The sequence below is a fragment of the Neobacillus sp. 114 genome (assembly GCF_030127045.1).
Classification (GTDB): Bacteria; Bacillota; Bacilli; order Bacillales; family Cytobacillaceae; genus Neobacillus; species Neobacillus rhizophilus.
On the sequence record NZ_CP126144.1, the window covers coordinates 6,329,256 to 6,386,926 of the forward strand.

Annotated in this window: 49 protein-coding genes, 4 tRNA genes and 3 riboswitches (2 of these 56 cut by a window edge); of the genes, 10 read left to right on the forward strand and 43 right to left on the reverse strand. The window is 41.1% G+C overall.

From position 1 onward, the window contains the following. The 3 genes from gdhA to QNN06_RS30890 form a co-directional block, all read left to right on the forward strand. Window positions 1–809, forward strand: the 3' portion of a protein-coding gene (gene gdhA / locus QNN06_RS30880) for an NADP-specific glutamate dehydrogenase (protein ID WP_284036717.1). It extends 574 nt beyond the left edge of the window; 809 of the gene's 1,383 nt are visible here — the last part of the coding sequence; its start codon lies beyond the left edge, outside the window; the stop codon is at window positions 807–809. A 109-nt stretch (window positions 810–918) separates the two neighbouring features. Next, window positions 919–1,053, forward strand: coding sequence for a DUF4023 domain-containing protein (locus tag QNN06_RS30885; protein WP_213117031.1), 135 nt, complete (start codon window positions 919–921; stop codon window positions 1,051–1,053). A gap of 373 nt (window positions 1,054–1,426) precedes the next feature. Beyond that, complete coding sequence (locus QNN06_RS30890) at window positions 1,427–1,735, forward strand: hypothetical protein (protein ID WP_217032427.1); 309 nt, start codon at window positions 1,427–1,429, stop codon at window positions 1,733–1,735. A gap of 75 nt (window positions 1,736–1,810) precedes the next feature. On the opposite strand, the gene QNN06_RS30895 is transcribed toward QNN06_RS30890, so the two are convergent. The 5 genes from QNN06_RS30895 to queF all read right to left on the reverse strand — a co-directional run bounded on the left by QNN06_RS30895 (window position 1,811) and on the right by queF (window position 8,194). Next, window positions 1,811–2,404 carry a hypothetical protein gene (locus tag QNN06_RS30895; protein ID WP_217032425.1) on the reverse strand — a complete coding sequence of 198 codons (594 nt, stop codon included), beginning with the start codon at window positions 2,402–2,404 and terminating at the stop codon, window positions 1,811–1,813. A gap of 15 nt (window positions 2,405–2,419) precedes the next feature. Continuing rightward, entirely contained in the window at window positions 2,420–3,586 is a 1,167-nt protein-coding gene (locus QNN06_RS30900) for a ParM/StbA family protein (RefSeq protein ID WP_213117028.1), read from the reverse strand. Window positions 3,587–5,499: 1,913 nt separating this feature from the next. Beyond that, window positions 5,500–5,946, reverse strand: a complete 447-nt coding sequence (locus QNN06_RS30905) for a DUF3052 domain-containing protein (protein WP_213117027.1) — start codon at window positions 5,944–5,946, stop codon at window positions 5,500–5,502. A 114-nt stretch (window positions 5,947–6,060) separates the two neighbouring features. Continuing rightward, window positions 6,061–7,488, reverse strand: coding sequence for a L,D-transpeptidase family protein (locus QNN06_RS30910; RefSeq protein ID WP_284036718.1), 1,428 nt, complete (start codon window positions 7,486–7,488; stop codon window positions 6,061–6,063). 205 nt (window positions 7,489–7,693) lie between these two features. Further along, window positions 7,694–8,194 (reverse strand): preQ(1) synthase, encoded by a 501-nt coding sequence (gene queF / locus QNN06_RS30915; RefSeq protein WP_213117025.1) that lies wholly within the window; start codon window positions 8,192–8,194, stop codon window positions 7,694–7,696. A 122-nt stretch (window positions 8,195–8,316) separates the two neighbouring features. Further along, a riboswitch (PreQ1 riboswitch) is annotated at window positions 8,317–8,363 on the reverse strand. Between the two features lie 219 nt (window positions 8,364–8,582). Here queF and QNN06_RS30920 point away from each other — a divergent pair. Then, window positions 8,583–10,046: a S8 family serine peptidase gene (locus QNN06_RS30920; RefSeq protein WP_284036719.1), complete on the forward strand. Its 1,464-nt coding sequence runs from the start codon at window positions 8,583–8,585 to the stop codon at window positions 10,044–10,046. A gap of 84 nt (window positions 10,047–10,130) precedes the next feature. On the opposite strand, the gene QNN06_RS30925 is transcribed toward QNN06_RS30920, so the two are convergent. Together QNN06_RS30925 and QNN06_RS30930 are read right to left on the reverse strand one after the other, a co-directional pair. Continuing rightward, entirely contained in the window at window positions 10,131–11,690 is a 1,560-nt protein-coding gene (locus tag QNN06_RS30925) for a flavin monoamine oxidase family protein (protein ID WP_284036720.1), read from the reverse strand. Window positions 11,691–11,986: 296 nt separating this feature from the next. Beyond that, window positions 11,987–13,078: an LLM class flavin-dependent oxidoreductase gene (locus QNN06_RS30930; protein ID WP_284036721.1), complete on the reverse strand. Its 1,092-nt coding sequence runs from the start codon at window positions 13,076–13,078 to the stop codon at window positions 11,987–11,989. Window positions 13,079–13,324: 246 nt separating this feature from the next. Here QNN06_RS30930 and QNN06_RS30935 point away from each other — a divergent pair, with 246 nt between their 5' ends. Next, window positions 13,325–13,924, forward strand: coding sequence for an NADPH-dependent FMN reductase (locus QNN06_RS30935; RefSeq protein WP_213117021.1), 600 nt, complete (start codon window positions 13,325–13,327; stop codon window positions 13,922–13,924). A 50-nt stretch (window positions 13,925–13,974) separates the two neighbouring features. Here the strand turns inward: QNN06_RS30935 and QNN06_RS30940 are convergent, their stop codons facing one another. From QNN06_RS30940 to QNN06_RS30960, 5 genes are all read right to left on the reverse strand, one after another. Beyond that, entirely contained in the window at window positions 13,975–14,688 is a 714-nt protein-coding gene (locus tag QNN06_RS30940) for an ABC transporter ATP-binding protein (protein ID WP_213117020.1), read from the reverse strand. Beyond that, a complete protein-coding gene (locus QNN06_RS30945; protein WP_213117019.1) occupies window positions 14,681–15,454 on the reverse strand; it encodes an ABC transporter ATP-binding protein in 774 nt (257 codons plus the stop codon). Before QNN06_RS30945 ends, QNN06_RS30940 begins: the two co-directional genes overlap by 8 nt. Continuing rightward, entirely contained in the window at window positions 15,438–16,397 is a 960-nt protein-coding gene (locus tag QNN06_RS30950) for a branched-chain amino acid ABC transporter permease (RefSeq protein ID WP_213117018.1), read from the reverse strand. Before QNN06_RS30950 ends, QNN06_RS30945 begins: the two co-directional genes overlap by 17 nt. 4 nt (window positions 16,398–16,401) lie before the next feature. Further along, a complete protein-coding gene (locus QNN06_RS30955) occupies window positions 16,402–17,286 on the reverse strand; it encodes a branched-chain amino acid ABC transporter permease (protein WP_213117017.1) in 885 nt (294 codons plus the stop codon). A 155-nt stretch (window positions 17,287–17,441) separates the two neighbouring features. After that, complete coding sequence (locus QNN06_RS30960; RefSeq protein WP_213117016.1) at window positions 17,442–18,602, reverse strand: ABC transporter substrate-binding protein; 1,161 nt, start codon at window positions 18,600–18,602, stop codon at window positions 17,442–17,444. 298 nt (window positions 18,603–18,900) lie between these two features. Then, window positions 18,901–18,979, forward strand: a riboswitch (ZMP/ZTP riboswitch). A gap of 49 nt (window positions 18,980–19,028) precedes the next feature. Here QNN06_RS30960 and QNN06_RS30965 point away from each other — a divergent pair. Then, window positions 19,029–20,228, forward strand: a complete 1,200-nt coding sequence (locus tag QNN06_RS30965; protein WP_213117015.1) for a phosphoglycerate dehydrogenase — start codon at window positions 19,029–19,031, stop codon at window positions 20,226–20,228. Window positions 20,229–20,302: 74 nt separating this feature from the next. On the opposite strand, the gene QNN06_RS30970 is transcribed toward QNN06_RS30965, so the two are convergent. Then, window positions 20,303–21,667, reverse strand: coding sequence for an amino acid permease (locus QNN06_RS30970; protein ID WP_213117013.1), 1,365 nt, complete (start codon window positions 21,665–21,667; stop codon window positions 20,303–20,305). Window positions 21,668–21,796: 129 nt separating this feature from the next. After that, window positions 21,797–21,875, reverse strand: a riboswitch (glycine riboswitch). 298 nt (window positions 21,876–22,173) lie between these two features. Here QNN06_RS30970 and pruA point away from each other — a divergent pair. After that, the gene (gene pruA / locus QNN06_RS30975) at window positions 22,174–23,805 is read left to right on the forward strand and encodes an L-glutamate gamma-semialdehyde dehydrogenase (protein ID WP_213117012.1); all 1,632 of its coding nucleotides are present in this window, start codon (window positions 22,174–22,176) and stop codon (window positions 23,803–23,805) included. A gap of 307 nt (window positions 23,806–24,112) precedes the next feature. Here the strand turns inward: pruA and uidA are convergent, their stop codons facing one another. Beyond that, complete coding sequence (uidA, locus tag QNN06_RS30980; protein WP_217032410.1) at window positions 24,113–25,924, reverse strand: beta-glucuronidase; 1,812 nt, start codon at window positions 25,922–25,924, stop codon at window positions 24,113–24,115. Between the two features lie 229 nt (window positions 25,925–26,153). Between uidA and QNN06_RS30985 the strand changes: the two genes are divergently transcribed. Together QNN06_RS30985 and QNN06_RS30990 are read left to right on the forward strand one after the other, a co-directional pair. After that, window positions 26,154–27,371, forward strand: coding sequence for a helix-turn-helix transcriptional regulator (locus QNN06_RS30985; protein ID WP_213117950.1), 1,218 nt, complete (start codon window positions 26,154–26,156; stop codon window positions 27,369–27,371). Window positions 27,372–27,633: 262 nt separating this feature from the next. After that, window positions 27,634–27,930 carry a DUF378 domain-containing protein gene (locus QNN06_RS30990; RefSeq protein ID WP_217032408.1) on the forward strand — a complete coding sequence of 99 codons (297 nt, stop codon included), beginning with the start codon at window positions 27,634–27,636 and terminating at the stop codon, window positions 27,928–27,930. Window positions 27,931–28,532: 602 nt separating this feature from the next. On the opposite strand, the gene QNN06_RS30995 is transcribed toward QNN06_RS30990, so the two are convergent. The 26 genes from QNN06_RS30995 to ychF form a co-directional block, all read right to left on the reverse strand. Then, window positions 28,533–29,504, reverse strand: a complete 972-nt coding sequence (locus QNN06_RS30995; protein ID WP_213117009.1) for an SPFH domain-containing protein — start codon at window positions 29,502–29,504, stop codon at window positions 28,533–28,535. A 20-nt stretch (window positions 29,505–29,524) separates the two neighbouring features. Further along, on the reverse strand, window positions 29,525–30,391 hold the full coding sequence (locus tag QNN06_RS31000) for a TPM domain-containing protein (RefSeq protein WP_307852023.1): 867 nt from the start codon (window positions 30,389–30,391) through the stop codon (window positions 29,525–29,527). Then, window positions 30,388–31,416 (reverse strand): TFIIB-type zinc ribbon-containing protein, encoded by a 1,029-nt coding sequence (locus QNN06_RS31005; RefSeq protein ID WP_213117008.1) that lies wholly within the window; start codon window positions 31,414–31,416, stop codon window positions 30,388–30,390. The genes QNN06_RS31000 and QNN06_RS31005 overlap by 4 nt, the downstream gene beginning before the upstream one ends. Before the next feature lie 44 nt (window positions 31,417–31,460). Continuing rightward, on the reverse strand, window positions 31,461–31,883 hold the full coding sequence (locus tag QNN06_RS31010; RefSeq protein ID WP_213117007.1) for a PspA/IM30 family protein: 423 nt from the start codon (window positions 31,881–31,883) through the stop codon (window positions 31,461–31,463). Window positions 31,884–32,056: 173 nt separating this feature from the next. Continuing rightward, window positions 32,057–32,536, reverse strand: coding sequence for a 23S rRNA (pseudouridine(1915)-N(3))-methyltransferase RlmH (gene rlmH, locus QNN06_RS31015; protein WP_213116983.1), 480 nt, complete (start codon window positions 32,534–32,536; stop codon window positions 32,057–32,059). A 101-nt stretch (window positions 32,537–32,637) separates the two neighbouring features. Next, window positions 32,638–32,829: a CxxH/CxxC protein gene (locus tag QNN06_RS31020; RefSeq protein WP_349654926.1), complete on the reverse strand. Its 192-nt coding sequence runs from the start codon at window positions 32,827–32,829 to the stop codon at window positions 32,638–32,640. A 106-nt stretch (window positions 32,830–32,935) separates the two neighbouring features. Continuing rightward, the gene (locus QNN06_RS31025; protein WP_217032402.1) at window positions 32,936–34,171 is read right to left on the reverse strand and encodes a S1C family serine protease; all 1,236 of its coding nucleotides are present in this window, start codon (window positions 34,169–34,171) and stop codon (window positions 32,936–32,938) included. Between the two features lie 180 nt (window positions 34,172–34,351). Further along, window positions 34,352–35,149, reverse strand: coding sequence for an MBL fold metallo-hydrolase (locus QNN06_RS31030; protein ID WP_213116980.1), 798 nt, complete (start codon window positions 35,147–35,149; stop codon window positions 34,352–34,354). A 5-nt stretch (window positions 35,150–35,154) separates the two neighbouring features. Continuing rightward, on the reverse strand, window positions 35,155–35,952 hold the full coding sequence (locus QNN06_RS31035; RefSeq protein ID WP_213116979.1) for a two-component system regulatory protein YycI: 798 nt from the start codon (window positions 35,950–35,952) through the stop codon (window positions 35,155–35,157). After that, a complete protein-coding gene (locus tag QNN06_RS31040) occupies window positions 35,939–37,261 on the reverse strand; it encodes a YycH family regulatory protein (protein ID WP_213116978.1) in 1,323 nt (440 codons plus the stop codon). The genes QNN06_RS31035 and QNN06_RS31040 overlap by 14 nt, the downstream gene beginning before the upstream one ends. Further along, window positions 37,258–39,087 carry a cell wall metabolism sensor histidine kinase WalK gene (gene walK / locus QNN06_RS31045; RefSeq protein WP_284036722.1) on the reverse strand — a complete coding sequence of 610 codons (1,830 nt, stop codon included), beginning with the start codon at window positions 39,085–39,087 and terminating at the stop codon, window positions 37,258–37,260. The genes QNN06_RS31040 and walK overlap by 4 nt, the downstream gene beginning before the upstream one ends. A gap of 6 nt (window positions 39,088–39,093) precedes the next feature. Beyond that, window positions 39,094–39,804 (reverse strand): response regulator YycF, encoded by a 711-nt coding sequence (yycF, locus tag QNN06_RS31050; protein ID WP_213116976.1) that lies wholly within the window; start codon window positions 39,802–39,804, stop codon window positions 39,094–39,096. Window positions 39,805–39,981: 177 nt separating this feature from the next. Further along, the gene (locus QNN06_RS31055; protein WP_284036723.1) at window positions 39,982–41,436 is read right to left on the reverse strand and encodes a peptidoglycan DD-metalloendopeptidase family protein; all 1,455 of its coding nucleotides are present in this window, start codon (window positions 41,434–41,436) and stop codon (window positions 39,982–39,984) included. 357 nt (window positions 41,437–41,793) lie between these two features. Further along, window positions 41,794–41,866 (reverse strand) — tRNA-Phe (locus tag QNN06_RS31060). Between the two features lie 282 nt (window positions 41,867–42,148). After that, window positions 42,149–42,225, reverse strand: a tRNA-Asp gene (locus tag QNN06_RS31065). Window positions 42,226–42,293: 68 nt separating this feature from the next. Continuing rightward, a tRNA-Glu gene (locus QNN06_RS31070) sits at window positions 42,294–42,365 on the reverse strand. 12 nt (window positions 42,366–42,377) lie between these two features. Beyond that, window positions 42,378–42,453, reverse strand: a tRNA-Lys gene (locus QNN06_RS31075). 134 nt (window positions 42,454–42,587) lie between these two features. Continuing rightward, window positions 42,588–43,880, reverse strand: coding sequence for an adenylosuccinate synthase (locus QNN06_RS31080; protein ID WP_213116975.1), 1,293 nt, complete (start codon window positions 43,878–43,880; stop codon window positions 42,588–42,590). A 199-nt stretch (window positions 43,881–44,079) separates the two neighbouring features. Beyond that, a complete protein-coding gene (gene dnaB, locus QNN06_RS31085; RefSeq protein ID WP_213116974.1) occupies window positions 44,080–45,432 on the reverse strand; it encodes a replicative DNA helicase in 1,353 nt (450 codons plus the stop codon). A gap of 173 nt (window positions 45,433–45,605) precedes the next feature. Continuing rightward, the gene (gene rplI / locus QNN06_RS31090; RefSeq protein ID WP_213116973.1) at window positions 45,606–46,055 is read right to left on the reverse strand and encodes a 50S ribosomal protein L9; all 450 of its coding nucleotides are present in this window, start codon (window positions 46,053–46,055) and stop codon (window positions 45,606–45,608) included. After that, the gene (locus QNN06_RS31095) at window positions 46,052–48,025 is read right to left on the reverse strand and encodes a DHH family phosphoesterase (protein ID WP_217032398.1); all 1,974 of its coding nucleotides are present in this window, start codon (window positions 48,023–48,025) and stop codon (window positions 46,052–46,054) included. The genes rplI and QNN06_RS31095 overlap by 4 nt, the downstream gene beginning before the upstream one ends. A 25-nt stretch (window positions 48,026–48,050) precedes the next feature. Then, window positions 48,051–48,995, reverse strand: coding sequence for a YybS family protein (locus QNN06_RS31100; protein ID WP_217032396.1), 945 nt, complete (start codon window positions 48,993–48,995; stop codon window positions 48,051–48,053). A 200-nt stretch (window positions 48,996–49,195) separates the two neighbouring features. Beyond that, on the reverse strand, window positions 49,196–49,435 hold the full coding sequence (gene rpsR, locus QNN06_RS31105; protein WP_173062335.1) for a 30S ribosomal protein S18: 240 nt from the start codon (window positions 49,433–49,435) through the stop codon (window positions 49,196–49,198). Between the two features lie 52 nt (window positions 49,436–49,487). After that, on the reverse strand, window positions 49,488–50,000 hold the full coding sequence (ssb, locus tag QNN06_RS31110; RefSeq protein ID WP_213116970.1) for a single-stranded DNA-binding protein: 513 nt from the start codon (window positions 49,998–50,000) through the stop codon (window positions 49,488–49,490). 69 nt (window positions 50,001–50,069) lie between these two features. Continuing rightward, a complete protein-coding gene (gene rpsF / locus QNN06_RS31115; protein ID WP_213116969.1) occupies window positions 50,070–50,357 on the reverse strand; it encodes a 30S ribosomal protein S6 in 288 nt (95 codons plus the stop codon). Between the two features lie 171 nt (window positions 50,358–50,528). Then, a complete protein-coding gene (ychF, locus tag QNN06_RS31120) occupies window positions 50,529–51,629 on the reverse strand; it encodes a redox-regulated ATPase YchF (RefSeq protein ID WP_213116968.1) in 1,101 nt (366 codons plus the stop codon). Between the two features lie 299 nt (window positions 51,630–51,928). Here ychF and QNN06_RS31125 point away from each other — a divergent pair, with 299 nt between their 5' ends. Continuing rightward, window positions 51,929–54,685, forward strand: a complete 2,757-nt coding sequence (locus QNN06_RS31125) for an SH3 domain-containing protein (RefSeq protein ID WP_284036724.1) — start codon at window positions 51,929–51,931, stop codon at window positions 54,683–54,685. A 133-nt stretch (window positions 54,686–54,818) separates the two neighbouring features. On the opposite strand, the gene QNN06_RS31130 is transcribed toward QNN06_RS31125, so the two are convergent. From QNN06_RS31130 to QNN06_RS31140, 3 genes are all read right to left on the reverse strand, one after another. After that, window positions 54,819–56,825 (reverse strand): molybdopterin-dependent oxidoreductase, encoded by a 2,007-nt coding sequence (locus tag QNN06_RS31130; protein WP_284036725.1) that lies wholly within the window; start codon window positions 56,823–56,825, stop codon window positions 54,819–54,821. 86 nt (window positions 56,826–56,911) lie between these two features. Then, the gene (locus tag QNN06_RS31135) at window positions 56,912–57,109 is read right to left on the reverse strand and encodes a DUF951 domain-containing protein (protein WP_213116965.1); all 198 of its coding nucleotides are present in this window, start codon (window positions 57,107–57,109) and stop codon (window positions 56,912–56,914) included. A 15-nt stretch (window positions 57,110–57,124) separates the two neighbouring features. After that, window positions 57,125–57,671, reverse strand: the 3' portion of a protein-coding gene (locus QNN06_RS31140; protein ID WP_213116964.1) for a mechanosensitive ion channel family protein. The gene runs 326 nt beyond the window's last position; only the last 547 of its 873 coding nucleotides appear in the window; its start codon lies beyond the right edge, outside the window; the stop codon is at window positions 57,125–57,127.

A 57,671-nucleotide genomic window follows, 5' to 3' on the forward strand; every position in this document is an offset into this window, starting at 1 on the left:
TCGGTTATTATAAAAAAATCCGCGGCGGCAATGAGGCTGGCGTTTTAACCGGAAAAGGCATCGGCTACGGCGGAAGCTTAACAAGAACAGAAGCGACCGGCTATGGCACCGTTTATTTCGTACAGGAAATGCTGAAAGATCAAGGCCTAAGCATCGCTGGCAGCACCGTCGTTGTCTCCGGCTCCGGTAATGTTTCCATCTATGCGATTGAAAAAGCTGCCCAGCTTGGCGCAAAGGTTGTGGCCTGTAGCGATTCATGCGGCTATATCTATGATGAAAACGGCATTAATGTCGAGACTGTGAAACAAATTAAGGAAGTAGACCGCAAGCGCATCAGCGAGTATGTAAAGTACCATCCGGAAGCACAGTATTATGAAGGCTGCTCCGGCATCTGGTCAATTCCATGCGATATCGCTCTTCCTTGTGCAACACAAAATGAAATCAATGAAGCGTCTGCAAGAATGCTGGTGGCAAACGGAGTGAAAGCAGTTGCCGAGGGAGCTAACATGCCATCCACCCTTGAAGCAGTCGATGTATTTTTAAACAACGATGTTCTGTTTGGCCCTGGTAAAGCGGCTAATGCCGGGGGTGTAGCAGTTTCCGCTCTTGAAATGGCACAAAACAGCCAGCGCTTATCTTGGACGTTTGAAGAAGTCGATGCAAAACTGCATCAAATCATGATTAACATTTACCAAAACGCTGTGAAGGCATCCGAAGAGTACGGTTTCCCTGGCAACCTAGTAGTTGGCGCCAATATTGCCGGATTCACTAAAGTCGCTGACGCGATGATTCTGCAGGGTGTTATTTAAGGTTTTGGTTAAGATCCCCTCCTTGTGAGGGGATCTTTTTGTGCCTGCATGTTTTTGGGTGTGGTTGGTTACATTAACCATTGTTCAGTTTAATTAGGAGGTTCGAGTAATGGATAAAAACATTGAAGGCAGCACCCATGAATTTGTCGAAAAGCTTCATGAAAGACAGGCTAAGGATTTAAAAAACAGACAGAATCAGGGCAGCGATACGCCTAGTAAGAAATTGCCGAATAAGACGCATTGAGGTTAATAGTGGAGAACAGGGAGGCACATTACAAGTGTCTCCCTTTTTTAATTATTGTTCACTATATTGATCACGATTAATTGAAATCAATTTGAATTTTGGCTTTACAAACTAGGAAGACAGCTATTTAATTGTCACTTTTCAGTCATTTTTGTTCCAAATAGCAAAAAAATAGTTCTATATATTGTTGGTTATTGTTGAATATAGGACTATAATCATACTCAACGTTGTTCTATATTAGGAATAGATGATTCAACAAAAAGTTAATTAATACATGCAATGGGGGTGCCTATCAAAGCAAAAACAGGTTTCAAAAAAAGGGAAAATCATCAATTAAGCTACTAATCTAGTAACCTATAAGGGGGAAAAATTTATGAAATTCAAATCAGCTTTAGCTTTAACTGTATTAGCTGGGGGAGTAGAAAACGTCAGAAACAGCGGTTTATCAACCAGTATTACAACTACAAAATCAGTACCAAACGGAAACGCTATAACTGTCTATGATAACGGGGTGTTTCCAGGGGACCACCCATTATGGGGCAACCAAGGTAATCCCGGCCCAATACCTGCGGCTGAAACATGGTATTACACTATTACATTTACTAATAATAGTGGCAACAATGGTAAAATGACTGCCAATTTTAAAGTCCAAGTTAGAGGAGACCAAGTGCCAGTACCATAAAAAAACAGCCCCGTTGGAGAATTAAGGGCTGTTTTTCTATGTTTATTATTCGAGTCTTCTTAATTGAAACTGTTCTTATTTATTCATACTCGCCAAAAACCCGCCCAGCAGGTCATCGGCATCAAGATCCTTCTCGCCGTCTTCCTCCTCAATAGGGGACATCACTCGGTCGATGGTCTCGAAAGCAAACTCGTCCAAATCGTCATCCGACAAGTCGGTTCCTGCAGCTATTTCTTTTTCAAATGGCCTCTCCAATAAAGAATGTGGCTCAGGGGCAGGGAAGGCCATATTCTCCTGCAGGTACAACGCCTCATCAATATCCACAGCCTTGCTGTTCAACGAGGCCAGCAGTGCAGTCGACCTTACCGGGTCGGAAATCAACTGATAAAGAATGCTTCCTAGCAGTGCTTCGGAATGCTCGTGCTTCAGCCAATCACGCTGTGCTTTCGTCAGTCCCTTCGGAAGGGGGATGGTGACCGTTTCCTTTTCCCGGGAAAAGGATTGGCTGACACCCTCCATGACAAATGAAGCAATCTTGCTGGAAAAATTCCGGCGTTCTGTTTCCTTAATTTTTTGAAGCTGTTTTAATATGTGATCCGGAGTATCAGAAGGGATGCGGAAGGATATGGCCTGGCCCCTCTTGATTTCGTTTTCGGATGCCTTTTTCATGGAATCACCCTAAAATTAACTTTTTACTGGTGCTTTATCTTGGGCAGCCCTCTGCTTCTCAGTTTTACGAACAAAATCCGTAATTAACTTATAATAAGCATTCGACATCATCCAAATGCTTTCCTTCTCGTCCTCAAAGAAATCAATGTTAAAACCATCTAAACCGTTATTCAATGCTTTTAAGTATTCCTTTAAAATGATGGACCCGCCGCCGACAAAGTAGCAGATTTCCGTTTGCGAGTTCTTAGACCATACATTACGCAGCAAGCGGTATTGTTTTTTCGCAAGGTCCAGCAGGATGCGGTCGGTGATGTCATGAACACTTGTCCGGCTTCCTTTCACCATGATGTGGTTGCGGTCGTTTTTCTTCGTAATAATTTCTACGACATCGCGGCGGCTGTCGAGCTCCACACCGTGTTTTTTGCGAATTTCCTCACGAATCATTTCTAGCGATTCGGACACCCCAAGATTAAACCCTTGTGCCTTGTCATCGTCGACATTGCGATTTTTAATGACGGCGATGTCAGTAGAGAGGCCGCCGATGTCTTGAATTAATATGCGTTTATCGATCAAGTCCTTATTAATAACTTTTAAATTATTATCCATGACAAGGTTGATGTAGGCCGCAAAGCCTTCAGGGTAAACCTTTACCTCATTGAACTTAATATTAACTTTGATGCCTTGGTATTTTGGGGTCACAAGAAATTCAACCTGATGGACATTTCCAAGCAGTCTTGAACGGTAGCCGGCATCCTTGCCTTCCTTCACTTCACGAAGCGGCAAGCCAGTTCCTAATGTGTAATTGGCATCAATAATGTTTTTCGTGCGTGGGAATTCGGCTTTTACGGCATCCATTGCCAATGACGCAAATAGCATAATTAATGTTTGGTCTTCCTCAGACTTGCTGCTGCCAGGGTCCAGCTCGGTGGTGTTATTGCTCTTTGTCGCCAAATTACCGACACGGTAGATAATATTATTTTCCTTTAGGGCAGGGGAGTGCACTTTAATATGTATCCCATCCAATGGGTCTTTGCTGTCCAGTTCTTCAATGCCGATGACAGGGCGGTCCTCGGTATCTCTAGCGATTATGTTAGGAATATTTAATTCATACTCTAATTCACCAAAAATAGCCTTGATGGAGTCATTACCTACATCGATAGCTGCAATTCTGGATTTAGTCATATTGATCATTCCTTTTCATTTATTTAATAGATTTGTAAACTCGTTTCTTTCTATTAGCGTATAGAAGATTACTAGTTTCTTCAATGAGGCAGGACGAAAAGAAACACAAGTGTAAAATTGTAAACAGGATGTAACCACAGAGAAATTTGTAAACATTAACGTTTACAAAAATAACAAAGTTGTATACACGGCTTGGTGTATGGATGTATACAACTTTGTATACATGTAAACAAGTTTGTATACAAAACGTAAACAAAAAGTATACATGTTTACAAATAGTAAACGCCCTTGGATTATTACAAATATTTCAGTGAAACTAACTAAAAAGAGGCACCCATAGCAAGACACCTTTAAATCCATTTCCTTTGTTTTAACAAGATCTATTCGAATCCTAGATACATTTACAAGGGTAGAAAGGATGGGTTCATAATTTTCCATTCGCTCTTTCCCTTTTTCCGTAACGGCAAGGCTTCGCTTTATAGTTTCAATATTCTCTGCCTTTCGAAACCTTAAAGCAGACCCATCAACGTCGATAGCAAACCTGCTGGACAGGTTAGTAGTCTTCATCAGCCAGTAAATATATCACCGTGTCCATGCTGCAATCAGAACTTTATAGGTCTTGTAAGACTTTTTCGAAAAGCATAGCCATAAAAGCCCGTCTTCTTTTACGAACTTCTCAGCACTCTTGGCCAAAGCTACCAATTCTTCATTGTTTTTCCCAAATATCTGCAAAAAAAAATCATAGCGATCCATTTCCGCCGCGTGGTTAAATCAACTTCAAATGTTTGAATAACCTTATCTTAGGACTTCGGTGTGTTGAAAATTAACACTGGCTGCCCTTGGTCCTTAAACTGCAATTTTTTAAGAACTGTGACATTGAACTTTCTTTCAAAATGGAATGGGCAAAAAAGAAACGTAAATGTAAGCAGGATGTAAACACGGATGAATACAAAAAAACAAAGTTTTATACAAGGCTATACGTCGGGTTGTATGCAACTTTGTATACGTGTAAACATATTTGTAAACAAAATGCATACAAAAAGTAAACATGTTTACAAATTGCATACATTGGTGGTTTATTACAATATTTTGTGAAACTAAAAAGAAGGTCCCCAACATAGGCAGCATCAAATTCGAGTATTACCTTTTCAATTTATATCTGGATGAAAGGGGACGTTTACCTATTTTTCCCTTCGCTCTTTTCCTTTTTCCGTAACAGCAAAGCTTGGCTTGTTTTAATATTCTGTCCCTTTCAAAATCTTAATGCAGACCAATCATCGTCGATAGTAAACCTGCTGGACAAAACAGTAGCCTTCATCCGCCAGTAAATATATAACCGGGTCCCGGCTGCAGTCATTACTTTATAGTTCTTGTAAGACTTATTCGGATAGCATAGCCAGCATAGCACGTCTTCTTTTAAAAACTTCTCAGCAGTCTTTGCCAAAGCCCTCAATTCTTCATTGCATGTCCTAAATATCCGGACAAAATCATAGGGATCCATGTCCGCCGCGTGATGGACCTCAACTTCAAAGTTTGCATAACCTCATCGTAAGACTGCGATGCGATTAACACTGGCTGTCCCATATCCTTAAACTGCAATTTTATATGAACTAACATTAAACTTCCTTTCAAAATGACTATGTAAGCAAGATGTAAACACAGATGATTACAAAAACAACAAAGTTGTATACATGGCTACATGTCGGGATGCATACAACTTTGTATACACGTAAACTGATTTGCAAACAAAATGTAAACAGAAAGTAAACTTGTTTGCGCAATGTATACAGCGGTAGATTATTACAAATTTTTCAGTGAAACTAAAAAGAAGGTACCCAACATGAGTACCTTCAAATCTGTTTCTTAGCTTTTCAATATATATGGGGATGAAAGAGTGTGTTCGACTTATTTGCCTAATCTTCCGTCCGCTCTTTTCCTTTTTCCGTTACAGCGAAGCTTCGCTTCATGGTTTTAATATTCTCAGCCTTCCGAAATCTTAAGGCAGACCAATCGTCGTCGATGGCAATCTGCCGGACAGGTTCGTAGCCTTCATCAGCCAGTAAATACATCACCGTGTCGCGGCTGCAATCAGAGCCTTTATAAGTCTTGGAAGACTTTTTCGGATAACATAGCCAGAAAAGCCCGTCTTCTTTAACGAATTTCTCGGCGCTTTTTGCCAAAGCCCCTAATTCTTCATTACTTGTCCCAAATACCTGCACAAAATCATAGCTTTCCATTACCGCTTTGCGGTGGACCTCACCTTCAAATGTTCGAATGACCTCATCATAGGACTGCGGTGCGTTGACAATCAACACTGGCTGTCCCTGGTCTTTAAACTGCAACTTATTTAGCACGGACATTGAACTTCCTTCCTTTCAAAGAACCTACAAATATTTTAAACTTTTCCTTTGACTTATCATACCTTTCATGTAAAAAAAGAAGACACTCCGCGAAGTGCCTTCTCCTTGCGATTCTTAATTTTGTACAAGCTTATTCTCATCATTGATGAAGTTTTTTGCCATATCAGCATTAACATAGAGATAGTACCAATTATTCTCGAAGTTCAACCAGCCAGTAACAAGAGTAGGGTTTTTCTTTAAAAAGTATTTATTCCCGCCAATATTCGTCCAGCCGGTATTTTCCGTAACAGCGGGATCAAAGTCCTCGAGCTTGCTGATGACGGTGTTATCCATCACGCCATTGGAGTTGATGTAATACCATTTGCCTTTATAATTGATCCAGCCCGTTTTCATACCCTCTAATTGGTCAAGATAGTACCATTTTTCTTCATCCTTAACCCACCCGGTTTGCATCACGCCATCGCCGGCAAAATAATATTTCTTGTCGCCCGCTTCAAGCCAGCCGGTCTTCATGGCTCCAGTATTATCTAAATAAAATCTATTTCCGCCGTCCTCCAGCCAACCCGTTTTCATCGCACCGGTAGCGTCAAGGAAATATTTAATCCCGTTATCCTCGATCCAGCCCGTTTTCATTGCCCCGGCAGCATCAAAATAATACTTATTGCCGCCGTCTTCCAACCAGCCCGTTTTCGCCGCTCCGTCTTTATCAAGATAGAACTTTTGGCCACCATCTTCAAGCCAGCCAGTCTTCATCACACCATCGTTTGCAAAATAATATTTCTTCCCTTTAATCTCTTGCCAGCCTGTTTTCAACACGCCGCTGCTATCCAAATAATATTTCTTGCCGGCATCCGTCAGCCAGCCAGTCTTCATTATTCCGACTTTATCAAAGAAATATTTTTTGCCGTTTATCGTCTGCCAACCTGTTTTTACTGCTCCATTTTCATAATAATACTTATTGCCGCCTGCTTGTACCCAGCCGTTTTGAATTTGTGGTGCTGTCGTACCTGGATTCTCCCCATTAACTGGTACGGTTACTCCGTATCCATTAGCCATGGCGATAGTGTCAAAACTGTCACCGGAATGGGTAATAACCACTTCAGTATAATTTTGAATTCGGTCAAAGAGCCACCGAATTTCCGAGTTATGCATGCGTACACAGCCTGAGCTGACGTACCGGCCAATGGAGCTTTCATTGTTATTCCCATGGATGCCATAAGTGGTTCCATATGTTCCTCTTGCCTCAAGGCCCATCCAGCGGTCGCCTAGTGGGTTGCGGGGGTCCCCCCCGGCAATATGTCCTGTATAATAAGGGCGATTTACAATTTTATTAACGATCCTAAATTTTCCTTCGGGAGTTAAGTCCCTTGACCTTCCTGTCGCCACCTTAAAAGTCCTTAGTAATGTGCCTCCATCGTAATATGCGAGGGTATTTGTCTTCTTATTAATAATAATTAACTGAGAAGTGGCAGCCGCCGATTGGCTTGAAAAGAAAAAGAAAGTTAATACAAAAATTAAAACCGCAGACGATAATTTCCTCATATTTCTCTCCCCAATTCTGTTGATGAATATAAAGTACCACGAATTAAAGGAATATTTTGTAAAATTTCGGTGAGAAATTTGTAGAATTTCTAATTTTTTAACATAAGTGAAAATATTGTAAAGACTTTTTAATAAAAAAACCTCCCATGGCCTTAGGACCAAGGGAGGGAGGAAATTCTAAGTATATCTTCTTGTTAGCTGTATCTTATCGGTTATCTACTTTTTCAGGATAAAGATCATGATTCATCAACCGGAACTGGGCCATTTCCTCATATTTCGTGCCCGGTTTACCATAGTTGCACCATGGATCAATTGAAATTCCGCCACGCGGCGTAAATTTTCCCCATACCTCGATATAGCGTGGATCAAGGAGCTTAATTAAGTCATTCATGATGATGTTGACACAATCCTCATGGAAATCACCGTGGTTGCGGAAGCTGAAAAGATATAATTTCAGCGATTTGCTTTCTACAATTTTCTGATCGGGGATATAGGAAATATACATTGTTGCAAAATCCGGTTGTCCCGTCAGCGGGCAAAGGCTCGTAAACTCAGGGCAGTTAAATTTTACAAAAAAATCGCGGTTTGGATGCAGGTTGTCGACAGCCTCCAAGACCTCCGAAGAATATTCAAATAAGTATTTGGTACCCTGGTTTCCGAGCAATGTTAAATCCTTTAAACCTTGTTCATGTGTACGTCCAGACATAAAAAAACCTCCTGTAAAATGTGCCCCAGCACTTTCACAGGAGAGGTACTTCACCATTCTAATCAAACTAAAGGGATAAAAGCAAAAAAGCCACATCCTTATGGACATGGCTTTATTGACATGAATCCATAGTTTTTTATAGAGGGTATCAGCTATGAACCTCTCCCGTTCGATACGGGTATTCTTTTTTCTATCTATACTATATTGGACAGTGCAATATTCGTCAAATGGAAAAAATTTTTAGCGAGGGGACATGCAAATTGTATCTATCTGTCTAAAAATTTTTAGCATTCCAACCGTTCGTTCGACACATTATTTTATGACCTTGTCCTAAAATCAACTCATAACGCCTCAAACGTTAATTAGTAGATTACTAGGGGGAATTGGGTTGAAAAAAAGATTAGCGGTTCTATCGGTTTGTTCAGTTCTTTCCATTTCATTGCTTGCCGGAGTGCAGGCGGACAAGCCTAAGGCAGAAGCAGGACAAGAACATTATGTATTAGCTTATAAAGGAAAGCTTCCGGCCAACTTCACTGCAAAAATTGAACAGGCAGGCGGAAAAGTAGAAAGAGTAGTTAAAGAAATAGGAATCGTCGAAGCCGCTTCCTCTGATCAGGACTTTCTATCAAAAATTTCACAGGATACGAATATCCAATCGGCTGGAAGGGAACTTGAAGCATATTTGGAAACAGACCCGGATGATGCTGTTCAATTTACCCCGGGTACACCTAATGGGCAGAAGGTAACTCTAGATCCAAATGCCGATAGCTACTGGGATAAACAATGGGATATGCAGCGATTAACACATGAAGGGGATTCTTATAAATTAAATCAAGGAAATCATGATACTGTTGTGGCAGTTATCGATACCGGGATTGATTTTAGCCACCCAGATTTGGCAGCCAATGCTGATGAGGCTGGATCTAAGACCTTTGTTCCTGGCACAACAGATGCTTGGGATAAAAATGGCCACGGCACCCACGTTGCCGGTTCGATTGCCGCAAATGGAAAGGTAAAGGGCGTAGGCCCTGAGTTAACTGTTCGTGCTTATCGCGTTTTTGGGGCAACAGGTGGAGCCCAGCAATCCTGGATTACCGACGCTATTGTAGCTGCTGCTAATGATGGAGTCGAAGTCATTAACATGTCGATTGGCGGTTGGCGCTGGATGGCCCATAACTTGGGAGAAAAGGGTGACTCCGCTTCTATGGTAGCTTATCAGCGTGCTATTCAGTATGCCACTCAAAAAGGGGTTACGGTCGTTGTATCGGCTGGGAATGATTCAAAAGACTTGAATAACTTACATGATATGCAAGCCTATTGGAAAGCTACTTACGGTATTGATATTAAAGGTCCGTCCCGGGTAGTACCTGCACAAATTCCTGGCGTCATTACGGTGTCCTCATCGAATGAATGGTCGGATAAAAGCATCGCCTTCTATTCCAATTACGGTAATTCTATCGATGTAGCCGGTCCTGGCGGGGATAATGGTCCGTTATATGACAGCTTGTATCGTCAAAATCCAGCCGGAGACTTTTTAAATAAACGTGATTTTACTTATCGGACATTGTCTACGTATCCTACTTATCCTGTTGGAAGCAATGCCACAACTCAATTCAGTGACGGACAATTGCATGGATACTCGTATTTACACGGAACCTCCATGGCAGCACCAAAAGTTGCTGGTGTAGCTGGGGTAATTAAGGCCGCCCACCCAGAATATTCACCAGCCCAAGTAGCTGCGGCTATTAGACAAAGTGCCATTGATTACGGTAAAGTCGGGGTTGACCCACTTTACGGATCCGGTGAAGCAAACATTTACAACTTCCTTGCAAAAGATAAGGCAAAAAAATAAAAGCGAGTCTGATTCCAAACAGTTGGGTGGTGCCTGCCACCACCCAATTTTTCTTGTTTTACGTCTTGTCTAAGCATTTCCTTTTTAAAGTGAATCATTAATTACCTCTTTCGAAGCCCTTTCCCCGGATTCCACTGCCCCGTTTAAATAGCCTGGATAGTTAATGGAGGTGTGCTCACCAGCAAAGAAGATATTGCCTTCCCGTTCTCCAACTATTCCGGCAAACTTCGTATATTGGCCAACCTTCCAATAAGAATAGGCTCCTTTTGACCATTGATTGCTATGCCAACGGTCAACCGTGACCATACCATTCCAATATCTTGTGCTTCCTGGCAATATGAGATCTAGCTTGTCCAAAAAGTCTTTAGCAGCCGCCTTCTTTTCTGTTGCCGATAACGCAGACAGTTTTGCTGCTGCTTCGCCTCCCATATAATTGACCAAAATTCCTGAAGTGCCTTGTTGGGCACGTGATGACTCAAATGTCTGCTGATAGCCGACATCCGTAAAGGTTTCGCCATTATTCCCAAGGTCATTCCAGAATCGCTGGGCAAACTGTGCTTGTAGCTTTGTATTTACTCCCATTCCCAGTTCTTCAATTGCCATTTTCTTTAATTCTCGAAAACTGGCATTCTCAAAATCTATCGTTTTTATAATTTTAAATGGTATAGCCAGAATAACTTTATCCGCCAAAACCTCCCATTCCTTTATACGATTTCGAAAGGTAAGTCTTATTTCATTTTGGCTGGTTTGTTCAATTTTTATAAGAGGGGAATTAAACTCGATTTGTCCTGTAAGATTTTCAGCTAATAAGGTGGGGAGCTGATCATTTCCACCTCTAATATGAAAGGACTCATCTGAGTCTCCATATATGTGAAAATGATCCTTTTGGGCAAAGCCCAACATATAGAGGAGATTTAACGCACTTTGAAGGCTGGCATCTGCTCCATTTTCGACGGTATATGCAACTTCAAGTAATTTGCCGAATTTTGATTGGATTCCTCCTGGTACAATTTCATTAATATAATCAACCACGGACAGATGATCCAGTTCATATCCGCGTTTAGTATAATGATTGTAAAGTGTAGTTTCACCAACCTCTATTAAATCCTTTTTCAGTTTAGGAAAAATACTCATAAAATCATTTGTTACTTCCTCAAAGGTATAGGAGCAGCCATCAAAAAAATAAAATGGCATTGTCCCTTTTGGCTCTGCCATCACTACATTATCAAATTCCAAGCCAAGCTCTTTTCCCAAGTCTTGAATCTCTTTATGACCTGTATCTATTAACTCCCCACCGCGTTCGACGATTTGGCCGTCTTTAAAATGCACCCTTCTTGTCCAACAACGCCCCCCAACGCGATTGGCCGCTTCATAAATGGTTGCGTTAATCCCTTGCTGTTTAAGTCGAAAGGCGCTCGTTAGTCCCGCTAATCCTGCTCCCACAATGACTATCTTTGGAGCTTTATTAAAACCGTCGCTATTTTTGATTAACTGCTTCTTTTCCTTTTCTGGAATGTCATCGACTTTTTGTGATGTGGTACCTTCCTTCAAATCAGCTTGTCCAGTACTTTTTTCCTTATCCACTGAGGCACTGGCCACAGCGAAAGACTTCTGCAAAATACCTGCTAATGGTGTACGTGCCAAAGCCTGTCCTCCTTATACAAAATAAGCCATGTACGATGATGGATTCACTATCCTGCGAAAGTGAATATATACCAATAAATTATGCATGGCTTCTTCTTTTGGTTTTAGGCAAGCTGTAGGTCATCTGATCTATTTTTTTATCAACGGATTGGTGTTTAGATACTGAGGAACACAATGGCTAGCAGCATGGCCAGAATTCCCACTTATGCGGCTTTAGCAAGGAGTAAAAAATGACTGGTTTTTGGTTTATAAACGCAAAAAAAGAGCCCAATTAATTGGACTCCAACTACTGCTGCTTACAATAATGCAGTCTGGCTTAATTCTTTTTTCGTTTCACGGCGAACAACTGGTGCTACCTTTGTTGCCAAGAGCTCGATACTTTCTGCTACCTTTTTAAATGGCATGCCGCCGATATCCATTTGCGCCATGAAACGTTGATGACCGAAAAGCTCATATTGGCGGAGGATCTTTTCAGTAATCTCCTGCGGACTGCCGACAAACAGGGCGGTATCCGGTCCAGTAAGCTTATCAAACTCCTCTCGCGCCATGGCATTTACCCCGTGTTCCTGATTGAAAAACCCACGATAATTTGCGTAGTAAGGGAAATAATTGTCTTTAGCCAGTTGGCTCGTCTCTGAAATAAACGCATGTCCCGTTACGGCCACCTTTAAATCATCAAGTGCAAACCCGGCTTCTGTTGCTGTCTTGCGATATACATCCACAATCGGCTTAAATCTCATCGGATCACCGCCAAGAATCGCCATTGTTAAGCCAGCCCCATATTTACCGGCACGGATCGCACTTTCCGGTGAACCGCCGACTCCTACCCAAAACGGAATCCCCTTTTGGACAGGTCTAGGGGCGATTTCCGCGTCCCTTAATGGAGTACGAAATTTACCCGTCCAAGTTACTCTTTCATTTGCATTCAACTTCAAAAATAGATCTATATTTTCTTCAAACAGCCCATCATAATCGTCCAAATCATATCCAAACAGTGAAAAGGATTCTACAAAGGCCCCGCGGCCTGCAATCACTTCTGCACGTCCATCTGATAAAAGGTCCAGCGTCGAGAAGTCTTCAAATAACCGCACCGGATCAACAGTCCCTAAGACAGTCGTTGTACTTGCCAGTTTCACCCGCCTTGTCACTTGGGAAATGGCGGAAAGAATCACAGGCGGTGAAGACGCCGCATAGTCGAGCCGATGGTGTTCGCCGACACCAAAGACATCGAGGCCTGCCTCATCGGCCATCTTTGCAGCTTCCAAAATTTCTGCCATCCTTTGTCTCGCACTGATGGTTTTACCCGTTTGCGGGTCTGCTACCAAGTCCCCTAGTGTATATATACCAATTTCCATGCCGTTATTTTCAATTATATTATCTAGCTTCATTCGCGGTATCCTCCCAAAGTACTGTAGCAACAAAACCTACTATTAGTATTCATTACTTGACAATATCCATTCATTATTCTATCATAAATCTCGAGTTGAAGATATTTTAATTCAAAGTGAATGATTTGTAAAGGCGCCTATTATATTTCATTTACCTTTGTTTATATAGGTTTTATTTTTTGCAATAAAGCAAAAAATAAGGTCACATGCCTAACATCAAGAACATACAAGGTGGTGCAGTAGCAAATGGGTTTTTTTGATAAATTATTCGGCAATTCAGCTAAGGAGGAAGAAACAATGACAACTGAAAAATTAAACATCGGTATTATCTTAGGTAGCACACGTGAAGGTCGCGTAAGTCCACAGGTTGGAGAATGGGTAAAAGGGATCGCTGACAAACGCGGCGATGCAAATTATGAAATCGTAGATATCGCTGATTTCAACTTACCATTCTTAGGAACAACTGATGGAACAGAACCAGGAATCGCAAAATGGAATGAAAAGCTTGCTAACTTGGATGGCTTCGTATTCATCGTTCAAGAATACAACCACAGCATTACTGGTGCTTTAAAAAATGCACTTGATTTCGCACGTGAAGCATGGAACAACAAAGCAGCAGGTATCGTAAGCTATGGTTCTACAGGCGGCGCTCGTGCGGCTGAACATTTACGCGGCATTATGGGAGAGTTAATGATCGCTGACGTTCGCGTACATCCAACATTATCTTTGTTCACTGATTTCGAAAACGGATCTGTTTTCAAGCCACAAGCATTACACCTTGATAACGTAAATGCTATGCTTGACCAAGTTAATTCTTGGAGCGGCGCGTTAAAAACTGTTCGATAATATTTGAAGTAAAAAAGGAGATTGCATCGGCAATCTCCTTTTTTATATTGTTATTTTTCCGACTTTCTACCAAGGTATGCCTCGACGATTCTTGGGTCTTCCAACAGGTCCTTTGCCTTCCCGTGAATGATAACCTTCCCGGTTTCCAACACGTATCCATAGTCAGCTATTTTCAAGGCCTGTTTCGCATTTTGTTCGACCACAAGCACAGTGGTGCCGGCATCCTTGATTTCCTTGATGATTTTAAAAATTTCCGCCACAATCAATGGTGCTAATCCCATTGAAGGTTCGTCCAGCAATAATAGTTTAGGACGTGCAAGCAACGCACGGGCTATCGCTAGCATTTGCTGCTGGCCGCCTGAAAGTGTTCCGCCAAGCTGATTCTTTCGTTCTTTCAAAATAGGGAACCGTTTCAAGACATCTTCAAGGTCTTTTTCTACCTCTTTATCTTTTCTTTGATAAGCACCCATATCAAGGTTTTCCATGACAGTCATTCCAGACAGAATGGCCCTTCCCTCAGGAACAAGAGAAATCCCCTTTTTAACTAGCTGGTCCGGTCTCAAGCCAGTGACATTTTCCCCAAGAAACTCAATGGTTCCGGTCTTCGGCTTAATTAATCCGGCAATTGTTTTCATCGTTGTTGTTTTTCCGGCCCCGTTCGCCCCTAGGATCGTGACAATTTTCCCTTGTTCCACTTCCAGGCTGACTCCTTTTAGGGCCTGAATTTTTCCGTAAAATGTCTCAATTCCAGATACTTTAAGCACTTTCATCATCTCCCTCTGATCCGAGGTAGGCTTCAATAACAGCTTGGTTATTTTGAATTTCCTCCGGTGTTCCCTCAGCAAGCTTTTTACCAAAGTTTAAAACAGTAATTCGATCACAAAGCCTCATAACAAGCGGCATGTCATGTTCAATTAACAAAGTTGTGATGCCTCGCTCCTGGACCTTTTTAATCAAATGATATAAATCGGCTGTTTCCGTGTCATTCATACCGGCAGCAGGTTCATCCAATAATAACAACTTTGGATCGCTTGCTAAGGCTCTCGCAATTTCAAGCCGTCTTTGCTGGCCATAAGCAAGGTTTTCCGCAATCGCATCTTCAAACTCCGATAGGCCTACTAATTCGAGAATCTCCTTCGCTGTTACACGTAATCTTTCTTCTTCAGCACGCTGTCCCTTTGTCCTCAGTACACCGCTAAAGACACCTGATTTACTGCGGGTATGCCCTCCAACCAACACATTTTCCAGCACCGTCATTTGAGAGAAAAGACGTATGTTTTGGAAGGTCCGGCAAATCCCCTTATTGGTAATTTTATGCGGTTTAAAACCGGTAATTTTTTCATCTAAAAAGGTAATTTCGCCCGACGTTGGAGGGAACATATTCGTAATCATATTAAACATGGTCGTCTTCCCTGCACCATTTGGACCAATAAGACCGTAGATTTCTCCTTCCTTAATCGAAAAAGAAACATCGGTTAACGCAGAAATACCGCCAAAATTTTTCGTGATGTTGTTAATTTTTAGAACCATGTTTACCCCTCCTTTTTGACAGCTGAAGCTTCTGTAAAAGGGGAACATCAATAATTCCCTGCGGGCGGAATGCCATCATTAAAATCAAAATGGCCCCATAAATCATATAACGGTATTCACTGATAAAACGCAATACCTCTGGCATCAAGGTCATAAAGGTGGCACCAAAAATAGAGCCCCAAATGACTTCGCTTCCTCCGAATACCGCGAAAATCAAAATCTCAACGGCGCGATGGTAGGAAAAATCAGCAGGGCTGATATAGCCCATGACGTGGGCAAATAATGCGCCCGCAAAACCTGATATAACCGCCCCTTGCACAAAAGATAAAACTTTATAATACGTGATATTGACTCCCATTGCCTCCGCCGCTTTCTCATCCATTTTAATGGCTGCAAAAGCCCGGCCGACACGGGATTTATTTTGTCTAACAAGGAACCAGATTAAAAGAATATTGATGATGACCAATATGATTAGTACCAGCAAATAAACGTATTGATTATTTTTTAAGCCAATGTCCAGCGGGTTAAATCCAGCATCTCTGGAGACCTTTAGCAGTTCCCTGCCGATTTGCGGAATACCTGAAAGACCAACTGCACCCTTAGTAAGAGATTCCCAATTAATCATGAACACCCGAATGACTTCTCCGAAGCCAAGTGTGGCAATCGCCAAATAAACCCCCGTTAACCGAAGTGACGGAATTCCGATTAGAATACCGACTAGTCCTGCAACGATAGCTCCTGCAATGACACTTACAACAATTGGCATATCGTAGTTAATGGTTAATAATGCTGATGTATAGGCTCCAATCCCCATAAATCCGGCATTCCCTAAAGAGAGTTGTCCGGAAGAAAGGGTAACATAAATACTTAAGCCTAAAATAATGTTAATCATAATAAACGAAGCGACTTGAAGGTAGTATGGATTTAAAAAGTCTCCAAGCATATCATCACGGCCTTCCCTCAGATGTCTTTTGGCCGAATAGTCCCTGCGGCCGGATTAAAAGAATCACGATGATTGCGAGGAATGCAATAGCATCCCGATATCCTGAATCTCCATAAGCGACAATGAGCGTTTCGGCTAATCCAAGAATCAATCCGCCAGCCATGGCGCCTTTCACATTGCCCATTCCACCAAGAATAATGATGGCGAGCCCTTTAAGTCCCATGGATAAACCCATTTGCGGGTTAACTGAGTTAAACGCCATCCCGACAAGAATACCGGCAATTCCGCCCATCGCGGATGCCATCACGACTGTTAAGGTGATAATCTGTCTCGTATTGACACCAAGGATACTAGCTGTATCCAAATTTTCCGCTGTCGCACGGAGGGCTTTTCCTGCTCTTGTTTTTGACAACCAATACGAAAGAGCCATCATTAACACAACTGAAATCACAAAAATGACGATTTGCACCACATAGATGGTGATAGAACCAATTGTAAAATGTATTTCTGCAAACGCATTTTTAAATGGATGGTTACCCGCTCCGAATAAGTGATGCGATAGATTTTCCAGTAAAATTGATACCCCAATCGTGCTGATTAATGGGGCAAGGTGCGAAACGCCTTTTTTCCCGCGAAGCGGTCTTAAGGCAAATCGCTCCAGCATATAACCTAAAATTGCGGTGACAATAATTGCAGCTAAAAATGCCATCCAAATCGGCCAACCCAATGTACTTGTGACCATGACGCCTACAAAAGCGCCAAACATAAAGATTTCGCCATGCGCCATATTAATGATGCCAAGAACTCCAAAAACCAGCGTAAATCCAAGGGCAACGATGGCATAGATGCTTCCTAGTGTGATTCCGTTTATTAGCTGTTCTAATAGCAAAACATCTCACCCTCTAACTTCAATTTTTTCAAAAACTAATGGTATTAATTAAAGCCCCCCGCCTTTAGGCTTTGGCAGCCTGGAGCGGGGAGCAGCTGATAGTAGTGATTCATTCTGTTCTGATTGATACCCTTCAAACTATCGAACGTTCAAGCTTATTCGAAAATTTGGAACTTCCCGTCCTTGATAATAAGAACGGTTGGATCCATCACAACGTCTCCATCCTTGTCAAAGGAGAATTTACCAAGGATCCCAGGAAAATCCTTAATTTCAGCAAGAGAATCACGCAGTGCATCGCGGTCCGCTTCGCCTGCATTTTTTAGTGCTTCAGCCATGATATAAAGCGCATCATAAGCCTGCGCTGCGAATTGGTCTGGTTTCTTGCCATATTCGGATTCATACTTTTTCACGAACTCTTGAACCTTTGGATCTTGCTTATCGCCAAACCAAGGAGTTGCCACAATCAGTCCATCAGCAGCCTGTCCGGCAATTTGAATAACCTGTGGAGAGTTAAATCCGTTACCGCCGACAAATGGTACATCAATTCCCAGTTTGCGGGCCTGGTCCATAATAACAGCACCTTCATTATAGAGAGCTGAACATAGAATTAAGTCCGGCTGAAGACCCTTAATTTTTGTTAATTGTGCATTATAGTCAGCCTGACCCTTTTGGAAGGTTTCAGTTGTTACTACATCAAGCTTCATTTTTTCGGCTGTCTTTTTCATCGTGTCATAACCGGATTTTGTAAACACATCATCATTTCCGTAAAGAATAGCCACTTTCTTCACTTTGTATTTATCAACTGCTTTTTTCACTGCTGCAGGAATAGCTAGTGCTTCTGGCAGTGAGTTTCTAAATACATAGTCCCCGATTTGTGGGATTCCTTCAGCAGTAGTAGATGTACCCATGATTGGAATACCATTCAAGTCTGCCTCAGGCCCGACTACATTCATTTCTGTACTTAATGTAGGTCCCAATAAGGCTACAATACTATCGTCACTCATTAACTTTTGAGCTGCAGATAAAGCTTGTTCTTGTTTACCTGCTGAGTCTTCAACAACAAGGTCGATTTTGACATCGCCTTTTGCATTAATTTCTTTTTTCGCTAAATTAAAACCGTTAGTAATAGCTTCACCGTAAGCTGCTCCAGGTCCAGTTAAATAGGAAACAACACCGATTTTTGCTTCCACGGCCTTGCCGCTTTCTTTCGAATCGCCCTTTTTGCCAGAAGTTTCTGAATTATTACTGCATGCTGTTAAGACAACAAGTAAAAGAACAGTAAACAGCAGAAACGACTTATTAAGGATTTTTCTCATGTCCTTCTTTCCCCCTATTTTTCGACAAAATTAGTTATATATATCTATTAAATACCAATATTATTTTAATGTAAAGATTTTGTACCGAATTTTTAGAATCTTATTTCTATTCGAAAAAATAGTTAAACGCTTTCATTCTTGTAATCTAGGGATTTTATTAAAAATTTGATGAAAAATTTTTATTACTGTTAATGATATATGGGGACGGTTCTTCTTCTTCAGAAACAAAAGAGCCGTCCCCATACATCATTTAGGGTAGAAAATTATGAAAATTTGTGATACGATGAAATAAGTTTAAAAGGCCGTGTGTAACTGGCGAAACGCGGATAACCGCGAGGGAGCACACGGTTTCGAAGCCGTTCGCCTGGGCAGAGGTAAGGGAATTAACTCCCTTACCTCTTTCTGCTTATAAAAGGAGGAAGAAAAATGAGCACGATCGCTTTAGAAAATGTGAACACCATCAAAACCCTTAATAATATCGCGGAAAGAGGGCTAAACGTATTCAATAAGAACGGCTTTCTGGTTGACAACGGCAGTGAAAACCCTGATGCCATCCTTGTTCGCAGCTTTAATATGCACTCATTAGAATTCGGTGAAAATTTAAAGGCAATCGCAAGAGCAGGAGCAGGTGTCAACAATATTCCCGTCGATAGATGTACAGAGCAAGGTATTGTTGTGTTCAATACCCCTGGAGCAAATGCCAACGCTGTAAAAGAAATGGTCCTAACCTCATTAATAGCTTCATCCCGTAACCTTTTTGCTGGTGTAGCTTGGACTAAGTCGTTAGATGGTGAAGGCCAACAAATTCCAAAGCTTGTCGAAGCAGGCAAGAAGCAATTTGTCGGAAAAGAAATTAAAGGGAAAACATTGGGTGTCATTGGTTTAGGAGCGATAGGTGCACTTGTGGCGAATGATGCGCTGGATTTAGATATGGATGTCATCGGATTTGATCCATTTATCTCTGTCGATACCGCTTGGAATTTGTCCCGCAACGTACAGCGGGCAATGACAATTGAACAGTTATTTGCAGAATCTGACTATATCACTGTTCACGTACCGCTAACAGATGACACAAGAGGTATGTTTAACCAAGCGACCTTCAGTATTATGAAGCCTAGTGTTCATATTTTAAACTTCTCCCGTGGTGAACTTGTCAATGAAACAGACATGGCCGCCGCTCTCGAAAGCGGAAAGGTTGGGAAGTATGTTACCGATTTCCCGAATGAAAATGTGCTCAAAATGAAAAATACCGTTCCAATTCCGCACCTAGGCGCCTCCACAAATGAATCAGAGGAAAATTGTGCGATCATGGCAGCTCGGCAGGTAAAGGAATTTTTAGAAACAGGAAATATCAAAAACTCAGTGAATTTCCCAAACACCAGTCTTCCTTATACTGGTAAGCGGCGCGTGGCGGCATTCCACCAGAATGTTCCTAACATGGTCGGACAGATTACATCTGCAATATCCAGCTATCATTTAAACATTGCTGATATGGTCAACAGAAGCCGTGGGGGTTATGCGTATACAATTATTGACATTGATAATAAAGTAAATGGCGATGTTATTCCAGGTTTAGAGGAAAAAGTAAAACAAATTCCTGGAATGGTGACAGCTCGGATTATTTAATAAGGAAAATTAAGTTAACATGAAAATGGAGCCTGGTTTCAATACCGGCTCCATTTCTTTTACCCAATTGGATTCTATGCTGATAATTTTAGTTTTTTCTCTTTTTTCCCTCTATAGGAATACAAAGCAAATAATAGAATAAACCATAGTGGTGTCAACAATAGGGCCGGACGGGTAGCGTCGGCGAACAGCATGATGATGAGAATCGCCGCAAACAAGGTTAGGACCGCATAATTAACAAATGGTGTAAATGGCGCTTTAAATTTTGATTTTGCCTGTAAGTCCGGACGAGTTTTCTTATACCTTACATGACAAATCAGAATGACGCCCCAAACCCAAATAAAACAAATGGCACTAATGGTTGTCACAATTCCAAAAGCCTGCTCCGGAATAAGTTTGCTTAAGAGCGCTCCACCTGTCAGGACAAGAGTTGAAATCAATAGCGCGTTACTTGGCACATGATTTTTATTCAGTCTTGCAAAATTGGCTGGTCCCTGGCTATTATTGCTTAAATTATATAAAATCCGGCTTGTTGAAAACATCCCACTGTTACAAGCAGAAGCGGCTGAAGTTAAAACGACAAAATTAATAATTCCTGCGGCAATCGGAATCCCGACTAAACTAAACGTTTTGACAAACGGACTTTCAGCGGCATTCAGTTCCGTCCATGGATTAATACATAGAAGAACGATCAATGCGCCAACGTAGAAAAATAAAATCCGTAAAGGAATTTTATTAATGGCCGATGGGATGTTTTTTTCCGGATTGGCTGTTTCCGCTGCCGATACACCCACTAATTCCACACCAACGAATGCAAAAACGACCATTTGGAATGAAAGCAAGAAGCCTGTCATTCCATTTGGAAAAAGGCCTCCATGTTCCCAAAGATTTTTAATAGAGACCGCCCCTGCATCTGTCTTGAATCCCATTACTAGCAAAATGACCCCCATTCCGATTAAGGCGAGAATGGTAATTACCTTTATTAAGGCAAACCAGAACTCCAATTCCCCAAAAAGCTTTACCGTTAATAGATTGAGGCCCAATAAGACGACCAAACAGACAATTGCAGGCATCCACTGCGGGATATCAAACCAATATCGTACATATACACCAACAGCAATCACATCAGCCATAGCGGTCATAATCCAGCAAAACCAATAGGTCCATCCCGTTACAAACGCAACTCGCGGTCCAAGATAATCTTCGGCTATGTCAGTAAAAGACTGATAGCCAGCCTTAGACAACAGGAGTTCCCCTAGCGCCCTCATCACAAAGAAACAGGCAATACCTACGATTAAATAAGCAAAGATAATGGATGGGCCAGCCAGTTGGATGGCTTTACCCGACCCCAGGAATAATCCGGTACCAATGGTGCCGCCAATTGCGATAAGTTGAACGTGCCGATTTGCTAAATTCCTCTTTAATTCTTGCTGTGCCAACCTTGACTCCCCCTTAAAATTTAAAAAACCCAATAAAAAAAGAGATTGGATGTCCTCCAATCTCTTAGGTCTAAGAATAACAAATAATACTTATTATGCTGACAATTGTCAGCATGACAAATATATATTCAATACTCTTCTGTCCTTTTGCCTGAGATTGTGAACCCTTCGGCGCCGCGGAATCCGCGGTCTCTCCAGAAGCTGCTCCTGCTATAGTGTGATCCATAGCAATCATAGCTTGCTAATTATTAAGTTTTTTAGATAATATTGTTGAATAATTTTTAATTTTAGTAGTATTAAAATACTTTGTCAACAAAAAATGACTCTTAAATATTTCATTGACTCTCTGAATTTAACTTAATCCCCCGAGGTAAGGATTTGAATTCGTTTTCATAAAGGGACAATAGACAGCCCCAGAACATAAAAAGTATGTTATAATAATTGTCGAAATACGTAGATTTGTCCATAAGGGAACAGAATATATAAACGGGAAGGAACGTGAAAGAATGAGTAACGGAATTTTCAAAATCCCAACACCTACAAATGAACCTGGCAATACTTATGCTCCAGGTACAAAAGAACGGGAAACATTAAAAGCAGAATTAACACGCCAATCTAGTATCGTAATCGATATTCCTGTGATTATTAATGGCGAAAATATAAAGACTGATACAGTGAAGCAAGTGGTTATGCCACATGATCATCAACATGTTTTAGCAAACTATTCGCAAGCCGGAGAAAAAGAGCTGCGTGATGCTGTTGAAGCTGCGATGGCTGCGAAAGAAGCATGGGCTAATATGGCTTGGGAACACCGCGCCGCTATTTTCTTAAAAGCAGCTGATTTAATCTCTGGTCCATACCGTGATGTAATGAATGCTGCGACGATGTTAGGACAGTCCAAAACAGTTATTCAAGCTGAAATTGATTCTGCACAAGAATTAGTAGACTTCCTACGTTTTGGCGTTGATTATGCAAATCAAGTTTATCAGATTCAGCCAAGCAGCATGAAGAATGTTTGGAATCGTACTGATTACCGTCCATTAGATGGATTTGTATTGGCGATTTCTCCATTTAACTTCACAGCCATTGGCGGAAACCTGCCAGCAGCTCCTGCTATGATGGGGAACGTAGTCGTTTGGAAACCAGCAACAACTTCAATCCTAGCAAACTACTATTTTATGCGTATTTTAGAAGAAGCAGGATTACCAAAAGGGGTCATCAATTTCGTACCTTCTCGTGGTTCACAAGTATCAGAAGTTGTATTAACAGACCCTCGTATGTCTGGGTTCCATTTTACTGGATCTACAAGTACGTTCCAAACGATTTGGAAAACAGTAGGAGAAAATATTGCAAGCTATAAATCATATCCTCGTTTAATTGGGGAAACTGGCGGTAAAGACTTCGTATTTGCTCATGAAACTGCACAAGCAGACAAAGTTGTAGCTAACCTTGTTCGTGGTGCGTTTGAATACCAAGGACAAAAATGTTCAGCAGCTTCTCGTGCATATATTCCAGCAAGTATGTGGGAAGAAGTAAAAGCCGGTTTAGTGGAAGAAGCTGCAAAGCTTAAAGTTGGGGATGTCCGCGACTTTAGAAACTTCATGGGTGCAGTTATTGATAAAGCTGCTTTTGATTCTATTACTAGCTATATCGACTATGCTGCAGCTTCTGAAGAGGCAGAAATTATTGCTGGCGGTACTTATGATGATTCTGTTGGATATTTCGTTCAACCGACCATCATTGTGACTACAAATCCAAACTTCAAGACCATGGTGGAAGAAATCTTTGGACCAGTCTTAACAATCTATGTATATGAAAATGATAAATTAGAAGAAACATTGGAGGCAGTTGATACAGCTTCTATGTATGCCTTAACAGGTTCGATCTTTGCCCAAGATCGCGGGGCCATTCTTCATTTAGAAAATCGCTTATCTGGCGCAGCTGGTAACTTCTATATCAATGACAAACCAACTGGTGCGATGATTAATCAACAGCCATTTGGCGGTTCTCGTGGATCTGGTACAAACGATAAAGCAGGTTCTGTATTTAACATGATTCGTTGGACAAGTCCTCGTGTCATCAAAGAAAACTTTGCACCAACTGCAGAAGTTGTCTATCCATTTATGGATGCAGAATAATAGATAATGTAAAAAAGAGGTTGAAATGTTTGGTTTCAACCTCTTTTTTATTTTCTAGCCGACACCAATGCCTTTATACTCCCCATTATTAACGATTTGAAATAAAATACCTTTTCCCATCCGCATAAACAATTGTTTTCATCCCAAACTTCGACACTTTTTACTATTATCAAGCAATAAGTGAAAAGGGCTTTACACAATTGAAAAACGTATTCGGTTCAGGCAACAACACTATTGATATTAAATAAAAAACCCTATCCAATCATATTTGGGTAGGGTTTTTATTCCAAAAAAAGAGGTCTAACCTTTATTTTTTATATCCTAGGTTCGGAATTCCATTCCAGCGTTCGCTTAAATAGCGTACAACCATTTTTGGTTCTCTTGCACGGGTAAAGATACCTTTTTTGTTACCTTGGACACGCATAATACCAAACTTTGTTTGGAAATCGGCGAAGTTCCATAATTGTTCCCCGACAAAGTTAGGGATTTCATCAAATACCTTGCTGTTCATGCGGTAATAATCTTCTTGGTATTCTTCACTGAATGGCTCGCCAAGTGCACTATGGAATCCAGCTACCGTATCAGCACCATATTCGGTGTACATAATTGGCTTATCTGGGTATTTTTCTTGCCATTCCAGCAGCTCTTCGCGAGTCTTTTCTTCAGCCGTCTTCAAGTCGCCATGTTGTACATACCAGCCATAGTAGCGGTTTAAGGCAATCACATCAACCAAGTCTGTACATTTGTCAGTCTTTGGCGTTGCCATCATGATGCCGACATACGTACATGGACGCTTTTGTGGGTCTAATTCGCGAGCCAGATTAAATAACGGTTCAAAATACTCATAAGAACCTTTTGAATAAGTGGCTGCCTCATTGGCAATCGACCACATAACGACACAGGCATGATTTTTATCGCGGTCGATCAGCTCGCGGATAACCTGTTGATGAGCCTCAGCAGTCCTCAACTTTTCCCAAGTATCGTCTTCAAAATCGCCTTTTTCTAAAATCGATACGTCAAAAGTGAAGGATAACATTAATCCAACTGCCGGTGTTTCGTCAATCACGACAATTCCTTCACGGTCGCAAAGGCGCATCATTTCTTCCGAATATGGATAATGCGATGTCCGGAAAGAGTTGGCACCCATGGCTTTCATCAAGTTAATATCGTGCACGTTATAGACTTCGTCAAGTCCACGGCCGCGGACATGCGTATCTTCATGCTTGCCAAAGCCTTTGAAGTAGAATGGTTCGCCATTGATTAAGAACTTGCCGCCCTTTACTTCTATCTTACGGACACCAAACTGTTCTTCATAGACATCTTCTACTTCGCCATTGTTGAGCCCTTCGACTTTAGCTCTATAGAGATAGGCATTGAGCGGCTGCCATAAATGAACGTTCTCAATTACCGCATTTACATCGGTTCCGGAAGCTTGGGCAATAGTAATGCCTTGTTCATCAAGAATAGTAACCCGCACTTCATCGAAATTTCCGCCAGTTTTAACCGAAACTTGTACTTCTGCTTTGTTGGCAGCTAAATCAACATTCGGGACAATCGTAATATCTTCAATATAATTCACAGGAGTTGAGTAAATTTTGACAGGACGGTGCAGCCCTGCATAGTTAAAAAAGTCAAAGTTTTCATCGACTTTACGGATGATTTTTCCATTTTCATCTGTCTTTTCACTATAATTTCCTACTGGCAATGCCGTATAATCCAACAGATTGCTTACTCGAACAGTTAAACGGTTCGCCCCAGGAACTAAGAATTCATTAATCTCAGCTTCAAATGGAGTAAAACCGCCTTTATGTTGGGCAACAAGTTTGCCATTCACATACACCCATGCTTCATGGGTAGCAGAGCCAAATCGCAATACTAATCTTTCGTCACGCAATGCTTTAGCAACGGTAAATTCTCTTTCATACCATACATACCCGCTATGCTGGCGAATTTCAGCTGATACTGCTTGATCGTTAAAAGAAGCCGGAACTGCCATGGACTCACCTGTTGGCAGCGGTTGGTTTACATCTACTTCTTTTACTTCATCATCAATCATAAATTTCCAAACACCGCTTAAATCCATGACCACGCGGCTATCCGTAGAAATTGGATATAACATGTTCCTTCTCCTCCATTCATATACAGGAAAATTTCCCTCATACCAAATTATTTACTAATAGATAATTAAAATTCATTTTAGATAACCCCGACTATGTAAGGGCTTTAATTTGATTATAATAAATTACCCCAATTGATAATCGTAATATTTTTACTATACTAGTAATTATTTTGCGTTTTTTTATTTTCCAATGTACATTAAATTGGGAAGGTGATTTTTTGTGGGAACTATGAACTATCAAAATTTCATAAAAATTAGCCACGTACTTCATTCGATTACCAAAATAGATATTCGTTTATATGACCAAGATGGAAAGTCGATATTCCAATTAATCAACCATTCTATTCCATCCGTTTTGGTCCATCCAGACAAGGAGATTGATCATATCCATGACATCCTGCATAGGAACGAAGCCAATCGCTACTATCACTATATCAGTCCATACGGTCTTGAGTATATTGCTGCCGGAATATGGAGAAGCCAATCTTTTTATGGAAGCATTCTAATCGGTCCTTTGATTTCGAGTATAACGGTTATCGATCGGATCAAAGATATTATTTCAAAAAACAATCTCCCGATTGGCGAACGCAAGCAATTGGAACAATTCTATCAATCCTTGACGATTTTAAATGATACAGAATATAAAGATGTCGGGGAACTGTTGGTTCATCTTGGTGTTCATGACTTTACGCATTCGCAGCAGATTCCTTCAGATACACTTATACCAGCCCTGAAACCAGATATCCAAAAAACAAACATCGAGGAAAACAGGCAAATAATTGAACATAGATACCAGCAACAGAATAAGCTGATGAATGCAATTGCAAAAGGAAATAAAGCCGAAGTTACCCACTCAATCAATCCGATGACAGATTTAGTGGCGTTTTCTAACAGAGTACCCGGAAGTCCCATTCGGTCCTCCAAGAATATCGGATTTGTTTTCAATACTATGTGTAGAGTGGCAGCTGAAAGAAGCGGCGTCCATCCCGTGTACCTGGATAACATTTCAGAACGATTTGCGATTTTGATTGAAAGGACGACGACGCTTTCCCAGTTGACAAAGTTATTTGTGGCTATGGCGAATGAATATTGCGATCTTGTCGCCGCGTTTGCTACCGGCCATTACAGCCCGATAGTGAAAAACGCAGTGGATTATATTTTGCTGAATTTAGGCAGTCCATTGACGCTACAGCATATTGCGGACCAACTCCATGTCAATCCTTCTCACCTGTCACGGAAATTTAAAAGCGAGACGGGAATGAACATGACTGAATTTATTAATCGCAAACGGGTAGATGAAGCCAAATTATATTTACAACGAGGCAATAGTTCCATCACCGATATTGCCTTTATGGTCGGATTTAATGACTTAAACTACTTTAGTAAGGTATTTAAAAAGTTTACGTCGTTGACTCCCTCCCAATACGCAAAAAGAAAATCGGTTTAAAAGCAAAAACAACTCCTGGCTTGATGGAGTTGTTTTTTGCTTTCGTTCTCTGGTCTCATTTTTTTTATGTAACAAAAGGGAAAAACTATAAGACTGACAAAGGCTTGGTTTTTACCAAGCCTTTCTCTTGAGATTATGAAATATTCCGAGTACACCTTTAAATCCAGTAGGTCATGCAAAATCTTTATCTCTTCATATCTTCACACATATATTGAATGAAAACAAAATCTTACACAAAAGATAGTAAAAAGGAGGTGAATACATGAGAGTTTTGCAAAGAATAGCCTTATTTTTAGTTATTGTAGGCGCCATTAACTGGGGATTAATTGGTTTTTTTCAATTTGATTTGGTAGCAGCTATTTTTGGTGGGCAAGCATCCTTTTTGTCAAGAGTCATTTATAGCCTTGTCGGGCTAAGTGGACTGATCTGTTTAAGCCTTCTGTTTGCACCCATGCGAAGTGAAGATCATGACCGATATCAAGAGGGGAACAGAAACTTAAATTATGCAACTGAATTTGGCGAAGAAAACGATTTATCTGAATTCAAAAAAAAGGACTAAAAATAAACAATCAGGAGGAAAAATCCTCCTGATTGTTATTAAAACAGACTACAACCTTAATATATGGAATGGTCTCTGTTTTGAATCATATGCTCCACAAGAAGACCTCAGTATTACCCAATCACGATAATCCACTATTTACAACCCAAATTCAACATATAAAAGTTTTTTATAATATATTATATATTTTTTGCATTTTATTTATTTCCACTATTGCCTTATGATTGGTCTGTAGCAATTGATAATTACTTCCTTAAACCCTGGATTAGACCTTATGAAAGCAAGGTTTAAGGTGGCATATTGATAGACGGCAGTTTCTGTCTGCAGGACAGAAATAACTTAAAAATAAGGAGAGGAATTTTTATGTGGATTATAACTTGTTATTGCGATTCAAATATTTCTATGTTTGAATTTAAAACAGAACAAGAAGCAAGAGAGACTCTCAAAAAAATGAAGGGCTATAAAGTTCTTTCTGAGGTTGTATACTTCAATGATCCTTGTTTTCAGCAGGAATCAGCTTAAGATTAAGGCTGGTTAATTGTAAACTATAACGAAAGGCCCATGTTTTTGCATGGGCTTTTTCGTTATATCTTATCTTCATTTTATCCAAGCTTTTGCCCACAGTTTGAGCAGAAATTGGTCCCTTCCGCTTTAATGCCGCAATTCGGGCAAAAATTGGGTCTCTTTTGACCGTCCGCCCTTGCCGAAGACGGTTCAGAAACAGGCTGATTGGGAGATTGCTGATTCATCATTTTACCTGCGATATTCATCCCCATCATCATCCCCGCTATATCAGAGGCTGCTCCTCCGCCGCTCATCTTGCCGGCGGCCATGCCATCTGTGAGTGAGATTTGCTGATAGCGATTAACGTCACTAACCATTCCATGTGAAGCATTTTTGGTTATCATATCTTGAATCTCTTTTGGATAACTAAAGCTCATGACATTAAACCCAGTAATCGAGATTCCGCTTTTCAGCATCTCCATATCTAAATCCTCTTGAATGCCTTTAGAAATGTCGAAGGAGTTGGCCTGCAGGTTGAACATATCCTTTCCTTCCTTCGTAATCCACTTCATCAGGAGCTGGTCGAGGACCGTTGTGATTCGGATTTTAACATCCTCCACTAAATATTGCTCGCGGACACCAGCAATTTGATCAATCAAAGCCATATAATCATTCACTTTAAAATTAAACGTTCCATTCGCCCGAATCGGCAGACCGCCCGGAAGCCCTAAAGTGGGAATATTAATCGCATTTTGTGTTCCCCATTTGACCACAAACTCTTTGGTATTCACAAATAGCACTTCTACCCGCATGCCGCTGTTAAACCCAAACTTGAACCCCTTTAATGTGGATAAGAAAGGAATGATTTGCGACTCAATATCATACTCACCTTCATCGCGAAAAATCCCTTCAATTTTTCCATTGTTAAAAAAAATCGCATCCTGGCCGGGACGGATGATTAGTTTACTTCCCTTTTTAATTTCGCGGTTGCCCCACTTATAAAAAATCATATCATCTCTGAATTCCTGCCATTCTACTACATTTGCAAATTGGCTTTTAAAAAAAGACATCTACGATCTGCTCCTTTCTATTAAAACTTACCTCTGCTGCCACTATGTGAATGCCCGCCGCTTGTTATGCCGCCACCGCCGCTATTTGTATTATTAGACGGTTTCCTCTGCCTTGTTACTATTTGTCTAATAAAGTTATCGGACCGGTTAACTACTTTTGATCGATTGCTATCCATATAGGTTCGTGCATTTACCGTAACCTTGCCTCCAGCGCGGTAGGCCATTATCACTACAACAACCCCCGCCATGATCAGCGAGACAATTAATTGAAACCACCATTGAAAGAATATATTTTTAGAGGGAATGCCTCCGAAGTCATAACCATTATTCTCTTCCGGGCTTCCAATTGATCCATTGCCCGTATAGCTATCCTTTCCGTTTTCCGGCTCATTGCCCATATATTCATAGGCCCTATTTAAGAATGTTGAGAAAGCATCAAAATATTGACCGTCTGATAAATCAGGAGTAATTTCCCCACGAATTAGATCAAGCCGGCTATCATCCAAATACTGCTCAGCTTTTTTAAAACCAGCCAAATATACATCACGTTCATTCATGTCGATGGCTAGGATCGCTGTATTTCCATGCGGCTGGTCGTATCCTGGACCATACTCATCATAGAAATCCTCTACATACTGGACAACATCCTTCCCTTTCGTGTCATCTAAGCTGATGATGATAAAAGCGGTCTCACTCTCTTTCCCCATTTCACTAGCTAAATGTTGAAGTTCCGCCGACTCTCCATCCGTTAACAAATGAGCATAGTCGTATATATAATGATTCCGGTCAAAGGTTTCTGCCTTTGCTGTTGACATTCCCCATGGCAAAACCAACAGCAGCATCATCAATATGATAAGACTTCGTTTTTGCATATGACTTACCCTCACCAAAATCCGCCTCCCATCATAAAAGAGACACATTTTAAAGCAAAGAAAGTTCCCACCGCAATGCCGCTAAACCACGCAGTTACTTTACCTGTGCTGATTGGCGGTTTGCCGACAACTTTACCCGTCTGTCCATTCATCGCAAAAGTATAGTCAGATTTATTATAATCATAGCTTATCATCCAGACTGGCAATAACACATAATTGCTTTTTACATTTCTCGTATCAATGTGCTTAGTTTTATAATGGGTTGAATGATAGCCTGAAAAGGTAGATGCAATATAGGACTCTATATAGCTGCTGATTTTATCCTTCGCCCTTGGAAGTAGCTCTTCATCTGTAAAATTGTATTTTTCCGCAATATACCCTGCCAAATAAGGTGTCTTAAAATCCTTTAATTGATCATAGGGATAGGGCTCCAATTTATCCATTAATTCATCATTCATTTTTACAGATGCATCAACTGGAATCTTGAGATAATCTAAATTGATATCACGGAAGGCATCATAGTACTGTGTTTCAGTATAAATATATTCTCCCTGTGTATAGGTTCTAACCTTTGTACATTCTGCGCTTACCTGCACTTTACTATTTAAATCAAACAACCAAAACGGCACATACATCCCTGTAATACTTTTTATCCTGTCTGCTGTCATAAAGCCTTTTGGAGTAAGTAAACCTTTTCGACACCATTTTTGAAATGCTGCCATTGATTCTTCCTTGCTAATCGTAAAAGGAATTACTTTTGCAGGTACAAGCTGGCCTGATAAGCGGTCGGCAATGACGACAGCCGCTCCGCAATAACTGCAGCTTGTTGCTGCTGTCTCAGCTGTCGTAAGAAGAACCGCTCCACAGTTCTCACAATGGTATTCATTAGCTTCATCGACTGAAAATCTTGCAGTCACCAGCTCTTCCGGATAATTTTCAATATTTTCATGTTTGCCACAACTTTGGCAGGACAGATCGCCTGATTCAGAATCAAACCTCATCTCACTCCCACAGCTGGGACATTTATAATGAAGGATCACGGTCAAATCACCCCTTTTATATCAAAAAAATGTATAGGAAGCGGTCAAAAGTCGCTCCTTTTAATAGATTCCAATTCACTGATATCACCAGCAAGTTTATCATGTATTGGTTTCATCTGCTGGGTTTTCGATGAAGCCAACTGATGGGCAACTTGCAATTCAGATAATTTTGCCGCCATAGCTGACTTTTTCTCCTGAAACTTTCTTACATCTCGTTCATTGCCATCATCCAGAGCCTTAATGGAGTATCGTTCCATTTTCTCGATACCCTCTTGGCATTCATTTAATTCCCGCTTCAAGCGCTGCTCTTCTGCCAACATGGATGCCATTTCTGCCTTTACCTTCCCTAAATCCCTATTGAGGTCTCGTAAGTTCTGCTCAATCACTTTTTCCGGATCTTCTGTCTTATCCAAGAAGGCATCAATTTTGTTTTCCATTATATCCTTAATCCTCGAAAAAACGCCCATTGTTTTCAGCCCTTCCTATAAGAGAAACAACACTACATTATACTGTCTAATTTTATTAAAAGTTTCATTTCCTTGAAACAATTTCCATAGACAATATAAAAGCAGTGGATTTCATAACTGAAATCACACTGCTTTAGAAGATGAAAAAGAGGCACTATAACAAAAAAACTCATTCACTTATGATACGGTTCCCCCCGATTTATCCGAAATGCCCGGTAAACCTGTTCAACCAATATCAACCTCATCAATTGATGTGGGAATGTCATTCTCGAAAAAGACAGCTGCTCGTTCGATCTTTTTACCACCTCATCACTTAACCCCAATGATCCGCCAATTACGAAAGCTAACTTACTTTTTCCATAAGTCGCTAGTTTATCCAAAGTATCCGCCAACTCTTCCGATGATTGCATTTTTCCTTGAATCGCCAACGCAATCACATATGTATCCTGACTAATTTTCCCCAAAATCCGTTCGCCTTCTTTGTGTTTCACCTGTACCATTTCCAGCTCGCTTAATTCTTCAGGGGCCTTTTCATCGGCAACCTCGATGACTTCTACCTTGGCATATGCCGATAATCTCTTTAAATACTCCTCAATTCCCTGCTTCAAATACTTTTCTTTCAGTTTACCAACCGTAATAATAGAGATATTCACAATTCACAATCCTTTAACATTTGATTACAAACAGTTTACAAACAAGATATCCACAGAAGTTATCCACATATTCACATTTTTTATCCACATCTTGTATGGAATCATTTGTTCCCCACAATATATACAGCCTGTTTTCGACAATATTCACAGGTTGTTGATAAATTATCCACATCCAATTTATTTAAAATTGGATAGGTTTCATATTCCTCCAAAATTGTATCCATTGCCTCACTCACATGTTCCTCACAACAATAAATCATTTTATTACACCATCCCGAACAATATTCAATCATCTATAGCTTTTACCAAACCAACGTGTTCAAAACAAGCTAAAAGCCTCATTTATCATAGCAAAAGGAAAAAGAGAAGTGAATTTATCACTTCCCTAAATCAGCAGCATTATTGAGTTTTATCACTAGCCAATGTCATAGTTACCTCTTTGAGTTTGCCGTCCCGATAGAATTTAATCGTCATCTGTTCACCGATTTTCTTTACCTGATATAAATGCTTTCTCAAGTCGATGACATCATTGATTTTCTGTCCGTCCATTTCAACAATGACATCCAATTCCTGCAGTCCCGCAACAGCGGCTGGCGAGCTTGGAACTACCTGGCGAATTGCTACCCCATGGGTCACATCGCGCGGCAATTTTAATGCTTCCTGCTGGTAATAGGCAGGAATTTCATCAACCGATTTTAGATCTACACCCATATATGGCCGCTTGACGCTGCCGAATTGTTCTAAATCATTAATGACCGGCTTAGCTGAATTTATCGGAATCGATAAGCCGATTCCTTCAACGGCCTCCTGGGAAATTTTCATCGAATTAATACCGATTACCTGACCGGCCATATTAATTAAAGCACCGCCGCTGTTTCCTGGATTGATGGCAGCATCGGTTTGCAATACTTCTGATTGCCAATCAATGATGCCATCCTGATTGATATCAACCGGAATAGTCCGTTTCAATCCGGAGATAATTCCCTGTGTGACTGAACCAGAGAAGGTAGGACCAAGCGGGTTGCCAATGGCAATAACCGGTTCACCCATTTTTAAACTGTCAGAATCACCGAATTCCGCAACCTTTTTGATTTTTCCAGCATCCACTTCAAGCACGGCCAAGTCTGTCCAAATATCGCTTCCTAATAGCTTGGCTGGTATCTTTGTACCATCCGAGAGACTAACCTCGAGCTTTGTAGCCCCCTCAACAACGTGGTGGTTTGTTACCACAAAAGCCCTGCTGCCTGCTGCCTTATAAATCACCCCTGACCCGGTTCCTGCCGGATCCTCAGTATTATTTTCCCCGTTATCCCAGAATCCTGATGACTGGATATTATTAATTCCAACAACAGCATCAGCTGTTTTATCGATAGCATTGGTGATATTGGTGTTAACATCATACGATATTTGTTTATGTACAACATTTTGCTTAGATGTATTATCTATTTCTGTCACAGTACTCTGCTGTGGCTCTACTTTGTATGGAAGTACACCGCGGTTGGCAAGAGCAGGGATGGAGACAATCACCAAAATGGCTCCCAAAACGGCTCCAACCAGGCTGGCAATAAAAATTCCACTTTTATTTCCTTTTTGCTCCCGATAGCGATTTGGAGAATGATCATCATAATAACCCAATTTACACCATTCCTCTCTACAGAACCATTGCTAACGTTTATTTTGGCTTATATAAACAATTATACTCCAATACAAGGAATTTACTAAAAATTTGCATAATATTTCATAAAAATTCATCTTTTGTTCATACTTTTTTCATACTAAAAAAAGAGAGGAGCCTTCAAAGTGAAAGCAACCTCTCTATACTGCAGTTAGCACGGTCGGTATTTTTGGATCTGTGTCATACAGGTCAAATTGTTCGCCGACTATTAAGCCGCGGCTTTCCAAAGTCTGTGACACTGACATTCTTGCTAAATCCTTCATATTGTTATCTAGGCTTAAATGGGCGAGATAAATCCGTTTGGTCCGGTCACCAACGACCTCACTCATCGCAAGTGCTGCATCTTCATTGGAAACATGGCCGACATCACTTAAGATTCTTCGTTTAATGTTCCAAGGATATCTACCCATCCTTAGCATTTGCACATCATGATTGGATTCAAAAATATATACATCGGCATCTTTGATTATGCCCTTCATCCGATCGCTTACATAACCGGTATCAGTAATTTGCACGAGTTTTTTGCCGCCGGAATGATGGAAAATATAAAACATTGGCTCAGCCGCATCGTGGGAGACCCCAAAAGATTCAATTTGCACTGAACCAAAGCTTTTTACCGATTCCATATCAAACACAAACTTCTGCTCAGTTGGGATTGCACCTACTAAACCATCCATAGCCCGCCAGGTTTTTTCATTTGCATAGACTGGCAGCTTATATTTACGCGCTAAAACGCCAATCCCTTTGATATGATCGCTATGCTCGTGTGTTACAAAAACGGCAGAAAGCTTGCTGATATCCCGGTCGATTTGCTGAAACAGCGCCTCCATTTGCTTTCCGCTTAAGCCTGCATCGACCAGAAAGGAGTGCTCTTCAGCCTCTACATATAGGGCGTTGCCTGTACTCCCGCTTGTAAGAATGCTATAACGTAAAGACATACATTTCACTCCACATTAGTTTTTTCATCGCTTTTGAATTGGATGATTTGCCCTTCAAAAGCATTCACAAATAGATTTTCCTTATCATTGACCGCAAAGTGCCAGGTTGGCGCTAACACCTGGGAGGCTGCTAATTGGATACGTGTTGAGTAGCCAAGCTCGACCTTGGTAATCTTGCTTTTTGGTTTGATGACTCCCTTTTGGTGCAACGTTTCAATCGCTTTTAACGGCGTGAGTATTTCTTCCTTCGCCGCCATCTTTTCGAAGCCCTCAAGATAGGTCTGCTGATAAGAGACTATTTGATTTTCAGAATTATACGTAAAGGTAATCATCCCATTAATATTTTTGTATAATGGATAGCTTTCATATTGTTGAAAATAGGTGATCGTACTCTTTTTCTCATTTTTCTCCCCAAATTGATACTGGTCTCCATACAAAATATTGTCCTTTAAAAAGGATGCCAATTCGGCAGGTTCGAACTTATTACTTAATGCAAACGGCTTTTCAAATTCCGCTTGAAGGGTGGTACCGGGGTCCTTAAGGGTAACGGACTGCCCTTTCAGCTTTGCCGTATCACTTTTTGTAAAAACCTTTGGTTTTGCACTTAAGTACTGCGACTTTATTTTCGCTGTCGGCAGTTCTTCGTATTTAATTTCGTCAGCCTTTAGTTTCTCTTCAAAAGTAGTTTCAGTTACGAATTCATATTTATTGGCATCACGGATTTTCATAAATTGAAATAACAGATATACATCCAGGATTAAGAATGTAACGATGAAAATTGTCTTAATTTTACTCCAATCCATGTGCCGGCCCCCCTAGGTCATCCATCGTAAGCTCTCCCCATTGTTTATCGTAGCGATAGAACCAGGCAGGCTCTAAAAGGATTAACTGGTTTTCCTCTGAATCCCGATCCATTCGATACCCTAATACTAACTCCTCGAGAAGCTCTGACTTAAAATTCCTTTTGTTCTCCAAGAAATTTAACACATCATGACCGGAAGCCCGCTTCACCGTTTTCATTTCAGTTGTCAGCGGCAGCTCTAAGGCAATGTTGGGCCGGATATATTTAGTAAGTTCATTTCGGCCCCATACCTCTGTAATCTCAGAAATGCCCCGTTCACTGAAAACTGGGTAGCCGTCACCAGTATAAAGGCGAAAAACAACTGTGGCACTGTATTCATTTTTTGAAACATAATGATAGGAATCCGTCCATCCACTATGTTCGTTGATTAAATCAATACTTCGCTTCACTAAGTCATAGGAATTATCTACAAAGTCATCCTCTGCAGTGGGATTGACATATGAAAGTATATTCGTATCATCACTGACTGTCATTTTACTTGAATCACTTGTATATTCTTCCCCTGCACGAATTGGGTTCTTCTGCACATTGCTTGGGTCTCGGAATAAGGCTTCTTTAAATTTTTCCGAATTAAGGGTAACAGGCAAATACTTATATGTTTTCATATCTGTTTCGCCTTCCGGTAAGAAGATCGTTTTATTATCCGAGGGCTTATACGCAAAATATCGCGGTAAGCGGGGTGCGTTTTTGAAAATGTCCCGGTTAAATGCAGTTAAATTGGCCGGTGAAATATGACTGATATAAACCTGCTGGTTTTCTGATGAAACAAAATAGACGATTCCATTCTCATTGCTGGAATTCTCCACATTAATAATCATTCTATTAAAATTAAAGGAAGGAACCTTTTTGCCTTCAATGTTTAAGACACCACGATATAAAGCGATTGGGACCTCACCCGGAAACACTATTTCCGCGTTTCCGGGACTGTGAATAAGGTCATTAATGTTTTCAACATTGTCGGTATAGTTTTTAATATCAAAGATAGACCATTTGCTAATTTCCTTAATGACATTGTCTATTTCATCCGGATTATTGGTCCCATAGTGATCATTTTTAATATGAAACAAAATTCGGTCAGGACGGACAATTTTCTGCAGTTCCTGCTTTTCACTCACCGAGACTTCCGCCACATAGCTGTCATTTTCCATCGTGTCGAAGTTAGGCTGGTACGTCCAAAGATTCCAGGTTAAAAAAATACTGATGAACACCAATATTGTTAAGATAACGGATTTTATATTTTCATATTTCATGACCATTCATCCTCTTCAGCACTTTCATATGGCAAGGAAAATGAAATGGTAGTTCCTTTCCCTTCCTTACTAGATGCCCAGATATTTCCGCCATGAGCACTGACAATTTCTTTAGCAATGGCCAGTCCCAAACCTGTTCCGCCCATTTTCCGCGTTCTTGCTTTATCGACTCGATAAAAACGGTCAAATATTTTCCCGATACTCTCTTTGGGAATTCCCATTCCTTGGTCTGAAACGCTGACAATAATGGTCTCATTTTTTTCTTGTATAGTGAAGGTCACCTGTCCACCTTCAGGAGAATACTTCAAAGCATTGGAAATGACGTTGTATAAGACCTGAGTCATTTTATCTTCATCCATTTCAACGAAGATGCCATGCTTAGGGAGAATTCTTTTAAATGTTACGTTTTGCTCCTTTGCCATTTCAAAACGGTCAATAATTCGGTCATAGAAATCTACAAAGTTTACCCATTCCATTGTCATTCGATAATCAGTGCTATCCATTTTTGACAATGTCAACAGGTCATTAACAAGGCGAATCATTCGCTCCGTTTCCTTACTTGTCACTTCCAGAAAGTTCGGGGCAATTTCCTCATCACGCCAAGCCCCATCTGCAAGAGCCTCTAGGTAGCTTCTCATCGTAGTTAACGGGGTCCTCAGCTCATGCGAAACATTGGCCACAAACTCCCGTCTTTCGAATTCAATTTTTTCCTGCTCCGTAATATCATGCAGAACGCAAATCAATCCGTTTACAAAGCCAGTTTCTTTTTGGATAACGGAAAAATTTGCCCTAAGGATGTATCTTTCCTGCTTGGTACTATAATCCAGAATAAGCGAATCCTTCTCCTCCAACAAATCTTCGAAGGTATTGGTGTCGTCCAAATCTAATAATGACACAATCGGCTGGGAGAGCACTGTTTCACGTGAAACATTCAGCATTTCCGCTGCCGGTTCATTTATGAGGATGACCCGGCCTTTTCTATCTGTTGCAATAACGCCATCGGTCATATAGGAGAGGACGGAGGATAGTTTTCTACGTTCCCCTTCCGTCATCGCCTGGGCTTCCTGCAGCTTCTTTGTTAAATTGTTAAAGGTAATTGCCAGCGTTCCGATTTCATCGTACCCATACACCTTAACCTTGCGAGAAAAGTTCCCTTTGGCCATTGCCAATGCCTGCTTTTTCATATCGGCAATCGGCCTTGTAATGGTCTGGGCTAACAAGATCCCTAATACAGCTGTGATTGACATGGCGATGGCTGTCCCTGTAGCAAAAATTGTATTAATGGTTTTCATTTGTTCAAAAACACTCTCAATTTTTGCAACAAGGTAAATGGCGCCAATGACCTTCTTGCCGGATTTAATTGGAGTAGAAAGGACCCAGATACGATTTCCCATTTTCTTATCGATTAACAGGGCGCTTTGGTCTTCTTCCAATACCATTGATTGTTTAATGCGAAGTATGGTTGTTCTTTGCCCGATTAGACCTTGATTATCTGCATCAGAGGTTCCAAGAATCTTCAGTGACCGGTTTTCAATTACCTGCACCTCTGAGATATCACCGGCATTGTCAAAATCCTTAAGGGTCTTTTTGATATCTTCCTCTAAAGTCGGGTCTTCAGCAGTTCTTTGTTTCTCTATTTCCTCGCGAATATTATATCCTAGTAAATTCACACGCTCTTTTAAAGCCGTTTGGAAATTTGTCCTCAATGTTTCCTCCAGTTGCCGGACAAAATAAACACCGATAATCTGCATTGCAACTAAAAGGAGGAGCACATAGATGATCACAAATTTAACATGTATCGAGCGAAAGAAGCCTACTTTTTTCACCAGTCACTACTCCTGTTCAGGATTCCGTAAATAATAACCTACCCCGCGGCGCGTCACAATCCAGGCAGGATGACTCGGACTGTCTTCAATTTTTTCACGAAGGCGGCGTACCGTAACATCGACTGTCCGAACATCGCCATAATAATCATAACCCCAGACCGTTTGCAGTAGATGCTCGCGTGTCATAACCTGACCAATATGCTGTGCCAAGTAATAAAGCAATTCAAATTCACGATGGGTAAGCTCAATGGTTTCCCCACGTTTAGACACGACATAGGCATCCGGATGGATGACAAGAGCGCCCACGACTATTTCATTCGTTTCATTTTCCGCATCAGGCTGTGCAATGATTTGCTGATGGCGGCGCAAATTTGCCTTCACACGGGCGATTAACTCTCTTGTGCTGAACGGCTTCGTCACGTAATCGTCAGCACCAAGCTCAAGTCCCAGGACTTTATCAATTTCTGAATCCTTGGCAGTCAGCATGATAATCGGCATCTCGTACTTTTTCCGTACTTCGCGGCAAACCTCCATTCCATCTCTTTGCGGCAGCATAATATCTAACAGGATTAAATCTGGCTGGATTTCTTCAACTAATTGAAGTGCTTGGTTTCCATCATAGGCGCAATAGACGTCATATCCTTCCTTTTTCAGGTTAAATTGAAGGATATCAGCAATCGGTTTTTCATCATCAACAACGAGAATTTTCTTTTCCATACCATTGCTCCTTTTTGTTTTTATTGTCTATATTTTTCTTTTTAAAAGTCATAACTACTCTATTTTACTTTACCATTGTTTCGCCTGAAATTCATCTATAACAAGTATTTGGAAGTCTTCTTCCAGTTAACTACTAGGGTTTCCAAAAGAAAAAGCCTCTAGTTAAACTAGAGACTGTTATCTGCTTACATAAGAAAGTGGGTTTACCAAGCCGCCATTTTTATATACTTCGAAATGAAGGTGGACACCAGTTGCATCTCCGGTTGCTCCCATTACACCGATTGCTGTTCCTTTAGAAACTGTCTGTCCGGCTTTTACATTAAGCGAGGACATGTGGCCATATAGGGTACGCATTCCATTTTGATGGTCAATGATAACTTTATTTCCATAGCCGCCGTTGTCCCATCCGGCTGAAACAACTACACCATTATCTGCTGCTTTGATTGTTAAATTGCTTGGTCTGGCAATATCGATTCCTTTATGTTTTTTGCCCCAGCGGAACCCCATTTCACTGGATACATACCCACCGACAGTCGGCCAAGCAAGTGTGCCCTCACCACGGGAAGGAATGGCCTTTGTTCCTTTAATGATAATATTATTTATAGGCTGCTGCAGGATTTGCTCACTAGTAACTTTCTTTTGGGAAGCAACACCATTTTGTTCTGAAATATGGTAGGTTACTGAACGAGATCCGTCTTGACCTTCTTGTTGTACTTTCTTTTCTCCCTTAGGGAGATTTGCGTCTTCTTCGATTTGCGTTTCAAATGGAATGGTTTCGTTTTGGTTCACTTCTTTTTCAACGATTACATCCACGTATGGCTTTAAGGCCGTAATATTGATTTCTTGGCCGATTTTTATTAATGAATCTGCTGTTAATCCAGGATTTAAGGCTAGCAATTCCGGTACTGTCAATCCATTTTGATGGGCAATTGATTCAAGTGCGTCGCCATCTTGAACAGCGTACTTCTTTTCTTCCAAAGTGCCTTTTTGTAAAAGAGTAACAGCCTCAGCAGGAGTTACGATTTTTTGCAACTCAACATTTTTCGTCTCCACAGAAACATTTTTTGAAAGACTTACATTTAAAATACGTGTTTCATTTTGATTTAAAGCCGGTAATGTGTCAGGTGAAGCCTCTTTACGTGCTTCAAGGTCTTGCAGCTGCTGTTCAGTAACATACTGCAGTTTAAGATTCTTGATTACGTCCTCTGCCGCACTCTTATTTTCCAGATAAACAACAGGTGCTCCATTAATCATAATGGCAGCCGCTTCTGCTTGAACTTGGAATGTATTTCTTAAGTTTTGAAGAGTTTCTTGATTGTTTGCATTGGCGCTGAAAACTTGTTCAGGTACATATTGAACCTGTTCGCCAAGCTTTATGTTAAGATCTTTGATGGATTCCTTCATGGAATCCAATTTCTCTGCAACAATTTTATCGACAATTGCTTTATCCGTTACATTACCTATGTATGTACCATTGAGATAAACATGATAAACAGTTGTTAATTTTGAGGAAGTAGCCAGTGCCACCGGTCCGCTGCTAAACGCAATAACAGATGCTGCTACTGCTGATGCTATGGTTGTTTTTATTAATAAAAGTTTTTTAGAATTGTTTTTTTTGTTTAAAGAAAACATTATTTCCTCCTAAACCACGGTAAAACACAATGAAAGGGTTTCCCAGAATTTTAGCCTCTCTTACTTTACCATAGTTTTATAGAGATGAGATTAATAGTCTCCATAATGTAACACAATTGTATAATTAATGACATTATCCTACGTCTTTTGAAATATGCTAGTCATTTCTTCCTGATTTTTTGTGCGGGTAATAGGGGGAAATCCCTATTATATCAGGGGTTTGTCCAATATCGGGGTAATTTTACAAAATAAGACAAATTTCAATGCTATTTGTAAAAAACAGGAGTATTTATTACATTTATGTAACAAATGTAATAAAAAAAGAAATCCGCAATGTGTGCGAACTTCTTTTTGGGATGGCTCAGGACGGAATCGAACCGCCGACACAAGGATTTTCAGTCCTTTGCTCTACCGACTGAGCTACTGAGCCATATTTAGATGATTTCCTACAACAAGTATGAGGTAAGTCCTTCGTCCCCGCCTCAGAGAGCTTATTCAAGCAGCAGCTCGGCGTGTACGCTGATGCCTATTCAAGGATGCTTACTCAATCGTGCAGACATCTCAGAAGGCTTATTCAAGGATGCTTACTCAATCGTGCAGACATCTCAGAAGGCTTATTCAAGGAGCGTCTCGATGTCTGCCCTGAAGTATTTCAAGGAAGCTTATTCGATCGTGCTCTACCGACTGAGCTACTGAGCCATTCTAAATTAAGTGGCGGTCTGGACGGGACTCGAACCCGCGACCTCCTGCGTGACAGGCAGGCATTCTAACCAACTGAACTACCAGACCAATTTATAATATGATCAGCCAGCAAGGAGACTGTCCTTGCCAGTCATTTACCGGCCGACCAATGCCGATGACCCCTACGGGATTCGAACCCGTGTTACCGCCGTGAAAGGGCGGTGTCTTAACCGCTTGACCAAGGGGCCATTCGTAAAGAATGGTGAGCCATGAAGGACTCGAACCTTCGACCCTCTGATTAAAAGTCAGATGCTCTACCGACTGAGCTAATGGCTCATTATTTAATGTATTTCCGCCATCTCTTGGCGACGTTTTTTATAATATCATGATAATGTATAATAGGCAATAGTTTTTCTAAAAAAACTTTTAAAAAAAGTAAAGCCCCCTAGAAAGAGGGCTTTAAAAGAGTTCTAAACCTGTCTCCACGGGTTGCTGACGACGTTTGTTTGGGTGCGGTCAGGACCTACTGAGAAGGTTGATAATGGAATACCAGTTAATTGTGAAACGCGTGCTACATAGTGACGGGCGTTTTCAGGCAATTCATCCAAGGATTTACAGCCAGTAATATCTTCTGTCCAGCCTGGCAATTCTTCGTAAATTGGTTGACATTGAGAAAGAATCTTTAGGTTGGCAGGATATTCTGTAATGACTTCGCCATTAAATTGGTAAGCTGTACAAATCTTTAATGTCTCTATTCCTGTAAGAACATCAATAGAATTTAACGAAAGATCTGTCAAACCGCTAACACGGCGAGCATGGCGGACCACAACGCTGTCAAACCAGCCAACACGGCGTGGACGTCCTGTCGTTGTACCATATTCACGGCCGACTTCGCGGATCTGGTGGCCGATTTCATCATGTAACTCAGTTGGGAATGGACCATCACCAACACGAGAAGTATACGCTTTACATACACCAACAACATGAGTGATCTTAGTTGGGCCTACACCTGAACCAATCGTTACACCGCCGGCAACCGGGTTGGAAGACGTAACAAATGGATAGGTTCCTTGGTCGATATCAAGCATGACACCCTGGGCGCCTTCAAACAATACACGACGGCCTTCATCCAAAGCATCATTTAGAACGACGGATGTATCACAGACATACTTCTTAACCTGCTGGCCGTACTCATAGTATTCATCGAGAATATCTTCGACTTTGAAGCCGTTTGTTTCATAAATGCGTTCAAATAAACGGTTTTTTTCCTCTAGATTACGAACCAACTTTTCTTCAAAAATTTCACGGTCAAGCAAATCAGCAATGCGAATCCCGTTCCGGGCTGCCTTATCCATATATGCTGGACCAATTCCCTTTTTAGTTGTGCCAATTTTATTAGCGCCTTTGCGATCTTCTTCCACTTCATCCAATTTTATATGATAAGGAAGGATGACATGGGCACGATTACTGATGCGCAGATTATCGGTTGTAATTCCTTTTTCATGTAAATAAGCAAGTTCTTGAATAAGTGCCTTTGGATCGACGACCATGCCATTTCCGATGACACAAATTTTTTCCTTATAGAAAATCCCTGAAGGAATCAAATGCAGCTTATAAGTCTCGCCATTAAACTTGATGGTGTGGCCTGCATTATTTCCGCCTTGATAACGGGCAATTACTTCTGCATTTTCTGAAAGGAAATCAGTGATTTTCCCTTTTCCTTCGTCTCCCCATTGTGTACCAACAACCACTACTGATGACATGTAAGGCACCTCCGAATTTTTAGCTTTCATTAAATTAATTAATTCCCTTACATAGTTTATCAATTTTTTATAAAAAAAGTCAATTAAACACGAACGATTTATATCAAAATAGTAAAATATGTTCGTAAACTAAAAATCTATTAAAAAGGGGTCTGACCCCGCTGCAGGACAACACTAAAGCAGCGGGAATCAGGCCCCATTAAGCCCCTGGAGATTCATATCTTGTCTCCAGATTTACGAATTTATTATATTCTTTCACGAATGCTAGCGAAACGGTACCCGTCGGGCCGTTACGTTGCTTAGCAATGATAATTTCGATGATATTTTTGTTTTCCGATTCCTTATCATAGTAATCATCACGGTAAAGAAAGGCAACAATATCAGCATCCTGCTCGATAGACCCGGATTCACGGATATCTGACATCATCGGCCGCTTATCCTGACGCTGCTCCACACCACGGGATAGCTGCGATAAGGCAATAACAGGCACTTGCAGCTCACGGGCTAATTGCTTGAGGGAGCGAGAAATTTCCGATACTTCCTGCTGACGGTTTTCACCAGAGCGGCCACTTCCTAGAATAAGCTGCAAATAGTCAATTAAAATCATTCCCAAGCCGTGCTCTTGCTTTAAACGGCGGCATTTGGAACGAATATCACCTACTCTTACCCCAGGAGTATCATCAATATAGATTCCTGTGTTTGATAAGCTGCCCATTGCCATCGTCAACTTACCCCAGTCTTCCTCTGTCAGCGACCCAGTACGAAGCCTTTGGGCATCAATGTTCCCTTCGGCGCATAAAAGACGCATGACCAACTGCTCAGCACCCATCTCAAGACTAAAGATGGCAATATTTTCGCCGGTTTTTTTCGCAACATTTTGCGCAATATTTAAGGCAAAGGCTGTTTTACCAACTGACGGACGCGCACCGACAATAATTAAATCATTGCGTTGGAAGCCTGCTGTCATCTTGTCAAGTTCAACAAATCCCGTCTCAAGGCCGGTAATCTCTCCAACGCGTTTATGCATTTCCTCAATATTGTCATACGTCCGAACAAGGACATCTTTAATATCATGGAAGGCTCCGGCATTCTTCCGCTGGGCCACCTCCATGATGCTTTTTTCGGCCTCGCTTAAAAGTGATTCGACCTCATCTTCACGAGTATAACCATCTGTGGCGATATTAGTCGCCGTGCGGATCAATCTTCTAAGAAGGGATTTCTCTTCTACGATTCTCGCATAATATTCAATATTGGCAGCCGTCGGCACAGCGCCTGCTAGTTCACTTAAATAGCTGACACCGCCTATATCCTCAATTAATTTAGCTGCAGCCAGTTCCTCAGTAACAGTTACTAAGTCAACTGCCTTTCCTTCGTCATTCAGCTTCAGCATCACATTAAAGATTTTTTGGTGGGCGGCTCGATAGAAATCCTCTGGAATCAAGATTTCCGAAGCCATTGTTAAAGAAGAAGGCTCTAAAAAAATGGCACCTAATACCGCCTGTTCTGCCTCAATATTTTGTGGGGGCATGCGGTCTGCAAACAAATCATTCATCTATTAAAACCCCTCCTAACTAGAGAGTGATTATTAATCTTATAAAAATAATCATATCTTAAAAAGAAAAAAGTGACCAGATAAACCGATCACGTCTCAAATCTTGCTTTTCTATTTTATCATGATTCATCTAAATTTGAACTGGCAAATTTTATTCTTCTACAGGCTGTCTTTTATTTTCCTTCTTTCACATGAACGGTCAAGGTGGCTGTTACGTCATGATGGAGCTTAACCGGAACCTTCGTATGACCTAATGTCCGAATCGCATCATCGAGTTCCATTTTCCGTTTGTCGATTTTAATTCCGTGCTTCTTTTGCAGTTCTTCAGCGATTTGTTTTGAGGTGATAGAACCAAATAGACGTCCGCCCTCACCAGCTTTTGCTGTCAGCTCCACTGTAACTTTATCTAAAGTTTCTTTGAGCTTTTTTGCATCAGCAAGCTCTTCAGCCGCTTCTTTTTCCTGCTTTTTCTTTTGGGCATCCAAAGTGCTGACATTAGCGGAGTTTGCTTCAACAGCAAGCCCCTGCTTAATTAAAAAGTTGTGGGCATAACCGTCCGCCACGTTTTTAATTTCACCCTTTTTTCCTTTTCCTTTTACATCTTTAAGAAAAATTACCTTCATTCTTTTGTACTCCCTTCTAAATAATCCTCGATTACTTGCTTCAACTGGTCCTCTGCTTGTTCAATGGTAAGGCCTGTCAGCTGGGTAGCTGCATTTGTCAAGTGTCCGCCGCCTTTCATCCCTTCCATAATGACCTGTACATTTATGTTTCCTAGTGAACGAGCGCTGATTCCAATCAGTTCCTCACTTCTTTTTGAAATAACGAATGAGGCCGTCACTCCATTCATAGTTAGAAGCGTGTCTGCAGCCTGGGCGATAATCACTTGGTCATTGAAATCCTGTTCGGAGCCTTTGGCAATGGCAATTCCCTCATGATAGAAATAGACAGATTCAATGAGCTTCGACCTTTTGATGTATGTACCGACGTCTTCTTTCAGGAACTTTTGCACAAGGATCGTGTCAGCCCCGTGAGCCCGCAGGTAGGATGCAGCATCAAATGTCCTTGATCCCGTCCTTAGTGAAAAACTTTTGGTATCGACAATAATTCCCGCCAACAGCGCTGTTGCTTCAATTACTTCAATTTTACCTCGTTTTGGCTGATATTCCAAAAATTCCGTTACAAGTTCTGAAGTAGAAGAGGCATACGGCTCCATATAAACGAGCAATGGGTTGGCGATAAAATCCTCACCGCGGCGGTGATGGTCGATAACTACGACATTATCGATTTTATTGAGCAGCCGCTCCTCCATAACAAGGGAAGGTTTGTGGGTATCGACCACAACAAGGAGTGTTTTATCAGTGGCAATTTCTAATGCCTCTTCCGGCCCTATAAAGCGGGAATATAACTTCTCCTGATGGCGGATTTCATCCATCATCCGTTTAACGCCACTCTCCATTTCCTGCATGTTTACAACAATATAAGCATCCTTTTGATTGAGTTGTGCCACTTTATAAATCCCAATGCTTGAACCAATGGAATCCATATCCGGATTTTTATGTCCCATAATAATGACCTTGTCACTGGCTATAATCAAATCTCTTAAAGCGTGGGAGATAACCCGTGCCCTCACGCGCGTACGCTTTTCAATTGGATTTGTTTTTCCACCGAAAAATTTCACCTTGCCATTTGGAAGTTTAATCGCCACCTGATCACCGCCGCGGCCTAATGCTAAATCAAGGCTCGATTGTGCTAACAATCCCAATTCCGGCAGCGAAGATACACCTGTACCAACACCAATACTTAGTGTAAAGGAGGTATTTTGCTTCGAGGTCATTTCCCTTACTTCGTCTAAAATTGAGAATTTCCCCTTTTCAAGGCTGTGAAGAATTTCCTCATTAAAAACAGCAATAAAACGTTCTGACGATATTCGTTTTAGAAAAATCCCATTATCGTTTGCCCATTTATTTAAAATAGAGGTGACCAAATTATTAAGACTCCCGCGCATTTGATCGTCCATTCCCTGTGTCAAGTCGTCATAATTATCTAAGAAAATGATGGCAATAGCCGTTCGTTCATTAAGATATAACTTTTCAATCTCTGCTTGTTCAGTTACATCAAAAAAATACAAGAGCCGTTCCTCAGGTTTATGAATGACACGGAATTTCTTATCATGAAGGGTGATAACTTCTGTTTTGGCCTCCTGTTTTATCAATGGAATTAAGCTGTCAGCAACATCGTAAAGCGACTTGCCTAGCAAGGTATCCTCATCGAAACACGAGGATAAATAAGGGTTTGCCCACTCGATGGTATATTCTTCATTGATCAGCATAATCCCGATTGGCAGCTCGAGCAGTGCTTCCTCGCCAACCTTTTTAACTCGGTAAGAGAGCGTTGCAATATAATCTTCCATTTCCTTTCGCTGGCGCCGGTCCACCACAAACATATAGTAAAGAGGGATAAACATGGCGAAGAACCCCGCCAAGCTTAATATCCAATTGTATAATAGTAGGACAATGAGCAGTACCACTGTAACGCCGATTAACCCATAAAAAGGATAACGTATCGATCGTTTTTCTAAAAATGCTGGCAAAGTTTTCAGCTCCCAATCACAGTAGTCATGACTCTTTTTTAAACTTTTTCCGTAAATCAAAGCCTAAATCAATTATACCTAATATCCCTATAATATAAAGAAAAATCGGAATAATGAAGGAGAAAACAGCCAGGATAACTGCCACTGATTTAGAGATTCCTTTCGCATCAAAGTAATAAAACATAAAGGTATAGCCCTGAAAAATCATTAAGAATTGCAGGACATATGTAAGATTTAATAATACAGCAAATAGATATGTCCCTTCCTGAGGGTTTAGCACCATATTTGCAAACAGGGTAATCAGAAGATACCACAGCAGACTTCTCGGCAGGCTGAGGTCTTTAAACGGCTTCCACTTTTTAATTTCAACACCAAATCTTTTTACGATTGGATAGGATACCAGTTGAATCATCAATGTCAGAATAAACGAGGTTAATACAAACAATGTTGGGATCAAGGTTCTAACCATTTCTAATCCTCTAGTGAATTGTTTTACCGTATTTTCTGCTTGTTTTTCCTGACCTAAATTCTTCAGCATATCGGTTGACATTTTAATGGAATCCTTCATGGTATTAATCATTTCGTTGATGATGTCCATGTTAAAAAAGACAATACTAACGGCATACATCCCAATGATATTAATCAGTAAAACAAATGAACTGGCAATGAAGATTGTCATTCGCTCTTTTTTCTTTTGAATTAAATACCCCATTACTGCTCCTGTTGTTCCAAATGACAAGGCTAATGGAAGGGAGAGGAACGACCCGACAATAATGGAAAGAAGTATAGAGGCAACAACAAATACAATAGTCCATTTTCCTTCATTTTTAGCCGCAAACAGAATAAAGGGAACGGCTAAAAACAAACTTGAAACCATTCCGACAAATGGTAAATACATCGATATTAGAAACAAAACCGTAAAGGCTGCTAAAAGCATGGCGCCTTCTGTTAACTTACGAACATTTTTCACTTCTTCACCTCGAAACTAAACCTTCTACTTCTTAATTTTAGCTAGATATAGCATGCTATTCAAATTTTTTGCAAATGAAAACCCGCCGATAGGCGAGTCCGGCAGGACGGTTCATGAGGGGGAGCTAAATTTATACTTTCTTATTTGCTAATAAAAAGACAGCCAGGGCTCTCGCCTTGGCTGTCTTTTATGCAGCTTTATTATTCACCTGCAACGAATGGTAATAAAGCCATTTGACGTGCACGTTTGATTGCAACAGTCAATTTGCGTTGGTATTTAGCGCTAGTACCAGTCACACGACGTGGTAAAATTTTACCGCGTTCAGAGATGAATTTTTTTAGTAAATCTACATCTTTGTAATCGATGTTAGTGATACCGTTTGCTGTAAAGTAACATACTTTACGGCGTTTTGCGCGTCCGCCTTTGCGTCCTCCTGCCATGGAAATTCCCTCCTTCACTTTTTAAAAATTAATCCGATCTATTAAGGTTACATTAGAATGGAAGATCATCGTCAGAAATGTCGATTTGGCCGCTTCCTGCAAATGGATCATCATTTACTTTTGTAAAACCTTGGTTAGAATTTTGTCGTTGATTCTGATTGCCGCCGCCAAATGGGTTTCCTTGCGGCTCCATTGGAGGTGCACCATAGAAATCGTTGCCTCTTCCGCCACCGCCGCCTGATGCGCCTTTTGGTTCTAAGAACTGAACACTTTCTGCTACAATCTCTGTAACATATACGCGTTTGCCATCTTGTCCTTCATAGTTGCGGGTTTGAATCCGACCGTCAACACCTGCTAAACTTCCTTTTTTTAAGAAGTTTGCCACATTTTCTGCCGGTTTTCTCCATACGACACAGTTAATAAAATCTGCTTCGCGTTCCCCCTGCTGATTCGAAAATGCCCGATTTACAGCTAAAGTAAAGGTAGCAACTGCAACGCCGCTTGGTGTATAACGAAGGTCAGGATCTTTAGTTAAACGGCCAACAAGAACGACACGATTCATCATCAGAATCAACTCCTTTTCTCCCGGAAATGTTCCACGTGAAACATTTTTTACCAGAAATATTTATATATTTTACTCTTCTTCTTTAATTACGATATGACGAATGATATCTTCGTTGATCTTTGCAAGACGTGCAAATTCTTGAACTGCAGCAGACGAAGATGTTGTCTTAACGATTTGGTAGTATCCGTCACGGAAATCATTGATTTCGTAAGCAAGACGGCGTTTACCCCAATCCTTCGATTCAGCAGCTTCCGCGCCATTATCAAGAAGAATGTTGTTGAAACGCTCTACAAGAGCTTTTTTTGCTTCATCTTCAATGTTTGGACGGATGATGTACATGATTTCGTACTTGTTCATCACAGTCACCTCCTTTTGGTCTAAAACGGCCCGAATATGGGCAAGGAGCAATTATTCATTACTCACAAGTTGAAATTATAGCACAATAGAACGACAAATGCAATTCCCTTCACATGAATGCCATAATCTTTATAAGAAATGAAGAAAGGCTGACACCTGTCAGCCTCTGAATTATACGTTAAAACGGAAGTGCATGACGTCTCCGTCTTTTACTTCGTATTCTTTACCTTCTAATCGGACTTTGCCTGCTTCTTTTGCGGCATTATAATTTCCGGCAGCCACTAAGTCATCAAAGGAAACAGTTTCTGCACGGATAAAGCCACGCTCAAAATCAGAGTGGATGACCCCTGCACACTGAGGAGCCTTCATTCCTTTTCTAAAGGTCCAGGCACGGACCTCCTGCACACCGGCAGTAAAATACGTAGCTAAACCAAGCAAACTGTAGGCAGCTCGGATTAATTGGTCAAGCCCAGATTCTTCAATTCCAAGCTCCTCGAGGAACATTTGCTTTTCTTCGCCTTCAAGCTCGGCGATTTCCTCTTCGATTTTCGCACAGACGACAATGACTTCAGCATTTTCTTTAGCCGCATATTCCCGGACCTTTTGGACATATTCATTTCCGGACGGGTCAGCAACATCATCTTCACTGACGTTAGCTACGTAAAGGACCGGTTTAATAGTCAGAAGATGGAGGTGTTTAACTACTTTTAATTGCTCTTCTGTAAATTCAACGGACCTTGCAGGTTTTTCTGTTTCAAAAGCGTCGCGGAGCATTGCTAGCACTTCAAACTCTGCCGCAGAATCTTTATCCTTTTGCTTGGCCAATTTTTCCGCACGGCCAATACGTTTTTCCACCGATTCCATATCAGCAAGAATTAATTCCAAGTTGATGGTCTCGATATCAGAAATCGGGTCAACCTTACCCGATACATGGGTAATATTTTCGTCAGCAAAGCAGCGAACCACTTGGCAGATCGCGTCCACTTCACGAATATGAGAAAGGAATTTGTTCCCTAATCCTTCCCCCTTGCTGGCGCCTTTAACAATCCCAGCAATATCGGTAAATTCAAACGCTGTCGGAACTGTCTTTTTCGGCTGAACAAGCTCCGTTAATTTTTGCAAACGATAGTCCGGTACCTCTACAATCCCAACGTTAGGGTCAATTGTGCAGAAGGGATAGTTTGCCGATTCCGCTCCCGCCTGGGTAATTGCATTAAATAATGTGGACTTGCCCACGTTTGGTAGCCCCACAATACCCGCTGTTAAAGCCATTCGCGTTCACTCCTCAAGATAGAATATCTATTTCAATTTAATTCGTCCTAAAAATTACAAGCCTTTCACCATTATAGGCATTTGTTTGTAAAAAGACAAGAATGGACCTTTCCTGACTGAAGTACACGACATAAAACCTCATAATCTAAGAAAATTAGAAAAAAACACCGTTTTATTGCAACAATTTCCCTTAAATTTCTCTACTAAATTAGCAAATATGGTAAAATTTAATATAAATCTATTACTTTTTCCTTAACATTAGGAAAAAAATACATATTTATGAGTTATAGGGAGGAGAAATGGAAAAACAAGAGCTATTACCAAGCAGAGTAGAAAAGTACAAAAATTCCCATCCCCAACCTAGTGTTGTAAAAAAGGCAATATTGCCGACGTTTTGTTTTGCGGTTCTGTCAGCGGCGGCCTTCGAAGAAGCCGTCTTTGCTGAATCCAATTCGACACAAACAAGTAATATTCAATCAGCCATAACAAGGTATGTAAATGTTGATATCGGCTCACTTAATCTGCGAAAAAGTGCTTCTACAAGTTCAGCTGTACTTGCCGCATTACCAAAAGGTACGGCTGTAACGGTTTACTCCGAAGTGAATGGCTGGGCTATGGTTACAGCCAGCGGAAAAAGCGGATATGTAAGCTCACAATTTTTATCAAATCAAAATTCTTCATCAGCAGCTGTACCGCCAGGACCAACACCAACTGCAGCATCGGCAACGAAATATGTGAATATTGAAAGCGGCTCACTTAATATGCGGAGTGGTACGTCAACGAGCGACTCCATTATTGCGAAACTCTCAAAGGGCACAGAGGTGAAGTTTTTTTCTGTAACGAACGGCTGGGCCAAAATTGAGGTAAACGGAAAAACTGGTTATGTCAGTTCAGCCTATTTGGCGGACAAGACCTCAGAAAGCAGCAACGTTACTACACCAGCTCCACAGCCAGCAGCAACGAAATACGTGAATATCGTAAGCGGCTCACTTAATATGAGAAGTGGTGCATCAACGAGTGACTCCATAATCGCGAAGCTCACTAAGGGCACAGAGGTGAAGTTTTTTTCAGCAACGAACGGCTGGGCCAAAATTGAGGTAAACGGAAAAACTGGTTATGTCAGTTCTGCCTATTTGGTGGACAAGCCTTCTGAAAGCAGCAGCGTAACAGCACCGGCTCCACAGCCGGCTGCAACGAAATATGTGAATATTGAAAGCGGCTCACTTAATATGCGGAGTGGTACGTCAACGAGCGACTCCATTATTGCGAAACTCTCAAAGGGCACAGAGGTGAAGTTTTTTTCTGTAACGAACGGCTGGGCCAAAATTGAGGTAAACGGAAAGTCTGGTTATGTCAGTTCAGCCTATTTGGCAGACAAGTCTTCTGAAAGTAGCAGCGTTCCAACTCCGGCCCCACAGCCGGCTGCAACGAAATATGTGAATATCGATTCTGCTTCAAAATTGAATGTTCGAAAAAGCCCATCCTCTGGTTCTGCCATTCTCACAAAACTGACTAACGAAACTGAGGTAACTGTCTATTCTGAAGAAAATGGCTGGGCGAAGATTATGGTAAATGGGCAGGAAGGGTATGTCAGTTCTGAATATCTTGCCCCCGCAAAAGCGGGCTCAACTACTGAAACCAAAAAAGAAGAACCCATACCTGTGACCAAGTTTGTAAACGTCAGCTACGACTCCCCCTTAAATATGCTGAAAAGCGCCGCAGCAGATGCATCTATATTGGTAAAGCTAGCCCGCGGTACAGAGGTAACGGTTCTTTCAGAAGAAAACGGCTGGGCCAAGATTGAAGCATATGGGCAAATAGGCTATGTCGACCCGCAGTACTTATCAGAAACAAAGCCTGCAGCCGGTACTGATTCTCCTGCTGAGAACAATACAGAGCAAAAAGACACAGCAATAGTGGAGAAATATGTAAACGTCGTATACGGCTCCAGCTTAAATATGCGTGCAGAGGCTTCCACAACAGCTTCTGTCTTGACGAAGCTGGCTAGAGGGACCATTGTAACAGTCAATTCTGAAGAAAATGGCTGGGCAAAGGTAACAGCAAATGGAAAAACAGGTTATGTAAGTGCACAGTATTTATCTGCATCAGAACCATTTAATCCAAATGTAACCAACAGCAACATTGAAAAGGTTTATGAAAACTACAACATCAGCCTGGCGGACATGGTAAAGCTGGAAATGGCAGTGAATCCGCAGACAGACAAGAAATACGCGGCCTACATCCGCGCTGATGCGCTAACCTTAACCAGTCCTTCAAGCGGGATTGTTAATGGTACGGTTTGGAACGTACGCGGCGGCGCCGGTACAGACTTTTGGACAATCGCCCAAGTGAAAAGTCAAGAGCAACTGCAAATACTTGGCAAAGTATCAGGCACTGACGGATTTGACTGGTACCAAGTCGTCTATAATAAATCATGGGTAAATGCTAGTCCGGAAGACGTCAGCTATTATGTGAATCCAAATAATTTCTTAAGTACAACAGTTGATTCCCTTCAATTTTTAAAGCTTTCTGCAACAGCCAATCTTAATGCAGAAGAGGTAAACCAAAGAATCCTGTCCGGAAAAGGGATTTTACAGGGAACCGCCTCAGCTTTTATTACTGCAGGCCAAACTTACGGAATCAATGAAATTTATTTAATTTCCCATGCCTTATTGGAAACAAGTAATGGCACATCCAAGTTAGCGTCTGGCGTAGTGGTGAATGGAAAAACCGTTTACAATATGTATGGAATCGGCGCTTACGATAATACCGCTTTAGAAAGCGGTGCCCAATTTGCCTATAATGCCGGATGGTTTACTCCTGAAGCAGCCATTATTGGCGGAGCACAATTTATTGCCAATGGCTATATTAATGCAGGTCAGGATACACTTTATAAAATGAGATGGAATCCGGGTTCTGCTGCAGCAAAAGGATCGGCCTCCCATCAGTATGCTTCTGATATTGGCTGGGCGGCAAAGCAAGTTTTCCAGATTCATAATTTATATAGTTTGCTTGTTTCTTATAAGCTCATTTTAGAGATTCCGCAATATAAATGAAAACTTGCCGATTGGCGAGTCCGTTAGGACGAAGACAGAGTACTAGTTGAATTTATACTTTCTTATTAGCTAAACAGAACAGAAAACAAGTTTTAAAAAGGGGCCTAACCATTTAATGGGGCCCCTTTTCATCTTATATTTTTTCTATCGCAACAAGACAGTCGTATAAAGTGCTTCCCAGCCCATTATCTGATTCATGGCTTGAGGTCAGGTTATTGACGGAACCGCCAAATTCCTTCCATATTCCCTCATCAATGTTAATCGTGTCCGGGTGGGCTGACGCCAAAATGGACACATAGCCTTTTACTTCGCCGCGGTCATTCCATACCTTTACAAAATCACCAGTTTGTAAACCATGAGCAGCAGCGATATTTTGCGCGACTTCCACTTTTAATTTTACTTTCCCTCCCAATAAATGATAGTTCTGTGAGTGATTTGAGCGCATTGGATGAATCGTCAGCAGGCTGTACGGGAACTTTTCAGCTATGTTTGGATTTTTCCATTTCGATTCTTCCGGTACTGCCAATTTCAACAAACCATCAGCACCCTTTACACGCCCTGTCAGGGAAGTAAATTCAAATTTTCCTGACGGCGTTTGAAACTTTCGGTCCTGCCAAGGAACTTTCTGTACAGGCAGCTCTAACGTATGCTGTTCTTTTAACTTTTCCAGGCTCAAGCCTTTGCCTTCTAATGACCTTAAAGTCATCTTCAGCCATTCGTCACGTGAAAAATCAAAATCGGAACCGAAACCAAGCCGTTCAGCTAACTGGGTCCAAATCCATAAATCCGGTTTGGCTTCACCGGGTGCAGCGGCGATCTTCGGTCCGTAATTGACATAATGATGGTACATCGATGAATAATAGAAATCCTCTTCCTCAAAGACGGTCGTTACAGGCAGTACATAGTCAGCCAATTTGGCTGTGTCTGTCATATATTGCTCCATTACAACCAAGGTTTCAACCGATGAAAATGCTTTTGCCACGATGGTTGAATCAGGAACTTGTGTCAACGGATTCCCACATGTAACAAAAATCATTTTAATCTTTGGATTGACCGCCGACAAAATCCCTTCCGCCTGTTTCATAATTGAAAATAAGCGATCATTTTTCCTGCGGCCTGGCAGCGTCAATTCTTCAAAATCAAAGCTTTGTCCAACTTGAAGATTGGCATAGTTGGCTCCGCCGCCCGGAATTCCGATATTCCCGCTTACTGCAGCAAGGGCGTCAATCAAGCGAATCGTATTGCCGCCATTTTGGTACCGCTGCAGGCCAAGACCCATAAAAGTAGCTGTTGGTTTATCAGCATAAAGATGTGCTAGCTCTGTTATGTTTTCTTGGGAAACTTCCGTCATTTCACTGATGGTTTCTATAGAGATTCCATCAAGAAGATTCACTAAATCAGCAAAACCAAACGTAAAGTCCTCGATAAAACTCCGATCTTCCAGCCCTAAACGAAGCATTTCCTTAATAATTCCAGCGGCTAATATACCATCCATCCCCGGTTTTATCGTTATATGTTTATCAGCAATTTTTGCTGTTGCGTTAAAGAGCGGGTCAATTACATATAGCTTTGCGCCCTGCTTTTTCACTTCCAACAGCTTTTCGTAAAAATGCATATTAGTCCGAGCAGCATTTCTCCCCCAAATAATGATATTTTTACTGTTAATAATATCATTTGGTTCATGGCTCCAGGCATTGCCGAAATCCCACTTCTGCGCTTCGATTCCAGAGCCCCAGCAAAGGGAACCATAAAGTTCGGTAACGCCGCCATAACAATTAAAAAAGCGCTGGTCGAGATTCTTCAAAATGCCGTTATTGGCATAGTCATGGCTGTGAAGCACAGCCGTTGTTCCAAAACGTTCTTTTATATCGTGCAATTTGGTTGCTATTTCATCCAGAGCCTGCCCCCAGGAAATTTGCTCAAATTTGCCATTTATCTTTTTTAAAGGGTGCAAGAGCCTTTCTGGTGAATTCGTTCTTGTTTCAAGCATCCGGCCTCGGCCGCAAATCTTCCCCTTTGTGATAGGATGGTCTGGATCTCCTTCCACCTTTACCACTCGGTCATTTTCCAAAGTAACCTTTAAACCGCAGCTATCCCAGCAGTTCAATGGACACGCAGCCTTGACAACTGTTTGAGCCAATTACTCCACCCCCAAACTGTGAATCTACTATTTCAACTTTAATATTAAGGATAATACACGTTAATAAAAAAAAGAAGCATGAAATATTATCCTTCATGCTTCACAAGAATCTTCTTCATTTTCCTGGAGAATTCCCTTCTTGGGATGAGAACACTATGCCCGCAGCCTTCGCATTTAATCCGGATATCCATTCCCATCCGAATGATTTTCCAGCGATTGGTTCCGCATGGGTGCTGCTTCTTCATCTCGACAATATCATTAATCCCAAATTCTTTTTCTTCCAATTCAATCACCTGCCTCTAAACACCAGTAACTGGATTTTTTGATAACATGACAATATTTGGATATGAAATATCAATTCCATTTTGATCTAATTCTAATTTGATATCTCTTCGAATATTCCTAGCCAGTGCTGCGTGTTTCATCGGTTGGGTTTCAGCCACAATTCTTAGCGTCACTTCTGTTGGACTAAGATTTTGTACACCCAGGAGTTCAGGACTCTTCACTAATTCATCATACTTTTCCTGCATTGTCTCCAAGAGGCCTTCAATTACCCGCTGTGCTTTTTCTATATCCTCTTTATAAGGGATGGCAATATCCACAACAGCCACACTATTATTTATCGAGAAATTCGTTACTTCTAAAATGCTTCCATTAGGGATAATATGAACTTCGCCTGTCCAACTTTTAATTTTGGTTGTCCGTAAACCAATTGTTTCGACATTTCCTTCAAACTGGCCAATCTTAACATGGTCTCCTACTGAAAACTGATCTTCAAAAATAATAAAGAATCCGGTTATTACATCTTTCACTAAACTTTGTGCACCAAACCCTACCGCTAAACCA

Bases quoted from the DNA above. Each gene is read 5' to 3' on its own strand.
- QNN06_RS30995 (WP_213117009.1), bottom strand. From the start codon at position 29,504: ATGTCTTTTTTTAAAAGCCAATTTGCAAATGTAGTAGAATGGCAGGAA.
- QNN06_RS30905 (WP_213117027.1), bottom strand. From the start codon at position 5,946: ATGTCCGTGCTAAATAAGTTGCAGTTTAAAGACCAGGGACAGCCAGTG.
- rpsF (WP_213116969.1), bottom strand. From the start codon at position 50,357: ATGAACAAGTACGAAATCATGTACATCATCCGTCCAAACATTGAAGAT.
- QNN06_RS30965 (WP_213117015.1), top strand. From the start codon at position 19,029: ATGAGCACGATCGCTTTAGAAAATGTGAACACCATCAAAACCCTTAAT.
- QNN06_RS31080 (WP_213116975.1), bottom strand. From the start codon at position 43,880: ATGTCATCAGTAGTGGTTGTTGGTACACAATGGGGAGACGAAGGAAAA.
- queF (WP_213117025.1), bottom strand. From the start codon at position 8,194: ATGTCTGGACGTACACATGAACAAGGTTTAAAGGATTTAACATTGCTC.
- QNN06_RS31055 (WP_284036723.1), bottom strand. From the start codon at position 41,436: ATGTTTTCTTTAAACAAAAAAAACAATTCTAAAAAACTTTTATTAATA.
- yycF (WP_213116976.1), bottom strand. From the start codon at position 39,804: ATGGAAAAGAAAATTCTCGTTGTTGATGATGAAAAACCGATTGCTGAT.
- QNN06_RS30890 (WP_217032427.1), top strand. From the start codon at position 1,427: ATGAAATTCAAATCAGCTTTAGCTTTAACTGTATTAGCTGGGGGAGTA.
- QNN06_RS30935 (WP_213117021.1), top strand. From the start codon at position 13,325: ATGGGTTTTTTTGATAAATTATTCGGCAATTCAGCTAAGGAGGAAGAA.
- rplI (WP_213116973.1), bottom strand. From the start codon at position 46,055: ATGAAGGTAATTTTTCTTAAAGATGTAAAAGGAAAAGGAAAAAAGGGT.
- QNN06_RS31040 (WP_213116978.1), bottom strand. From the start codon at position 37,261: ATGAAATATGAAAATATAAAATCCGTTATCTTAACAATATTGGTGTTC.
- uidA (WP_217032410.1), bottom strand. From the start codon at position 25,924: ATGTTATATCCAATTTCTACGGATAGCCGCGTGGTCATGGATTTAAGC.
- QNN06_RS30910 (WP_284036718.1), bottom strand. From the start codon at position 7,488: ATGAGGAAATTATCGTCTGCGGTTTTAATTTTTGTATTAACTTTCTTT.
- QNN06_RS30895 (WP_217032425.1), bottom strand. From the start codon at position 2,404: ATGAAAAAGGCATCCGAAAACGAAATCAAGAGGGGCCAGGCCATATCC.
- QNN06_RS31020 (WP_349654926.1), bottom strand. From the start codon at position 32,829: ATGATTGAATATTGTTCGGGATGGTGTAATAAAATGATTTATTGTTGT.
- QNN06_RS30930 (WP_284036721.1), bottom strand. From the start codon at position 13,078: ATGAAGCTAGATAATATAATTGAAAATAACGGCATGGAAATTGGTATA.
- rpsR (WP_173062335.1), bottom strand. From the start codon at position 49,435: ATGGCAGGAGGACGCAAAGGCGGACGCGCAAAACGCCGTAAAGTATGT.
- pruA (WP_213117012.1), top strand. From the start codon at position 22,174: ATGAGTAACGGAATTTTCAAAATCCCAACACCTACAAATGAACCTGGC.
- QNN06_RS31010 (WP_213117007.1), bottom strand. From the start codon at position 31,883: ATGGGCGTTTTTTCGAGGATTAAGGATATAATGGAAAACAAAATTGAT.
- QNN06_RS31125 (WP_284036724.1), top strand. From the start codon at position 51,929: ATGGAAAAACAAGAGCTATTACCAAGCAGAGTAGAAAAGTACAAAAAT.
- QNN06_RS31030 (WP_213116980.1), bottom strand. From the start codon at position 35,149: ATGTCTTTACGTTATAGCATTCTTACAAGCGGGAGTACAGGCAACGCC.
- ssb (WP_213116970.1), bottom strand. From the start codon at position 50,000: ATGATGAATCGTGTCGTTCTTGTTGGCCGTTTAACTAAAGATCCTGAC.
- QNN06_RS30960 (WP_213117016.1), bottom strand. From the start codon at position 18,602: ATGAGAAAAATCCTTAATAAGTCGTTTCTGCTGTTTACTGTTCTTTTA.
- QNN06_RS31035 (WP_213116979.1), bottom strand. From the start codon at position 35,952: ATGGATTGGAGTAAAATTAAGACAATTTTCATCGTTACATTCTTAATC.
- QNN06_RS30900 (WP_213117028.1), bottom strand. From the start codon at position 3,586: ATGACTAAATCCAGAATTGCAGCTATCGATGTAGGTAATGACTCCATC.
- QNN06_RS30885 (WP_213117031.1), top strand. From the start codon at position 919: ATGGATAAAAACATTGAAGGCAGCACCCATGAATTTGTCGAAAAGCTT.
- ychF (WP_213116968.1), bottom strand. From the start codon at position 51,629: ATGGCTTTAACAGCGGGTATTGTGGGGCTACCAAACGTGGGCAAGTCC.
- QNN06_RS30950 (WP_213117018.1), bottom strand. From the start codon at position 16,397: ATGCTTGGAGACTTTTTAAATCCATACTACCTTCAAGTCGCTTCGTTT.
- dnaB (WP_213116974.1), bottom strand. From the start codon at position 45,432: ATGAATGATTTGTTTGCAGACCGCATGCCCCCACAAAATATTGAGGCA.
- QNN06_RS30945 (WP_213117019.1), bottom strand. From the start codon at position 15,454: ATGGTTCTAAAAATTAACAACATCACGAAAAATTTTGGCGGTATTTCT.
- QNN06_RS30990 (WP_217032408.1), top strand. From the start codon at position 27,634: ATGAGAGTTTTGCAAAGAATAGCCTTATTTTTAGTTATTGTAGGCGCC.
- QNN06_RS30985 (WP_213117950.1), top strand. From the start codon at position 26,154: ATGAACTATCAAAATTTCATAAAAATTAGCCACGTACTTCATTCGATT.